This window comes from Thiocapsa roseopersicina, assembly GCF_900106925.1.
Lineage (GTDB): Bacteria > Pseudomonadota > Gammaproteobacteria > Chromatiales > Chromatiaceae > Thiocapsa > Thiocapsa roseopersicina.
Window position 1 is genome coordinate 1 of sequence record NZ_FNNZ01000004.1, and the last position, 57183, is coordinate 57183.

At 64.5% G+C, this 57183-nt stretch carries 51 protein-coding genes and 1 tRNA gene (1 of these 52 only partly in view); 24 read left to right on the plus strand and 28 right to left on the minus strand.

Annotated elements, in window-relative coordinates; translation table 11 throughout:
• Positions 1–73: 73 nt before the first annotated feature.
• A complete protein-coding gene (locus BLV04_RS05860; RefSeq protein WP_245731753.1) occupies positions 74–682 on the minus strand; it encodes a SphA family protein in 609 nt (202 codons plus the stop codon).
• A gap of 359 nt (positions 683–1041) precedes the next feature.
• Positions 1042–2124, minus strand: a complete 1083-nt coding sequence (locus tag BLV04_RS05865) for a PA0069 family radical SAM protein (protein ID WP_093029042.1) — start codon at positions 2122–2124, stop codon at positions 1042–1044.
• 206 nt (positions 2125–2330) lie between these two features.
• Here BLV04_RS05865 and tsaA point away from each other — a divergent pair, with 206 nt between their 5' ends.
• Entirely contained in the window at positions 2331–3077 is a 747-nt protein-coding gene (gene tsaA, locus BLV04_RS05870; RefSeq protein WP_093029044.1) for a tRNA (N6-threonylcarbamoyladenosine(37)-N6)-methyltransferase TrmO, read from the plus strand.
• Positions 3078–3125: 48 nt separating this feature from the next.
• On the opposite strand, the gene rlmB is transcribed toward tsaA, so the two are convergent.
• Together rlmB and rnr are read right to left on the minus strand one after the other, a co-directional pair.
• Positions 3126–3920, minus strand: coding sequence for a 23S rRNA (guanosine(2251)-2'-O)-methyltransferase RlmB (gene rlmB, locus BLV04_RS05875; protein ID WP_245731754.1), 795 nt, complete (start codon positions 3918–3920; stop codon positions 3126–3128).
• 2 nt (positions 3921–3922) lie between these two features.
• On the minus strand, positions 3923–6355 hold the full coding sequence (rnr, locus tag BLV04_RS05880) for a ribonuclease R (protein WP_093029046.1): 2433 nt from the start codon (positions 6353–6355) through the stop codon (positions 3923–3925).
• A gap of 117 nt (positions 6356–6472) precedes the next feature.
• On the opposite strand from rnr, the gene BLV04_RS05885 reads away from it, so the two are divergent.
• Positions 6473–6559 (plus strand) — tRNA-Leu (locus BLV04_RS05885).
• Positions 6560–6707: 148 nt separating this feature from the next.
• A complete protein-coding gene (locus BLV04_RS05890) occupies positions 6708–7019 on the plus strand; it encodes a DUF4282 domain-containing protein (protein WP_093029048.1) in 312 nt (103 codons plus the stop codon).
• A gap of 9 nt (positions 7020–7028) precedes the next feature.
• Here the strand turns inward: BLV04_RS05890 and mtnC are convergent, their stop codons facing one another.
• The 7 genes from mtnC to BLV04_RS05925 all read right to left on the minus strand — a co-directional run bounded on the left by mtnC (position 7029) and on the right by BLV04_RS05925 (position 13482).
• Positions 7029–7712, minus strand: coding sequence for an acireductone synthase (gene mtnC / locus BLV04_RS05895; protein ID WP_093029050.1), 684 nt, complete (start codon positions 7710–7712; stop codon positions 7029–7031).
• A gap of 9 nt (positions 7713–7721) precedes the next feature.
• Positions 7722–8261 carry a 1,2-dihydroxy-3-keto-5-methylthiopentene dioxygenase gene (locus BLV04_RS05900; protein ID WP_093029052.1) on the minus strand — a complete coding sequence of 180 codons (540 nt, stop codon included), beginning with the start codon at positions 8259–8261 and terminating at the stop codon, positions 7722–7724.
• A complete protein-coding gene (locus tag BLV04_RS05905; RefSeq protein ID WP_093029466.1) occupies positions 8258–8878 on the minus strand; it encodes a methylthioribulose 1-phosphate dehydratase in 621 nt (206 codons plus the stop codon). Before BLV04_RS05905 ends, BLV04_RS05900 begins: the two co-directional genes overlap by 4 nt.
• A 140-nt stretch (positions 8879–9018) precedes the next feature.
• Positions 9019–9789: a DUF2189 domain-containing protein gene (locus BLV04_RS05910; RefSeq protein ID WP_175534512.1), complete on the minus strand. Its 771-nt coding sequence runs from the start codon at positions 9787–9789 to the stop codon at positions 9019–9021.
• Between the two features lie 355 nt (positions 9790–10144).
• Positions 10145–11617, minus strand: coding sequence for a DegQ family serine endoprotease (locus BLV04_RS05915; RefSeq protein ID WP_093029056.1), 1473 nt, complete (start codon positions 11615–11617; stop codon positions 10145–10147).
• A 126-nt stretch (positions 11618–11743) separates the two neighbouring features.
• On the minus strand, positions 11744–12520 hold the full coding sequence (locus BLV04_RS05920) for a YdcF family protein (RefSeq protein WP_093029058.1): 777 nt from the start codon (positions 12518–12520) through the stop codon (positions 11744–11746).
• A 59-nt stretch (positions 12521–12579) separates the two neighbouring features.
• A complete protein-coding gene (locus BLV04_RS05925; protein ID WP_093029060.1) occupies positions 12580–13482 on the minus strand; it encodes a complex I NDUFA9 subunit family protein in 903 nt (300 codons plus the stop codon).
• 359 nt (positions 13483–13841) lie between these two features.
• Between BLV04_RS05925 and BLV04_RS05930 the strand changes: the two genes are divergently transcribed.
• Entirely contained in the window at positions 13842–14627 is a 786-nt protein-coding gene (locus BLV04_RS05930; RefSeq protein WP_245731755.1) for a sulfite exporter TauE/SafE family protein, read from the plus strand.
• A gap of 180 nt (positions 14628–14807) precedes the next feature.
• On the opposite strand, the gene BLV04_RS05935 is transcribed toward BLV04_RS05930, so the two are convergent.
• Together BLV04_RS05935 and BLV04_RS05940 are read right to left on the minus strand one after the other, a co-directional pair.
• The gene (locus BLV04_RS05935) at positions 14808–15434 is read right to left on the minus strand and encodes a hypothetical protein (protein ID WP_093029062.1); all 627 of its coding nucleotides are present in this window, start codon (positions 15432–15434) and stop codon (positions 14808–14810) included.
• A gap of 11 nt (positions 15435–15445) precedes the next feature.
• Positions 15446–17404 (minus strand): transglycosylase SLT domain-containing protein, encoded by a 1959-nt coding sequence (locus BLV04_RS05940; protein WP_093029064.1) that lies wholly within the window; start codon positions 17402–17404, stop codon positions 15446–15448.
• Positions 17405–17517: 113 nt separating this feature from the next.
• Here BLV04_RS05940 and BLV04_RS05945 point away from each other — a divergent pair, with 113 nt between their 5' ends.
• Entirely contained in the window at positions 17518–17943 is a 426-nt protein-coding gene (locus BLV04_RS05945; RefSeq protein ID WP_093029066.1) for a hypothetical protein, read from the plus strand.
• A gap of 54 nt (positions 17944–17997) precedes the next feature.
• Positions 17998–18357, plus strand: a complete 360-nt coding sequence (locus BLV04_RS05950; RefSeq protein WP_093029068.1) for a hypothetical protein — start codon at positions 17998–18000, stop codon at positions 18355–18357.
• 29 nt (positions 18358–18386) lie between these two features.
• On the opposite strand, the gene BLV04_RS05955 is transcribed toward BLV04_RS05950, so the two are convergent.
• Positions 18387–21755 (minus strand): EAL domain-containing protein, encoded by a 3369-nt coding sequence (locus BLV04_RS05955; RefSeq protein ID WP_093029070.1) that lies wholly within the window; start codon positions 21753–21755, stop codon positions 18387–18389.
• A 3-nt stretch (positions 21756–21758) separates the two neighbouring features.
• On the minus strand, positions 21759–23243 hold the full coding sequence (locus BLV04_RS05960) for a PAS domain-containing sensor histidine kinase (protein WP_093029072.1): 1485 nt from the start codon (positions 23241–23243) through the stop codon (positions 21759–21761).
• 141 nt (positions 23244–23384) lie between these two features.
• Here BLV04_RS05960 and BLV04_RS05965 point away from each other — a divergent pair, with 141 nt between their 5' ends.
• Positions 23385–23618 carry a hypothetical protein gene (locus BLV04_RS05965; RefSeq protein WP_139191865.1) on the plus strand — a complete coding sequence of 78 codons (234 nt, stop codon included), beginning with the start codon at positions 23385–23387 and terminating at the stop codon, positions 23616–23618.
• A gap of 106 nt (positions 23619–23724) precedes the next feature.
• Here BLV04_RS05965 and BLV04_RS05970 read toward each other — a convergent pair whose 3' ends face one another.
• Entirely contained in the window at positions 23725–24090 is a 366-nt protein-coding gene (locus BLV04_RS05970) for a DUF134 domain-containing protein (RefSeq protein WP_245731756.1), read from the minus strand.
• Positions 24091–24296: 206 nt separating this feature from the next.
• On the opposite strand from BLV04_RS05970, the gene petA reads away from it, so the two are divergent.
• From petA to BLV04_RS06010, 8 genes are all read left to right on the plus strand, one after another.
• Positions 24297–24890, plus strand: a complete 594-nt coding sequence (gene petA, locus BLV04_RS05975) for a ubiquinol-cytochrome c reductase iron-sulfur subunit (protein ID WP_093029076.1) — start codon at positions 24297–24299, stop codon at positions 24888–24890.
• A 111-nt stretch (positions 24891–25001) separates the two neighbouring features.
• Positions 25002–25373 (plus strand): NifB/NifX family molybdenum-iron cluster-binding protein, encoded by a 372-nt coding sequence (locus BLV04_RS05980; protein WP_093029078.1) that lies wholly within the window; start codon positions 25002–25004, stop codon positions 25371–25373.
• A gap of 6 nt (positions 25374–25379) precedes the next feature.
• On the plus strand, positions 25380–26258 hold the full coding sequence (locus BLV04_RS05985) for an ATP-binding protein (RefSeq protein ID WP_093029080.1): 879 nt from the start codon (positions 25380–25382) through the stop codon (positions 26256–26258).
• Positions 26255–27196 carry an ATP-binding protein gene (locus BLV04_RS05990; RefSeq protein ID WP_093029082.1) on the plus strand — a complete coding sequence of 314 codons (942 nt, stop codon included), beginning with the start codon at positions 26255–26257 and terminating at the stop codon, positions 27194–27196. The genes BLV04_RS05985 and BLV04_RS05990 overlap by 4 nt, the downstream gene beginning before the upstream one ends.
• Positions 27174–27608: a NifB/NifX family molybdenum-iron cluster-binding protein gene (locus tag BLV04_RS05995; RefSeq protein WP_245731757.1), complete on the plus strand. Its 435-nt coding sequence runs from the start codon at positions 27174–27176 to the stop codon at positions 27606–27608. The genes BLV04_RS05990 and BLV04_RS05995 overlap by 23 nt, the downstream gene beginning before the upstream one ends.
• Positions 27609–27809: 201 nt before the next feature.
• Positions 27810–28472: an MBL fold metallo-hydrolase gene (locus BLV04_RS06000; RefSeq protein WP_245731771.1), complete on the plus strand. Its 663-nt coding sequence runs from the start codon at positions 27810–27812 to the stop codon at positions 28470–28472.
• Positions 28469–29155 carry a Crp/Fnr family transcriptional regulator gene (locus tag BLV04_RS06005; protein ID WP_093029088.1) on the plus strand — a complete coding sequence of 229 codons (687 nt, stop codon included), beginning with the start codon at positions 28469–28471 and terminating at the stop codon, positions 29153–29155. Before BLV04_RS06000 ends, BLV04_RS06005 begins: the two co-directional genes overlap by 4 nt.
• Before the next feature lie 124 nt (positions 29156–29279).
• A complete protein-coding gene (locus BLV04_RS06010) occupies positions 29280–29459 on the plus strand; it encodes a YgaP family membrane protein (RefSeq protein WP_093029470.1) in 180 nt (59 codons plus the stop codon).
• Positions 29460–29620: 161 nt separating this feature from the next.
• Here the strand turns inward: BLV04_RS06010 and sbcB are convergent, their stop codons facing one another.
• The 9 genes from sbcB to ppc form a co-directional block, all read right to left on the minus strand.
• The gene (gene sbcB, locus BLV04_RS06015) at positions 29621–31075 is read right to left on the minus strand and encodes an exodeoxyribonuclease I (RefSeq protein ID WP_093029090.1); all 1455 of its coding nucleotides are present in this window, start codon (positions 31073–31075) and stop codon (positions 29621–29623) included.
• Between the two features lie 5 nt (positions 31076–31080).
• Positions 31081–31425: a 50S ribosomal protein L19 gene (rplS, locus tag BLV04_RS06020; protein WP_093029092.1), complete on the minus strand. Its 345-nt coding sequence runs from the start codon at positions 31423–31425 to the stop codon at positions 31081–31083.
• Between the two features lie 21 nt (positions 31426–31446).
• Positions 31447–32196 carry a tRNA (guanosine(37)-N1)-methyltransferase TrmD gene (gene trmD / locus BLV04_RS06025; RefSeq protein WP_093029094.1) on the minus strand — a complete coding sequence of 250 codons (750 nt, stop codon included), beginning with the start codon at positions 32194–32196 and terminating at the stop codon, positions 31447–31449.
• Between the two features lie 73 nt (positions 32197–32269).
• On the minus strand, positions 32270–32779 hold the full coding sequence (gene rimM / locus BLV04_RS06030; protein WP_093029096.1) for a ribosome maturation factor RimM: 510 nt from the start codon (positions 32777–32779) through the stop codon (positions 32270–32272).
• A 47-nt stretch (positions 32780–32826) separates the two neighbouring features.
• Positions 32827–33096, minus strand: coding sequence for a 30S ribosomal protein S16 (rpsP, locus tag BLV04_RS06035; protein WP_093029098.1), 270 nt, complete (start codon positions 33094–33096; stop codon positions 32827–32829).
• Between the two features lie 109 nt (positions 33097–33205).
• A complete protein-coding gene (locus tag BLV04_RS06040) occupies positions 33206–34414 on the minus strand; it encodes a toxic anion resistance protein (protein ID WP_245731758.1) in 1209 nt (402 codons plus the stop codon).
• A gap of 131 nt (positions 34415–34545) precedes the next feature.
• Positions 34546–35466 (minus strand): 5-bromo-4-chloroindolyl phosphate hydrolysis family protein, encoded by a 921-nt coding sequence (locus BLV04_RS06045; RefSeq protein WP_093029101.1) that lies wholly within the window; start codon positions 35464–35466, stop codon positions 34546–34548.
• Between the two features lie 177 nt (positions 35467–35643).
• Positions 35644–36312 carry a DUF1640 domain-containing protein gene (locus tag BLV04_RS25525; protein WP_093029102.1) on the minus strand — a complete coding sequence of 223 codons (669 nt, stop codon included), beginning with the start codon at positions 36310–36312 and terminating at the stop codon, positions 35644–35646.
• Between the two features lie 100 nt (positions 36313–36412).
• Positions 36413–39205, minus strand: coding sequence for a phosphoenolpyruvate carboxylase (ppc, locus tag BLV04_RS06055; RefSeq protein ID WP_093029472.1), 2793 nt, complete (start codon positions 39203–39205; stop codon positions 36413–36415).
• Positions 39206–39492: 287 nt separating this feature from the next.
• Between ppc and BLV04_RS06060 the strand changes: the two genes are divergently transcribed.
• From BLV04_RS06060 to BLV04_RS06075, 4 genes are all read left to right on the plus strand, one after another.
• Positions 39493–40095: a hypothetical protein gene (locus BLV04_RS06060; RefSeq protein ID WP_093029104.1), complete on the plus strand. Its 603-nt coding sequence runs from the start codon at positions 39493–39495 to the stop codon at positions 40093–40095.
• Positions 40096–40259: 164 nt separating this feature from the next.
• Complete coding sequence (gene clcA / locus BLV04_RS06065) at positions 40260–42149, plus strand: H(+)/Cl(-) exchange transporter ClcA (RefSeq protein ID WP_093029106.1); 1890 nt, start codon at positions 40260–40262, stop codon at positions 42147–42149.
• A gap of 229 nt (positions 42150–42378) precedes the next feature.
• Positions 42379–46614 (plus strand): hypothetical protein, encoded by a 4236-nt coding sequence (locus BLV04_RS06070; RefSeq protein WP_093029107.1) that lies wholly within the window; start codon positions 42379–42381, stop codon positions 46612–46614.
• A 120-nt stretch (positions 46615–46734) separates the two neighbouring features.
• Complete coding sequence (locus tag BLV04_RS06075) at positions 46735–47247, plus strand: hypothetical protein (protein WP_139191866.1); 513 nt, start codon at positions 46735–46737, stop codon at positions 47245–47247.
• 103 nt (positions 47248–47350) lie between these two features.
• Here the strand turns inward: BLV04_RS06075 and egtD are convergent, their stop codons facing one another.
• Positions 47351–48418 carry an L-histidine N(alpha)-methyltransferase gene (egtD, locus tag BLV04_RS06080; protein ID WP_093029111.1) on the minus strand — a complete coding sequence of 356 codons (1068 nt, stop codon included), beginning with the start codon at positions 48416–48418 and terminating at the stop codon, positions 47351–47353.
• Positions 48415–49722, minus strand: a complete 1308-nt coding sequence (egtB, locus tag BLV04_RS06085) for an ergothioneine biosynthesis protein EgtB (protein WP_093029474.1) — start codon at positions 49720–49722, stop codon at positions 48415–48417. The genes egtD and egtB overlap by 4 nt, the downstream gene beginning before the upstream one ends.
• A 685-nt stretch (positions 49723–50407) precedes the next feature.
• Between egtB and BLV04_RS06095 the strand changes: the two genes are divergently transcribed.
• The 5 genes from BLV04_RS06095 to BLV04_RS06115 all read left to right on the plus strand — a co-directional run bounded on the left by BLV04_RS06095 (position 50408) and on the right by BLV04_RS06115 (position 56663).
• On the plus strand, positions 50408–51070 hold the full coding sequence (locus tag BLV04_RS06095; RefSeq protein WP_093029115.1) for an LON peptidase substrate-binding domain-containing protein: 663 nt from the start codon (positions 50408–50410) through the stop codon (positions 51068–51070).
• 268 nt (positions 51071–51338) lie between these two features.
• The gene (locus BLV04_RS06100; RefSeq protein WP_093029117.1) at positions 51339–51665 is read left to right on the plus strand and encodes a HesB/IscA family protein; all 327 of its coding nucleotides are present in this window, start codon (positions 51339–51341) and stop codon (positions 51663–51665) included.
• 219 nt (positions 51666–51884) lie between these two features.
• A complete protein-coding gene (locus BLV04_RS06105; RefSeq protein WP_093029119.1) occupies positions 51885–52307 on the plus strand; it encodes a SufE family protein in 423 nt (140 codons plus the stop codon).
• Between the two features lie 178 nt (positions 52308–52485).
• A complete protein-coding gene (locus BLV04_RS06110; protein ID WP_093029121.1) occupies positions 52486–53565 on the plus strand; it encodes an efflux RND transporter periplasmic adaptor subunit in 1080 nt (359 codons plus the stop codon).
• Positions 53562–56663 (plus strand): efflux RND transporter permease subunit, encoded by a 3102-nt coding sequence (locus tag BLV04_RS06115; protein ID WP_093029123.1) that lies wholly within the window; start codon positions 53562–53564, stop codon positions 56661–56663. Before BLV04_RS06110 ends, BLV04_RS06115 begins: the two co-directional genes overlap by 4 nt.
• An 81-nt stretch (positions 56664–56744) precedes the next feature.
• On the opposite strand, the gene rnhB is transcribed toward BLV04_RS06115, so the two are convergent.
• Positions 56745–57183, minus strand: the 3' portion of a protein-coding gene (gene rnhB, locus BLV04_RS06120) for a ribonuclease HII (protein WP_093029125.1). The gene runs 167 nt beyond the window's last position; 439 of the gene's 606 nt are visible here — the last part of the coding sequence; its start codon lies off the right edge, out of view — the gene reads right to left on this strand; the stop codon is at positions 56745–56747.

Sequence of the window (57183 nt, forward strand, 5' to 3'; positions counted from 1 at the left end):
GCCCACACCCCGGCCGCGCGAGACCGGGGGAGCGCTTCGCCGACCCCTATCACGCAACTTGATCGCGAAACCATCAAAATCGCTGACCGCACTCAGCCAGGAAGGCCGTCGCGGCCCAATAAGGGTTGAAGGAGAAATAATTGCTGCCGACGTTCAGCGCATCGTTTGCGTCGTAGGAGCCGGTCGGGAAGATCAACTGGAATTCGACACGCTGCACGAACCTGGGTCCGTTGGGACCCATGATGGGATCCCACTGCAGATAGGGCCCGATCAAGAGGTCGCCCAGATTGCCGCCGTTCGCGGAAATCGCGAAGTTGTCCTTGGGATCCAGATCGAAGCCGGCGTAGGGCAGCATCAGATTCATGCCCCACTTGCCGCCGAGCAGGAGGGGTTGGTCGGACTGATAAAGGACCTGAGTCAAACCGATGTTCGCCTCGACCTCGGCCTTCTCGAGTCCACGCGCGGTCGGCAGAAGTAGATCACCGCCGTTTGCGTTTTTGAGGCGTCCGTTGCGATAAAACTGCACGTACTGCTGGGCGTACCACCCGGGGCCTGCCGGCGGCGCACCGTCGAGAAAACTGGTGAACCCGAGATTCACGGCGGGCAGGTCGTACGCCTGTGTCAGCGACGACACTCCGAGACCAACCGCAGCCACCAACAGCCTTGAGCCCTTCTTCGTCATCGTCGCGCCCCTGATTATTGAGTGTGGAGACGAGGCGCGACCCTCTTCGCGCCCTAAAAGCGCGTGAAGGATAAGGGAATGCGCTGGGCGTGACAAAGCGGTGACAACGCGGGGAAAGCGAAGAGCTTCCGGGTGACGGCCTCCTGCCTCCTTCGCCGCTCACGCTGCCCTAAACCGCGTCCAGAGCAAGATGCTCATTTTCGAGTGAGCTCAACGTTTGGTGCATCCACAACCCTTAGCGGGGAGGCGGTTTAAGATGATATATTTTTAAACTCTTAAACCGCGCCGACTCCAGCGGTCGTCAAGCCTGCCCAGGGCCGATCCCATCCAAAAACATCGCACACCGCGCCGGGCGCGGTTTAATCCTGCTCGAACAGATCGAGCTGACTCCCCGGGACCCGCGGCCGGCGAAAGCGGGACGCGTCGAGATCCCATCCGCTGTCGTGTCGGTCCAAACCCAAGCGACGCGCGGCCAGACGAAAGCGCTGAGTAAGCAGCTCGGCGACCGGACCCTGCCCGGTCATGCGAGAGCCGAATTTCGGGTCGTTGAGATGTCCGCCTCGGCATTGTCGGATCAGGCTCAACACGTGCTCGGCCCGATCCGGGACATGCACTCGAAGCCATGCATCGAAAAGCTCCGCAACCTCGTGCGGTAGACGGATGAGAAGGCAGCCGGCACGGGAAGCACCCGCTGCGACGGCTCGCTTCAGGATGCGCTCGAGGTCGACATCCGTCAGACCCGGGATCAGCGGCGAGACGAGGACGCCGACGGGCACGCCGGCCAGCGCGAGCGTCCGCACCACATCCAAGCGCCGTTCCGGGGACGCCGCCCTCGGTTCGAGCCGACGCGCCAGGTGCGGATCGAGCGTCGTCACTGAGATTTGCACCGCGACGAGCCCGCGCTCGGCCATCCGGACCAGCAGATCCAGATCGCGCAGGACCAGGGCCGACTTGGTGGTGATGGCGACCGGGTGGCGACAATCATGCAGCACCTGAAGCACGGAGCGCGTCAGCCCGAGGCGTCGCTCGATCGGTTGATAGGGATCCGTGTTTGCCCCGAGCACCAGGGTTGCGGGGCAATAATTCCGGGCTCCCAGCTCTTGCTCCAATTGGCGCGCCGCATCCGGCTTCCAGAAGAGGCGGGTCTCGAAATCCAGCCCGGGCGATAGACCCAACCAGGCGTGTGTCGGACGCGCATAGCAATAGATACAGCCATGCTCGCAGCCGCGGAACGGATTTACCGAGCGATCAAAGGGGATGTCGGGCGACTGGTTGTAGCTGATGAGGGTGCGGCTCGTGTCCACCCCGAGCTGCGTGCGCAGGGGCGGGAGCTCATCGTCGACCGGCCAGCCGTCGTCTTCGGCCTCGCGTCGCTCGGCCGAATAGCGCGAGTCCGGGTTCAGGGTCGCGCCGCGTCCGGCGGGCTTGGTCGGTCCTGTCATCTCGGGGGAAGCCGCCGGCCACCGGCTTCCAGCCGTCTGCCCTTCGAGATGCCGGTGTGCGCTTGTCTTGCCGGAGATCGATCCCGGCGCAGCGCGGTCAGGCCCACGCCAAAGCGATCCCGCAAGTCACTGCCGGAGGCTGCTGGCGGGAGGCCAGCGGCATTCTCCGGCATAATTGGCCCCATCCAAAGACAGCAGGCCAGCGCATGTCCTTCACCTTCGCACCCATCGGCCACGTACGCTCCCCATACACCGACAAGTTCGGGATTCCGCGCCAGCCCGGGTTGGTGACCGCCGCCGAGGCGCATATCGAGCTTCTGCCCAAGTTTGCCCGAGAAGAGGCATTCAAGGGACTCGAGGGTTTCTCGCACGTCTGGATCCTCTTCGTCTTTCACGAGGACTGTCTGACTGCAGGATGGAGCCCGACGGTGCGACCGCCGCGTCTCGGCGGGCGCGAGAGTGTCGGTGTCTTCGCGAGCCGCGCGCCCTATCGTCCGAACCCCATCGGGATCTCCGCGGTCGAGCAGCTTGGACTCATCAGGGATGCGCACGGACTCGCACTCAAGGTTCGGGGCGTCGATCTCTTGGATGGCACCCCGGTCCTGGACATCAAACCCTATGTGCCGTACGCGGACAACATCCCCGGGGCGCACAGCGGCTTTGCCGCGGAGCCCGAGAGCGTCGCCGCCGATGTCGCCTTCTCCGTGGAGTCATTGCAAGGCATCGCCGACGCAGATCCGACCGGAACGCGCCGACTGCGAGAGCTGATCGAGCAGGTCCTCACCCAAGATCCGCGCCCGGGTTACATGGATCGCTATCCCCAGCGCCGGGAGTTCGGCCTCCGGCTTTACGATCTGAACATCCGTTGGAGGATCGACGGCAACACCATGCACGTACTCACCATCGAGCCGCTTGTCGACACCTCCGCCCTCGGTCGGATCAGAGAAGCCTAACCCGAGAAGCGCGCCGGCGCGCCTGATCCGCCACATTCTCCGGTTAGATCAGACCCTGCGTTGACGCAACGCTTCGTAGAGACAAACACCCGCAGCGACGGACACATTAAGGCTCTCGACCGTCCCGCACATCGGTAGACGGACCAGACGGTCGCAGTGTTCGCGTGTGAGACGGCGCAGGCCAGTGCCTTCACTGCCCATGACCAGGCCGAGAGGCCCGGTGAGGTCGGCGGCATAGAGCTCGGTGTCGGCATCGCCGCTGGTCCCGGTGAGCCAGACTCCTCGCTCCTTGAGGTACCCCATGGTCCGGGCCAGATTGGTGACCTGGACATAGGGCAGCGTCTCGGCGGCGCCGCTGGCGACCTTGCAGACGACCGGAGTGAGACCGACGGCGTTGTCCTTCGGTGCGATGACCGCGTGAACGCCGGCGCCTTCAGCGGTGCGCAGACAGGCGCCGAGATTGTGTGGATCCTGAACCTCGTCGAGCAGCAGCAGGAAGGGCGGACCTTCGATGCGCTCCAGGAGCAGATCGAGATCCTGCTCGGAGCGTGCCGAGGGGACCCGCACCCAGGCCAAGGCGCCCTGATGATTTGTCCCCTCCGCGGCGCGCTCTAGCTCGTCGCGCTCGACCTGGCGGACCTTCACGCCCGCTTGGCTCGCCAGATCGGCCAGCTCGGACAAGCGACGGTCGCGACGACTGCGGTCGAGCCAAAGCTCACCGACCCCTTCGCTCCCGAACTTGATCGCGGCTCGCGCGCTGTGGATACCGCCGACCGGGTGCAGCCCCGCCGTGGGGTGCCGCACCTCGTCACGGCTCACGACAGGGCGTCGCGATGCCTTCATGGTCAGGAGGTCGGCGCCGTGCCGGTCGGCTTGCGCTTGCGTCGGTTGCGCGAGCGCGGTTTCTTGGCACCCTCGGCGGGCTTGTCTGCCTGGGCCTGTGCCCGCGGTGCCGGTGCCTGCCCCGCAGCTGTGGCCTGATCCGACGCCTGCCCGGTCGGCTTGGCCTTCTGCTTTGGCTTGGACGTGCGCGGACCCGGGCCGCCTTGACCGCCCTTCCCGCCTTGTCCGCCCTTGCCGGCCTTCCCGCTCGGCTCGGCGAGCACGAAGTCGATCTTGCGATCGTCGAGATTCACGGCCGCAACCTGCACCCGCAGCGGATCGCCGAGACGGTAGACGGTGCCGGTGCGCTCGCCGTGCAGACGATGACCGATGGGGTCGAAATGGTAGAAGTCGTTGTCGAGCGCGGTGATGTGCACCAAGCCGTCGACATGGACCTCGTCGAGCTCGACGAAGATGCCGAACGAGTTGACGCTGGTGATGATGCCGTCGAATTTCTCGCCGAGCTTGCCCTGCATGAACTCGCACTTGAGCCAGTCGTCGGCGTCGCGGGTCGCCTCGTCGGCGCGCCGCTCGGTGCCCGAGCAGTATTCGCCGATCTGCTGAAGCTCCATCTTGGAGTAGTCCAGATCGGCAGCGGTGCCGCCGCGCAGGATGTGCTTGATGATCCGATGGACGACCAGATCCGGATAGCGCCGGATGGGCGATGTGAAATGGGTGTAGGCCTCGTAGGCCAGACCGAAATGGCCGACATTGTCCGAGCTGTACATCGCCTGCTGCATGGAGCGCAGCAAGACGGTCTGGATCAAGCCCCGATCCGGGCGCTCCTTGACCATCTCGAGCAGCGCGGCATAGTCCTTGGCGGTCGGTTTCTCGCCGCCCGGGAGCTTGAGCGCGAGCTGCCCCAGAAACTCGCGCAGGTCGCTCAGCTTCTCGGCGTTCGGCAGGTCATGGATGCGGTAGAGCGCAGGCATCTTCTTGCGCTCGAAGAGACGCGCCGCGGCCACGTTCGCCGCCAGCATGCATTCCTCGATGATCTTGTGCGCCTCGTTGCGCACCAGCGGAACCACGGCGGCGATGCGCCCCTGCTCGTTGAAGACGAACTTGGTCTCGACGGTGTCGAAGTCGATGGCACCGCGCTCGGCGCGCGCCTGGTGCAGGGTCTGGTAGAGGGCGTAAAGCTCGTGCAGGTGCGGCAGCAGGTCCGCGTGCTTCTCGCACAGATCGGCATCGCCGTCGATGATCATGGCGGCGACCTGATCGTAGGTCAGCCGCGCATGCGAGCGCATGACGCCCTCGAAGAAGCGGGTCCGCGTGACCTTGCCCTCGGCGTTGATGTAGAGCTCGGCGGTCATGCAGAGCCGATCGACGTGCGGGTTGAGCGAGCAGAGCCCGTTGGAGAGCACCTCCGGCAGCATCGGAACGACCCGGTCCGGGAAGTAGACCGAGTTGCCGCGCGAATAGCCCTCGGTATCCAGCGCCGTACCCGGCACCACATAGCTCGACACATCGGCGATGCTGACCAGCAGCTTCCAGCCCTTGGGCTTGCGCTCGCAATAGACGGCATCGTCGAAGTCGCGTGCATCGGCCCCGTCGATCGTGACCAGGGGGAGCTTGCGCAGGTCGGTCCTGCCCTCCTTCGCCGCCTCCGGAACCTCGCTGCCGAGCCCGGCGATCTCTGCCTCGACCGCCTCCGGCCACTCGATCGGCAGATCGTGGGCACGGATCGCGATGTCCGTCTCCATCCCGGGCGCCATGTGGTCGCCGAGGACCTCCAAGATCCGGCCGATCGGCTGGGTGCGCTGGGTCGGTTGATCCGTGATCTCGGCGACGACGATCTGGCCCTGCTCGGCGCCCGCGATCCGGTCGCTCGGGATGATGATGTCGTGGGTCAGTCGCTTGTTGTCCGGCGCGACGAAGCCGACGCCGCTCTCTTTGTAGAGCCGCCCGACGACGGTCCGGGTCTTACGCTCCAGGATCTCGACGACCGCACCCTCGAGCCGACCCCGTCGATCGCGTCCCGCGACACGCACGACGACACGATCGCCGTGAAACAGCGCGCGCATTTCTTTGGGGTAGAGGTAGAGGTCGTCGCCACCCTCGTCCGGGCGCACGAAGCCGAAACCGTCCGCATGTCCGATGACACGACCGGCGATCAGATCGCGCCGGTTGACCAGGCAGAAGGCCTGGTTGCGATTCCGCACCAGCTGACCGTCGCGCACCATGGCACCGAGTCGGCGCTCCAGGGCGATCAGATCCTGCTCGTCGGTGAGGTTGAGCTCGCGAGCGACCTCGTCGGCACCGGCCGGTGCACCGAGGTTGGTGAGTGTTTCGAGGATGAATTCGCGACTGGGGATAGGGTTGGCGTACTTTTTCGCCTCGCGCTGGCGATGGGGATCCGCTTCTTTGGCGGCTGTCGGATTTCGGCGTCTTGTCACTTGGGCTCGTTCTTGTCCGGAAAAGGTTAGTGTAGCCTTGACACCCTTCGGTTGTCTCACTAATATTCGCGCCTTGCCACGGGGACGGACTTCTTCAAGACATCCCCGGAACCTCATGCCGAGGTGGCGGAACTGGTAGACGCGCATGGTTCAGGTCCATGTGGGCGAAAGCTCGTGGAGGTTCGAGTCCTCTCCTCGGCACCATTTCATCTCGAATTTCGAATCAGGCTCACCCCGAATGACGGGAGCCAGAGCCAGAGCCAGCACCCGCATCTGAATCGATCGCCGCAAAGTCGGCGCTCTGCCTTCCGCATTCCCCGGACGCGGCGGCGAGACACCCTGGTGTTTTCGGATGACCGAGTTCCTCTCCTTCGACACCATGATCAGCCGCCATGCGCTGCTGGTGTTCTACTATCTGGGCGCCGTCGTCATGCCCCTCGCAGCCTGGCTCATGGCTTTGTTCTTGATGCGCCGCTTCGAGCCGGTGGGCGACGCATATCGAGCCGGGATGGGGCTTGTAACCGCGACGGTGCGGCTGCGTTGGCGCGTGCTCGGAATCCTGCTGTTCGTCGCTGCGTTCCTCTTCATGGAGCTGATGTGGCGCATCATGTTCGAGTATCTGATCGCCTTTATGCAGATGCGAGACGCCTTGGTCCGACATTGAGGCCGCCGCTCAATCCTCGATCGGCCGAACCCCATCGAAATCATCGACGACCGGATGCTCTCCGAAGGGACCGGTCACGCCTTCGCGGCGCAAGGCGATCGTCTCCATCCCGGCATCCTGCGCGGCATCGAGCTCTTCTCGAATGTCCGACAGGAAGAGAATCTCTCCGGGCGGCAGACCGATCTCCGCGGCGATGGCGCGGTAGGATTCGGGTTCGCGCTTCCCGCCGATGCGCGTATCGAAGAAGCCGGCGAAAACCGGTGTGAGGTCGCCGTAGTCGGTGTGCCCGAACAGCAGCTTCTGGGCATGCACCGAGCCCGAGGAATAGACATAGAGCCTCAGACCGGCGCCGTGCCAGTCGCGCAGGCGGCGGGCGGCATCCTCGTAGATGTGGCCTCGGAAGGCGCCTCGGGCGTAACCCTCCTCCCAGATGAGACCTTGCAATGCCTTGAGCGGCGTGATCTTGCGGTCGGTGGCGATCCAGTCGAGCATCGCGGCGATCAACGCGTCCTCGTCGCCTGCCCCGTCCGCGACGGCGCGTGCATCCTCGAGCAGCTGCGCCACCTGCGGATCGTCGCGATGCGCCCGCACGAAGTCGGGAAGACGTTCCGCGGCGTAGGGAAAGAGCACGTCCTTTACGAACGAGAGGCTCGAGGTGGTGCCCTCGATGTCGGTGAGGATCGCCTTGATCATGGGGACTGATTACTCGAAGCGGGGAAAGCGCGACGCGATGTCGCTGCCGGTGAAGTTGGCGACCCAGCCCTCGGGATTGGTGAAGAGGCGGATCGCGGTGAAATGCGGGCGCGGACCCATGTCGAACCAGTGAGTCGTGCCGTCGGGAACGCTGATGAGATCGCCCTGCTCGCAGATCACGGCGTAGACCCGGCCGTTGGTGTGCAGATAGAACAGACCGCTGCCCTCGACGAAGAAGCGCACCTCGAACTCGGTATGGGTGTGCTCGTTCAGGAACTTGGCGCGCAGGGCCTCGCGGTCGGGGTGGTCCGGCGTCATGCGCAGGACATCCACGGCGCCGAAGCCATAGTCGGCCATGAGACGGTCGATGTCGCTGCGATAGGCGGCGATGACGTCGTCGGGCGTCGCATCCTGCGCCAGGAGGCGGTCCGCCTGCCAGCGCTCGAAATTGACGCCGAGGGCGCCCAGCTCGCGCCGGATGTCGGCGAAGTCATGGAAGACCGCCTCGGGGACGGGCCCGTCTTCTGTGTGAACGCGCAGCTCGCTCATCGGGTCATGCTCCTCGTGAGGGTTTCGCATTCGAGCAGGAACTCGAACGCCTCGATACGCCGACGCGCGTCGGCGACGTTGCTGCCCCAGGTATAGAGGCCGTGACCGGCAATCAAGTAGCCCGGCAGATCCGGCATGCGCTCGAGCGCTCGCTCCACCTCGACGGCCAGACGGACGATGTCCTGGTCGTTGGCGAAAACAGGCAGCGCAAGCCGGGTCTCGTGCGTCTCGATCCCGGGCAACGCCTTCAAGACCTCGTAGTCGGAGAGCGTCAGGGCGTCGCCGGCCAAGCGAGAGAGCACGGTGGCGTTGACCGAATGGGTGTGCAGCACGGCACCGATGCTCGGATCGCGGCGATACAGCATCAGATGCAGCTCGGTCTCGGCGGACGGCCGACAGCCGGCGGTCAGGATGGTGCCGTCGACATCCATCGCCATGATCCCGCTCGCGTCGAGCTCGCCTTTATGACGCCCCGACACGGTGATGGCGATGCGGCTCGCATCCAGACGCGCGGAGAGGTTGCCGGAGGTCGCCGGCAACCAGCCGCGCGAAAAACAAAAATGCCCGACGCCGATCAGCTCGGCGGCGCGTTGTTTGAAGACCTCGGGATCGACCATCTCGGTTCTGCCGGACAAAACTGCAATCTAAGGCAGAATGGGGATGAGGTCCAATCGTGAGGGCAGGTTCGACCGACGCGATTCAGCGCGATTCAGCCCGCCCGGCCGAACCGCCGAGCGGGCTGAACCGGTCGCGCTCCTTATTTCACCAAGTCGCGGTAGGCATGCCAGGTCGCATGCCCCAGCAGCGGGAAGATCGCCACCATGCCGACGAGGAAGGTCGCGAAGCCCAAACCGACCAAGATCACGATCAGCGCGGCCCACAGGATCATCGCCGGCAGATCGGAGAGCGTGACACGGATACTGGTGCGCACGGCTGTCGGCGAATCGACATTTCTATCGATGATCAGCGGGACCGCGACGACCGATCGCGCGAAAACAACGCACCCGAGAAGGACGCCGACCACGGCGTAGGAGATCATCTGAGCCCCCGTCATCTGCTCGAGCACGCCACCCCACTGCGTCGCCTCGACACTCGGACCGGCGCTTCCCAAGGCCAGATGCAGCATCAGGGTGGAGGCGGCAAACCAAATCGCAGCGATCGCCAACAGCTCGGCCGAGAAACGAATCAGGGCCTTGCGATGACGTGCAAGGACCGAGAGCGATGTGTCGAAATCGGCAGGCTCTCCTGCTGCGCGACGACGTGACAACTCACACAAGCCCGCCGCGAACAGCGGACCGACCAGCAGAAAACCGGAGACGCCGGCGGCGATGAAATACGGATGCCGCCAAAAGCCGAGGATCACCGCACCCAGCACGGAGACGAGCAATCCATAGGCGAGGCTCGCGCGCGGGGTTCGTCGCAGATCCTCCCAACCCCTGCCCAGCCAGATGAAGGGTCTTGCCAAAGAAACGTGCATGACGGGCAACGCATGGCCGCCATGTCCGCTCAGGTGGGTCACGAGACTCATGATATTTCCTCCCGACGATAATCGTGTTCTACCGAGGGGGTTGCCGGAACGGCGCAGAGAACCCTCGCGGCATCGAACGTCGACGCTGTTGGAGGTGCTCGCTACTCTCGACGGAAATCCGATGCACTGCCTCCCGGAAACCCGATCGGCCCTGACCGCAAAACCAACTTTCCAGCTTGGTCTTGAGATCAAGACCAGTCGCGGCCGGAATGGTTCGCAAATGATGTCGAGGATCCGAGCCGGCAGTAGCTCTCGGCGCCGTCGGCGGAAACAGGCATCCGGACAGCGCATCGCATAGAGGCGCCCCGGGCTCACGCCCGGAGGGACCGGCGGGACTCCCTTCCCGCCCTACGCGCTACCAGCTCAGAACCACGAAGCGCTGCATCTCGTCTTTGCGGACCAGCAACAGGACCCTTCCGCTCTCGCGACCCGCCTTCACCGCCTGCTGAAAGTCTGCAACGCTCTTCACCCACTCGCGATTGACCTGCAGGATCAGCGTGCCCGGCTCGATGCCCGCCGCGGCGGCGATGGATTCGGGTTTTACCTCCGTGACCAGAACACCCTCGCCGGGCTGACCCCCGAATTGCTCGGCAAGCTGCGGCGTGAGGGTCTGCAGGGTAAGCCCCAGCTCCTCGCTGGTTTGGGTCGGGGACGAGGATGCCAGCGCATCGGCGTTCAGCGTCCCGATGGTGACGCCGATGGTCTGCCGTTGCCCCTCGCGCACGATCGTGAGCTCTTGGCTGCTGCCCGGCGGGGTCAACGCGACTCGATTCCGGAAATTGCCCACGTCCGTCACGGGTTCGCCGCGATAGGCGACAATGACATCGCCCTGGCGCAGACCGGCCTTCCCCGCCGGGCTGTCTTCCGTGACCTGCGCGACCAGAATGCCCTCGCCCTGCTGCATCCCGAAGGATTCGGCCAGATCCGCGGTCAGCGGCTGAATGACGATACCGAGGAAGCCGCGCGTCACCTCGCCTTGCTCGATCAACTGATTGGCGATGGCGTTGGCGAGATTGATCGGGATGGCAAAACCCACGCCCATATAGCCGCCGCTGCGACTGAAGATGGCGGTATTCATGCCGACCACGGCACCGTCGAGATTCACGAGCGGTCCGCCCGAGTTGCCCGGGTTGATGGCTGCGTCGGTCTGGATGAAATCCTCGTAGTCGTTGATGCCCAAGCTCGTGCGCCCGGTGGCGCTGACCACGCCGACCGTCAGGGTGTGGCTCAGCCCGAAGGGATTGCCGATCGCGACCACCCACTCGCCGACCTCGAGCTTCGCCGAATCGCCCATGGCGAGTGCGGGCAGACCGCCGGTCTTGATCTCGACGACGGCCACGTCGGACTGAGGATCGCGGCCGGTCACCTCGGCGTCGAATTCACGTCCATCCTGAAAGGTGACGCGGATCCGCTCGGCGCCCTCGACGACGTGATTGTTGGTCATGATGTAGGTCTTGTCGGCGAGCAGCCCCGACTGTGCGGCGAACACGAATCCCGAGCCCTGCCCCATCGAGCGCGGCCCCTCGGGCGGGGCTTGGGGCAACTGGCCACGCGGCATTCCCGGAAAGCCCTCGCCGAAGAAGCGTTTGAGGAACTCATCGCCGAAGGGAAGGGCATCGCCGAAGGGTGTCGAAAGGGGTGCCTGTGCACTCGCCGCGCGCTGGCCCTCGACGCGGATAAAGACCACGGACGGAGACACCGCCCGACCGACCGAGGCGAACGCCTTGCCGGTCTCGCGCAGACTCTCGACTCCGCCGTCCAACGCCTGCGCGGGGGCGGCGAGCACCGCGGCCGCAAGGACAGTCGCAATAAAAACATGCCTTTTCATCATCGCCTCCAATGAATTGACTCGATCACTCGAATTCACTCTATTGATTTCAGCCGCCTGCTTCCGCGCACGCCGATTCCGTTGGTGATGGATCGCTCGATCACCGACCCTCGATGATCGGTGGGCTCAGGACTCGGCCCAGCCGCGCCACCGGTAGACCCACCATCCGACATACTCTTTCAGGGCTCGCGTGCTGTCGGACAAGGCTTCGGCGTCCGGGAGCCAGCGCATGAGATGCGCCGACTCGGGCATCACCTCGAAATCGGTCGGGGCCGGCACCGCATCGATCCCGACCGCGCGAAAGGTCGCCAAGGCGCGCGGCATGTGCAAGGCCGATGTCACCAGCAGGACCCGATCGATCCCCTGCGCGCTCAAAATCTCGGCGGTATAGAGTGCGTTCTCGCGGGTGTTTCGGCTGCGCCCCTCCAGCAGAATCGCATCGCTCGGAACACCGAGATCGGCGAGGAAACGCAACATCGCATCTGCCTCGCTGCGGCGCTCTCCCGCCCACGGCATGGAGCCCCCCGAGACGATGACGCGCGCCGCCTTCCCCGCATGATGGATCCGCGCCGCATGCCAAACCCGGTCGGAAGCACGCCCCAGATCCGGATCCGGCCAATCGGGCGGGCCACCGCGGATACCGCCGCCGAGAACGACCACGGCATCCGCCACCGGCAAGGCACCGACCGCCTCGCGCGCGAACCGACCTTCCAGGGACAGGCGCAACCCGTCCGAGACGATCGGTATCGACCAAAGAACGAGCCAAAGGATCCCGACCGACAAGGCGAAGAGACCCGATCGGCGCCGGCCCGCGACGAGAAGCAGAAGCGCAAGCAGCGCCAGTACGAGCGAGAGCCCGAGCGGATAGGCGAGTTGACTGAGCAGCTTATCGATGTACAGCATGCTAGCGAGGACTCGGGCCGACCGGATGTGTCGGACGATCCGACGCCATCCTCGGGCGGTTAACCCAGATAACCGGGCACGACGGCGTCGACATCGGTCGCCGTGATCCCGAGCCGGTCGAGTCCGTCCTCTCGACAGAGGCTGTCGATCTGAAGGGACAGATAATTATCCGTACTGAAGGGCTTACCCGGAAGCTTCTCGAAGATGCGCGCTTGGAGTCGTGCGAGACGGTCGCTCAGGGCGATCACGCGAACCTTGCGCCCGATGTGGCTGCCCGTATAGGTCAGAATATCGCGCAGCGTGAAGGTGCGCGGCCCGCACAGCTCGTAGATCTGTCCTCGGCTCGCAGGATCCGCGAGTGTGCGCAGCATGGCGCTCGCGACATCACCGACATAGACCGGCGAGAACCGCGCATCGGCACAGGCCAACGGGAAAGGCCCCGGCAGCAGACGCAGCAGCGATGCAAACCGATTGAAGAGTCCGTCGCCCGGCCCGAAGATCACGGATGGCCGAAACACCGTGACGGCCAGCCCCTGCTCGGCCGCCGCCAGCGCTACCGCCTCGCCCCTACCCTTGCTGCGCAGATACTCGCTCGGACCGGCCGGATCCGCATTCAGCGCGCTCATGTGAAGATATACACCGACACCGGCGGCGAGCGCCGCGCGCGTCGTCGCCTCGACCATCCCGACATGAGCCTGCTCGAAGGTACGCCCGCCCCCCTCGTTGAGGATCCCGACCAGATTCACCACGGCATCGCATCCGACCATCAGGTCGCGCAAACCGCTCTCGTCCCAGCGCTCGAGCTGGATCAGCTCGCAGCCCGGAACGAGCCGCAGATGGCGATAGCGATGGGGATGGCGCGTCGGCACAAGGGTCCGATACCCGGCGGCGGACAGGCGATTCAACAGATGTCGACCGACGAAGCCGGTCCCCCCGATGACACAAATGCACGGATGTCTCATGATGTCGTCTTGACTCGTCTGGGGTGGCTCGGCGCCCGTGGTCGGGCTAAACCGCGTCCCGGTTGGCCCTTTGTCGCGCTGAGGTATGCTCGGTCTCGTCTCCCCTTGGAACCTCGGCGAGACGCGGTTTAGGAAACGGAAAACCCATGAAATCGGTGCCTCTGCGGATTGCCGCCGCATCTGCGATGGCGGCGTCGAGCGGAAAGTGCACTCGGGAGCCTCGCCCCTCGCGCCGCGCCCGCAGGCGGTCATACCGAACGCGGGCAACCCTATTCAATCATCAATTGCGGACTGATTTCAAAACTCGCCACCGCAGCACGCAGTCGTGCGGGGCTCGCGATCATCCAGGATCCTATCCATTGCTAGAACTCTTGGCCTATCTTCTCATCGGTGCCGCGTCCGGGATGCTTGCAGGTCTCTTCGGCGTCGGGGGCGGTGTGATCGTCGTCCCGGCGCTGATCCTGCTGTTCGGGCAGATCGGGATGGTCGAGGACTGGATCCCGCATCTCGCCGTGGGAACCTCGCTTGCCGCCATCGTCGGGACCGGGGCGGCATCAACCTATGCACACTACGGACGCGGTGCGGTGCGCTGGGACCTGGTCGCCCGATTGGCGCCCGGCATCGTCCTCGGCGCCTGGCTCGGCGCAGCCCTCGCGGGGATCATCCCCGAGCTCTGGCTGACCCGTCTCTTTGCCGTCTTTTTGACCTATGTCGGGATCCGCATGCTGGCTCCCCGGAAGATCCACCACGAGCGCACCCTGCCCGGCTCCGGAGGGATGTGGGCGGCGGGCGGAGGCATCGGGATGCTCTCCGCGCTGGTCGGGATCGGCGGCGGTACCCTGACGGTGCCTTTTCTGAGCAACCGGGGAATCGACATGCGCAAGGCCGTGGGGACCTCGGCCGCCTGCGGTCTGCCGATCGCAATCGCCGGAGCCATCGGCTTCATGGTCGTCGGCTGGGGCCGCGAAGGATTGCCCGGCGCGAGCACCGGTTTCGTCTATTGGCCTGCCGTCGGGGCCATTCTGCTCGCCAGCATGCCCACCGCGCCCCTCGGCGCATCTTTGGCGCATCGGTTGCCGGTTGCACTCTTGAAGCGGTTGTTCGGGGTATTTCTCCTGCTGATCGCCCTGCGCTTGGTCTATTAAACCGCGCCCGGCGCGGTATGCGATGTTTTTGGATGGGATCGGCCCCGGCAGACTTAACGCGCGTTGGAGTCGGCGCGGTTTAAGAATTTTTTGATTTATCCTGAACCGCGTCTTGCCGAGGCTGATGGGATCCTCGACATCGCGAATCACGACGACACGGCGGATCGCGCCGGACGCGGTTCAGCCGCCCTCGAGGACGAGTCGGCGATAGAGATAGATCTGGCCCTGACGATCCCGCAAGACCAGGCGGCCCTGATCCAACGCATATTCGAACTCCTGGCTGAAGCTCTCGCGTCGATTGGTCAGCGCAACACGGTCTCCCGCGACACGAATGTCCCCGTCGATGTAGCCGCTGAAGGGCGCGTAGATGCGATAGCGCCCACCCTGCACGATCAGGAGTCCGTCGTCGCTGCCCTCCCAGATACCCTCCAACGGACCCGCTGTCCAGGGCATCGCACCGGTCATGGCGCTGCCCGGATTGAAGCGCTCCATCATCTGACCCACCTGACCCATTTGGCTTGTCGGATCCATCTGCGACCCGCCGGGGAACGGCATCGTGCCCGCGCCCGGAACGCCGGGAATGGCCCCGAACCCGGACGGCCATCCGGACATGCTCATCGGATTGGGGACGCCCGGCGAACCGCCGGACATGGCACCGCCGGCGGCGCCGAAGAGACCCATCGCCTCCATCATGCGCACCATGGCGTCCGCCATGGCCGAGCGCGTATCGGCGGCGAGTGCGGGCGCGACCGACACGCAGAGGCAGATCGCGATGATCGTAAGGTAAGGACGGACGACGTTCGACATCAGTGTTTCATTCAGGACCCGAAGAAGTCCGCGCCGGGCACGGGAGGGAGCCAATCGGACAGGCGTGTCGGCGGCAGACCCAAACGCTCGCCGTAGATCACCCGATAGGCGAGAACACGTTCGACATACCGACGCGTCTCGAGGAATGGGATCGACAGGATCCACAGATCGGCCTCGAGACAGGCGTCCGGCAACCAGCGAGCCACGCGCGCCGGCCCGGCATTATAGGCCGCCGTGGCTAAGGCGACGTGACCAAAACGATCCCGCATGCGCGCGAGGTAGGCACTGCCCAACGTGATGTTGACCGCGGGGTCGAGCAGATCCCAACGCGACGGCGGATCCAGGTCGAGCGTCTGCGAGACTTCCAGCGCCGTCCCGGGCAGGAGCTGCATCAAACCAATCGCCCCGGCGTGAGAGGCCAGCGTCCGGGCAAAGACGCTCTCCTGTCGAATGACGGCGAGGATCCAGTCCGGCTCCACCCCACGCTGCCAGGCCTGCTCCTCGACCAGGGTGCGATGCTGCACCGGGAAGCGCAGCTCCATGTCGTCCCAGAAACCGGACCGCGCCAACGCGGGAACGGCCTGGTCATGCCAGCGCATGACGTCGGCCACATAGGCGGCCGCCATCAGATCCGGACCATCGAGATGCGCCATCAGCTCGCGCCACTCGCGGCGCATATCGGTCTCGCGACCGAGACGGCTCAGCTCGCGCATGCGCGACAGGGTCGGACTGGTCACCAGCGCGCGGATTCGCTTCGGCTCCGCCGGTGTCCAGGCATGGTCGAGTCGATAGGACAGCCCCAACCGATCCGCCGCCAGGAAGGCCCACAGACTACGTCCATCGGCGGCCCGCGCCAGGGTGATGCGGGACGCTTCGTCACGACCGAGCTCGGTCTCGGCACGCCCTTGCCAGTAGAGCCAGCGGTCACGCTTGACGGCACCCTCGGGCATCCGAGCCACCCAGTCCGCGACACGCTGCCAGGCACGCAGGGCGACGGCAGCACGCAGGCGCGCCTCTTGCTCGGTGGTCGTTTCCTCGGTTGCGCGCAGGCCGTCCCAAACCGCGAGCCCGCGCGGATCCCCGACGCGCGTCAACACCTGTCCGATCGCTGCATGGGCACGATCGGAGGCCGCGGCATCCGTGCTCAAGACATCCCGGAGCGACGCCAACGCGTCGGCGGCCGTCGCGGGCGATCGAGGTGCCAGACCGACCAGGCCGTGCGCCAGGATGGCAGCGCGCTGCGGATGGCGATCGTCGACGGACGCCGGATCCAGGACGAGCGACGGATCGGCGTCCACCGCGCGCCAAGCCTCGTATCGGTATTTCTCCGAATCCGGGAGGAGCCCGCCCAGATGGCGAGCGACGCCGCGCTCGCCCGCCTCCATCGCCAAACGGATGCGCTGCAGGATGCGCTCGGTCGTGAGCCCGCCGGCATCGGCCCAGGCCGTAAAGACGGGATCGCAGTCATCCGGCTGCGACCCGGCAGACAACCACAGCGGCTCGACTCCGGCCAGGGCCTCGTCGCGGCGCCCCGTCTCGATGAGTGATCTCAGATACAGACAACGCCGCTCGGTCGAGTCATCCGGCCGGTAGATCCGCGCATAATCCGACCAGCGCTCGGCGGCGGCGAGTCGCGCCAGATAGGCAAGACGCAGACGGGTCGCAAGCTGTGTCTGCGGGAAATCGGTCAGAAAGCGCTCGATCTCCTCATCCGACGTCGCCGCGAGGTCCTGCGTCACGACCGCGAAGCGCAGGTATGGATAAAGCGGATAATCCGTCAGGTCCGCGACCAGACGATCGAAGGTCGCCAGATCATTGGCCCCAAGTGCACGCTCGGCAGCCAGAAACGCGGGACGATCGTTTGCGCAGGGCTGACCGAGCATGCCGAGCAACAAGAAGAAGAGTGCGTGCGAAGCGCGGCTTCGAGAGGCACCCGACAGGTCACGAACAGACGATGGACAGGCGAACATGGACGTGGGAAAAATCCTGATACTCTTGTCGGCACCCGCTCGGTCGGCGACACTTCGAGGCCGGACGCGTTCAAATCGCCGTCGCCGCCGACCACGTGGACAGGACAACACCGATGCACCTTCGACACAGTCACCTGACCCTCATGGGCATGACCGTCGCTCTCTTGTGCTCTGCAGTCAGCTGCGCGGCCGCCAGCGCGCCGAAGCTCCAAGGCATCTACTCCAACATGGAGCCGTCGGTTGAGCAAGGGGAGCTGATCGGAATCGAGATCTTCATCCTGCCGCATGTCCGGGATGACGCGGTCGCTTACGTCGCCTTGATCCAGTTCGCCGATGGTCTGCCGATGCGACCTCAGCTTGTGGACCTGTCGATCCAGGACGACGGCATCTCCTTCTCGGCTGTTCACCCCGTCGAAGGCGAGATCGAATTTACAGGGAGCATCGACACGGAAGGTCTGACCGGACGCTTCGACGCCTTGGGCGAGGTCTCCTTACCGCGCGGGGAAAGCATCTGGCAATGGGGCGCGAGCGGGCGTTGATATGCCGGTGTCGTCCGCAATCTCCGACATTTCATTTCCTACAGAGAGACGTCAATGAAGACATTTATCCTCGCCCTGATCTTTCTCCTGATCGGAAGCGCCGTCGGAGGTTTCCTCGCACTCGGCTTCGGTGCCGGATTGGGTGCCGCGAGCGGACTGGTGATCGGATCCCAGGCCGGTGCCTGCCTGGCTGTCGAGACAGCCGAAGAAAGCGGTCTGGTGACCGATCCTGCGCAGATCGACGCGCTGATCGCGACCACGATCGCGAAGATCCGCGATAAAAGCGGCGCCGTGCCGGCCGAGGCCGGACTGGCGTGGATCGGCAACGCCGCCGAATGTCGCGACATCATCCGTCAATTGGTCGAAGGCCCAGAGGCCGTCGCTCAAGCACCGGCCGCTCCGCGAGCGGATTGAACCGCGCCCGGAGGTTGGAGCGGACCGGATCAGCACATTCGCCCGCGCACGAAATTTTCGACCTGCGCGAACGGTAGCGGTCTGCTGATGAGGTAACCCTGCAACTCGTCGCACTTGAACCGCCGCAGGGAACTTGCCTGGCTCTCCTCCTCCACGCCTTCGGCGATAACCTTGAGACCGAGCGCATGGCCAAGCGAGATAATGGTGGTAGGGATCGTCACGCTCTCCGGCGTCGTGTCCATGGTAGCGACAAATGAACGGTCGATTTTCAGCGCATGGACCGGCAGTTTGGCCAAGTAGCTGAGCGAGGAATAGCCGGTCCCGAAGTCGTCGATAGCGATCTCGATGCCCATGCGGCGGACCTCGGCCAGACGCGAGACGTTGGCTTCGATATCGGCCATGATCATGCTCTCGGTGATTTCCAGATCCAGCCGGCCGGCGATATCGCCGAACTCGTCCGTCACCCGCCTCAGTGAATCGACAAAACCCGGATGCTGCAACTGCAGGGCGGAGACATTGACCGCGACGCGCAACCCGTCGAGTCCGGCCGCTTGCCAGATCCGCGTATCCGCAAGCGCCTTGCGGATCGCCCACAACCCGACTTGGATGATCATCCCGGTTTCTTCGAGAATGGGGATGAAGGTGCCGGGGTAGACCAAGCCGTCGGTGGGATCGTTCCAGCGTATCAGCGCCTCCAGGCCGGTCACCCTCCCGCTGATGCTGCAGATCTTGGGTTGATAATGGAGCATGAGCTCCTCGCGTTCGAGCGCCTGGCGCAGCCGATTCTCGCGCAACAGGGTCTCGGCGATCAGTGCATTCATTTCGGGTCCGTAGAACCGATAGCGGATACCGGAACCCTTGGCCTTGCGCAATGCGGCCTCGGCGTTGCGGATCAGCGTATCGGCATCGTCGTCGCGGCCGTTGCCCAGGGCGATGCCGGCCGAAACGGTGATGTGCAGCGCGTGATCGCCAATCACGACCGGCTCGTCGAGTAGACTGCCCGCGGTGTCTTCGATCAGATGCGCGATCTCGGTGAGCTCGTAATCACCGCTGATCACCCCCGCAAACTGATCGACGCCGATGCGCGCCACCTCGCTCGTCTCGGGCCACGCGACCCGGAGGCGACGTGCCAGCTCCCGGAGCACCTTGTCCCCGACCTGTCTGCCGAAGGTGTCGTTGATGTTGCGAAAGCGTCTGACGTCCCACACCACCACCCCGACCCGGTCGCTCGGATGATGTCGCGCGGCCTGCAACGCGGCGCAGAGATGATCAAGCATGTGTGCGCGGTTGGGCAGCCCGGTGAGCTCGTCGTGATGGGCGAGATAGGCCAGCCTGTCCTGGTTGGCGATGAATTCGAGCGCGAAGGAGATATCGTTCGCCAACTCGTTCAGCAGCGCCTGTTCCTCGCCGGTGAAGAAGTCGGGCTCGTGTGCGTAGATGACCATGACGCCGATGACCTTGGTCTGAACCGTCAGCGGCAGCGCCGCCAACGATCGATAGCCTCGGCGCGGCAACGCCAGGGGCATGCGCAGTCCGTTGGGGTCGAGGTCGGCGAGCTCGCTGACGACGGTCAGCGCTGCGTCTCGTACGGCCTGACTCGCTGCAGCGGCCCCAAGCACGCCATCGCCGCTCAGCAACGACCGGTCCGGGCCGAGCCCGTCCCCGACACCCTCCCACGCAAGGGGGACGACCCCTTCCCCCCCTGGCCCCACCTCGCCGATCCAAGCCATCGCGAACCCGCCTTCGTGGACCGCTATGCGACAGGCCTCTTGCAGGAGCCTGCGTGAGTCGTGAATCCGTACAATGGCCGAATTGATGCTGCTCAGAACGGCGTAAAGCCGGGTCAGTCGAAGGATGCGCTGCTGTTGGGCAATACGCTCGAAGAACGCACCGATCTGCCCGGCCAATGCCACGAGCGTTGCCGCCAGCGCGCCGTCCAGCTCGCAACGCTCGGGGCGGAAGACTTCGAGAATGCCGGTGACGCGACCGCCGACCATGATCGCAACGGCACCGCCCGAGCTGATCCTCAACTGCTCGGCAGCCTGCCGTCGGAGAGCATCCGGGCTGCTCCGCAGATCGGCGAGCCACAACGGGGTGCCGCTCGGCGACGTATCCCCCGCAAGACCCATGTCGGACGTCAGCGAGAGCGACCGCACCTGCTCCAGATACCCGGCGCAGCGTTCCGCCGACCGACACCAAGCACCGACCCATTGCAGCGTGCCTTCAGCCTCGTCGACCCGCCACAGCGTGGCGGCGGAAAACCCCAATTCGGTACAGCCAACCTCGAGAAGCTTATCGGTCGCGTCCTCCACGCTCGACGCCGCATTCAGCACCTGCGCGACGCCGTACAACGCCGCCAGATGGCCTCGGGTGCGTTTGCGCTCGTCGATCTCGGCCTCGAGCTCGTTCGCGTAATCCTTCAGCTTGGTATACAGACTTCCGTTTTCGTAGATGCGTCCGGTCTCGGCGGCGAGTATTCCGAGTAGCTCCTCCTCATCCGCGGAGAATCCATCGACACCCCGCTTATTGCCCAAGCAGATCCACCCATAGGTGGCCGATGTTGACTTGATCGGCGCGGCGAGCAGCTCGGCGCCGATGGGGTAACCGGCTGGAAGCCCAAGATGCGCGGAGCTGTCCCCGGGCACCTTGATGTGCAGAACCGAGCCATCGCGATACACGCGCCCAAGCTCGCCGGCATCGAGCTGCCATGCGTCCATACTCGGAACGCTGGCCGGATCGATGCCGCAGTGAGCGAGGTGAGCGAGTACCGCGCCGTCGGTCCGGCGCACCGCCACCGTGCCGTACTCGGCTTCGAGCAGGGCACACGCACCCCGGCAGACATGATCGAGCAGCCGCTCTTTATCGCGCTCGGAGGCGAGCTGCAGGTTGAGCTCGATCAGCGACGCCAGCTTGTCGTTGGTGCCTTGCAGCTCGGCGACCTTCTCCGAGAGCTTGTCGGTGACCAAGCGCAGATGCTCGCGGTCGAATTCGCTGCCCCGCAAGGGGCTCTGAACCACCGAGCGACCGCCGCCCTGCGCAAGAACGGCGTGCACGACGTCGATCATTTCCTGTGGGTCGAAAGGCTTGGTGACCACCTTGCTCACACCGCAAAGTTGAGCCAACTCCTGCGCTTCGCGCTCCAGGAAATGGGCGGAACAGAAAATCACCGGGGTCGCGGCGATCCGAGGGTCGGCGCGTAAGCAGCGCACGAACTCGTAGCCGTCCATCTGCGGCATCAGGATGTCGCAAATAATCAGATCCGGCTGTTCGTCGCGAACCATCTCAAGGGCACTGGCGCCGTCGGCGGCCTCGCTGATCCGATGCCCGAACGGCGCGAGCATCGCAACGAGAAGCTCTCGATTGACCGCGATATCGTCGACGACGGTGATGCGTGCCATGGCCTAGGCCCCCTTGAACCGGAGGACGAAGCGGCTGCCCGCGCCGAGCGTACTGTGACACTGCAGCTCTCCGCCCAAGAGCCCGGCCAGTTTGCGACTCAGATGCAGCCCCAACCCGGTGCCTTCCCGGCCCTGGATGCCGGCCGAGCGTCCCTGCACGAAGGCGCCGAAAAGGGCCGCTTGCTCGTCTTCGCCGATCCCCGGCCCGGTATCCGCGACAACAATCTCGAGCGCGCGGTCCGTGCCCACGCCATCGACGCTCAGAGCGAGCTGCACCTGGCCGACGTCGGTAAATTTGATCGCATTCTGTGCCAGGTTAAGCAGGATCTGGGTCAAGGCGCGCCGATCCGTCCGGAATATCACGGCCTCTTCGGGGACCTCGACAAGCAGCTGCAGACCCTTGGCAAGCGCGAACGGCTGCAGAGACGCAGCTGTTTCACGCACCAGGCTGCCGCATTCGGTCGGTTCGGGGTCGAGCTGTACCCGGTCCGCCTGGATCTTCGCGAGATTGAGCAAGTCGTTGATCAGGGACAGCAAGTGTCTTGCATTGTTGCGTACGATGTCGAGCTGACGGGTCTGCTCGGCATTCAGCGCACCCGGCAGACCCATCAACAAGGTACCGGTAAACCCGATGACGGCATTCAACGGGGTGCGAAGCTCGTGACTCATGCTCGCAAGGAAGCGATCCTTCGCACGATCGGCCCGTTCCAGCTCGAGGTTTTTCTCCTGGAGGGACTGCAGGATGCGTCGGCGCTCGCTGACGTCGCGAATCGCGCTCATCACCAGCGGGGTCTCTTCGGTCGTCAAGGGGCTCAGACTGATCTCGACCGGAAACTCGAGCCCGTCTTTGCGCAAGCCGTACAGCTCCAACCCGGCGCCCATGGGCCGTGTCCTCGACTGGGCGAAATAGTTCGAACGGTGCCCCTTGTGCGCATGCCGGAAGCGCTCGGGAAGCAGCATATCGACCAACAAGGCGCGCAATTCGCCCGGCGCATACCCAAACAGGCGCTCCGCCTGCGTATTGGCGATCAGGATGTGGCCGGTCGGATTGACGATCACGATGCCGTCCGGGGTCGATTCGAGCAGCTCGCGATACCGCAGCTCCAACGCCTTGCTGTCGCGCTCGACCTTGAGGGAGGTGACGTCCTTCTCGGAGAACAGCAACAGCGCGTCGGCGCCTTCGGTGGCCGCCTGCAGGAGCTGTCCGGAGATGTCGACGTAGATCAGCGTGCCATCCTTCCTGCGGCGCAAGGTCTCGAAGGTGCTGCTCCCACGGCGGAGCGTCTCGGTCACGAAGGAGTGCTGCTCCTCGCCACCGCCGGGAATCACGATGAGCGCATCCAGCTGCACGCCCACGGCTTCGGCACTCTCGTAACCGAACATCTGCTGCGCCCCGGCGCCCCAACGGCACACCCTGCCCGCTCCGTCGAGCAACATGAGTGCATCGGGGAGATCGGCATTCCAGAGATCGGCGTGGTTCGAAGACATCGACCGCCCTCCGTCGGCCGCCACAACGACAGGCAGCTCATATTCCTTCAATATAGCGTTGCGGGGAGATTTTCCTATCACTTTGGTTGGTTTTTAGCGCACCGCCATCAATCAGGTGGCGCCTCGCGGCGAGAAGCAGCAGTGATTGGCCGTTCATCGGAGGCACAGCGGCCATCGTCCCCTGTGCCGGAGGAGTTGGCGGGCGGCTTCCGGCGCCTCACCGACAACATCGATCCGGCCGCGATGATCGCCATGCCCGCCCCGGACGCGGACCCAGTGACCCGGGATGACCCCGCTTCGAGCCTGACCGCTCGGGTCCAGATCGACAACGTCGACTGTCGGGCCCGCGGCTACACTTGGGTGATCTTGCACTGACGCAGGCCATCGAGCGCAACTTCAGCCGTGTCTTGGAGGCCAACCGTGCCGAGTATCCCGGCAGCGATCATCCCGGGGCTGACCGCATATCGTGCTCGAGTCCGATTCAAGCCTCGTTACCTGTTTCGCCCCCCGGCCGATCCGACGGAACGGCCTCCCCGGTCCCCGCGCCGGCAGCGCCCTCGCTCTCACGGGTCGGCTCCACCACGAGACGCTTGCCGTTGATCAGTACATCCGTCACCTTGCGGCGCGCCCGCGCCAGGGTTCGCGACAAGGTGGTCCGCGAGATGCCCATCCGCACGGCACAATCCTCCTGATACAAGCCTTCGAGGTCCGCAAGACGCAAGGCTTCCAGCTCGTCCGCGCGCAACGTCACGGTCTCCAGGCCCCGTCCCGGTCGACCGCAGGGTTTGAAACAGAGAAAGCCCGGATCGAATCCGATACAGCGGGCACGTCGTTTTCTACCCGGCATCATACCTCCGCAAGATGAAGTGTTCCGATTCGCGGACTCAGTAAAACGCACATATGTTCGTTTCACATTGACGGATATCAGGGTCACGTGCCTGGAGAACGCGAGACAATGCCCATCACTCAAGTCGGAATACGACTTTCATCCCAGCGACGTGGAGCCCCGCCCGGCATCGGCTCGGCACGGCGCGCATCCGTCCGGAGACAGACATGAGCGAGCAGGCAGTGAACACGACGAGACGACGCGTCCTCGTCGCCGCCACCGGTGTGGTGGGCGCCGTGGGAGCGGGCTTTGCGTTGGTCCCCTTCGTCGCCTCGATGAATCCAAGCGCCCGCGCACGCGCCGCCGGAGCGCCGGTCGAGGCGGATATCGCGAACCTGGAGCCGGGCGGTTTATTGCGCGTCAAATGGCGCGGTAAACCGGTTTGGATCGTCCATCGGACGCCCGAGATGCTCGCATCCTTGTCGCGCAACGACCGGAATCTGGTCGATCCGACCTCCGAGGTGGCCCAGCAGCCGGAGTATTGTCGAAACGCCACCCGCTCCATCAAGCCGGTCTATCTGGTCGCGATCGGGATCTGCACGCATCTCGGCTGCTCGCCGATCTATCGGCCCGAGGTCGCCCCGGACGATATGGGTCCGGATTGGACGGGCGGCTTTTTCTGTCCCTGCCACGGCTCGCGCTTCGATCTGGCGGCGCGGGTGTTCAAGAACGTCCCGGCACCGACCAATCTGGTCATCCCGAAACACACCTATCTCGACGAGACGACACTTCTCATCGGCGAGGATGGCCTACGGGGCTGATTCCGGCCGAACATCTCGATGCAACAGAAACACTCGGCGATCTCTGCACCTTCCTCTACGGACTCACCGAGCGGATGAACAGGCCTAACCAGGACAAGGGGAACACTCCCGATGAACGTCGCCATCTCGATCGCCGGCCAAACGCTGGATGCACCCTTCGACGCCCGCTTCGGGCGCGCCGAGTCCTTCTGCGTGGTGGAGACGGACACCGGCAACTGGACCATCCACGCCAATCCGGCCCTCTCGGCGTCGGGCGGAGCGGGCGTGCTGGCCGCGCAGCTCATCGCCCGGCTCGGCGCGCAGGCGGTGGTCAGCGGAGCCTATGGCCCCAAGGCGCATCGCACCCTGTCCGCGGCGCACATCGATTGCTTTCTTGCTCCGGGTAATGAGGCTCGCAGCGCCGCCGAAATCCTGGACGCCTTCACCTCTGGACGCTTGGCCCTGGCCGATAGCGCCACGCATGGCGGCCACCACGGAGACTGAACCGAGATGCGCATCGTTGTAGCCAGCGGCAAGGGCGGCACCGGCAAGACCACCGTCGCCACCAGCCTCGCGCAGGTGGCGGCCGAACGGGATGCGGTGCATTTTCTCGATTGCGACGTGGAAACGCCCGACGCCGCGCTGTTTCTGCATCCGAGCTTGGATGTCCACCGGGAGGTCGGGATCCGCGTGCCGCGGGTGGATCCGCAAGCCTGCAACGCCTGCGGCACCTGCGCCGAGATCTGCCGATTCAATGCGATCGCGGTGGTCGGCGAAACGACGCTGGTGTTCGACGATCTCTGTCACGGCTGCGGCAGCTGCACCTGGATGTGCCCGGAGCAGGCGATCACCGAGCATCTGTTCGTGACGGGCACGATCGACAGCGGGACTACGCCGGACGGGATCGCATTCGCGCGGGGCCTGATGAACGTCGGCCAAGCGATGGGCATGCCGATCCTGCGCGAGCTCAAGAAACGGACCCCGTCGCCGATGCCGCGAAGCTCCGGCGCGCCGCGCCGCGCTCTTGAGATTCGTGATGCCCCGCCCGGTGCCTCCTGCCCGGTCGTCGAGACGATGCGCGGTGCGGACTTCGTCCTGTTCGTGACCGAGCCGACGCCCTTCGGCCTGCATGATCTGAAACAGGTCGTCGCCATTGCTCATGATCTGGGGATCCCGGCCGGCGTCGTGATCAACCGCGACGGGATCGGCGACGACGCCGTCGGCGCCTATTGCGCCGAACATGATCTGCCGATTCTGCTGCGCATCCCCATGGATCGGCGTATCGCCGAGGCGATCGCCGGCGGCCGGACCTTGGTGGAGGCCGCCGTCGACTATCGACCCAAGTTCCGAGATCTGCTCGAGCAGATCCTCGCCGAGGCGACCGTATGAAACAGCTTGTCATCCTCAGCGGCAAGGGCGGCACCGGCAAAACCAGCGTGACCGCGGCCTTCGCCCATCTGGCGTCGCTGGGTCCCTTTGCCGCTCAGGTCATCCTGGCCGATGCCGATGTGGACGCAGCCAACTTGGAGCTGGTGCTGCGGCCGGAGCCGTTGGACATCGAGCCGTTTCGCGGCGGGCCGGTGGCGGTCATCGACGATGACCGGTGCGTGCAATGCGGCGACTGCGAGTCGGTCTGCCGCTTCGACGCCATTGTCGAGACCGATGCCGGATGGGCGGTCGACCCCATTGCCTGCGAGGGGTGCGCGGCCTGCGTCCATCAATGCCCCACCGAGAGCATCGCCATGCAGGAGCAGACCGTCGGCGAATACATCTACTCCGACAGCTGCTATGGACCGCTCCACCATGCGCATCTGTATCCCGGACAGGAGAGCTCCGGCAAGCTCGTCACTCAAGTGCGGCAGCGTGCCTCTCGGCAGGCCATCGACGAGCAGCGCCGACTGGTCCTGATCGATGGGCCGCCCGGCATCGGCTGTCCAGTGATCGCCGCCGTCTCGGGCGCGGACTTGGCGCTACTGGTGACCGAGCCGACCGTTGCCGGCATACACGACCTGCGCCGCGCCCTGCAAACCCTTCAGCACTTCGGCGTGCCGGCGCTGGTCTGCATCAACAAGGCCGATGTCTATCCCGTCGGCGCGCGGGAGGTCGAAGCCTATTGCCGCGCGAACCGGATCGACGGCGTCGGCCGCATCCCGTTCGATCCGGCGGTTCCCGGCGCTATGGTCGCGGGCGAGGCGGTCACCGCCTATCGCCCGGACGCCCCCGCCAGCCTCGCCCTGTCCGACGTGTGGGAGCGGGTTGTCGCGGTCCTGTCGGTGGCGGCCGCTGGACCTCGCGACGACTGCGATGATCAACGACGACACGCCTGAAAACCCCGATCACCCCCCGCAATTCACCAGGAGATTGACGATGAAGATTGCCATTACCGCAGAATCCAGCCAGGGTCTCGATAGCCAGGTCGCCCAGCACTTCGGCCATGCCCCCTACTTCATTGTGGTGGACATCGAAAACGGCGCGGTCACCGCGACGCGGGACATCGCCAACCCCTTCGCCGAAGCGCATCAACCGGGACAAATCCCGGACTTCATCAAGCAGCAGGATGTCGACGTCATGTTGAGCGGCGGTATGGGCGGACGCGCTATCGAGTTCTTTACGCAGGCCGGAATCAGAACCGCGACCGGCGCGAGCGGTACGGTGCGCGCGTCGCTGGAGAGCTACCTGGGCGGCACGCTCGCCGCCGCAGCGCCCTGTGCCGAAAGCGTGGCGCACGGGCACGGTTGAGCACGCTCGCGTCTCGGCGAGCGCTTGACTCGCCGCAGGCGGGGCGATGCTCCTAAAAACGGCTGCTCGGCCCCCTGCCTCGCCGCGACAACGGGGCTCGGGCAGGACAGGTACTTCACAGGATGACCTCGATCGGAGGCGATCATCGCAGCTCCCCCACGCCTGACGATTCTATTCGACAACGAGCCGGGACTTCCGGGCCTGACAAGCCTGTGGGGATTCGCGGCACTGATCCGCGTCGGCGGTCGGACGATCCTGTTCGACACCGGCAGCAACGGGCGCGTGCTGCTGAAGAACATGGCCGCCCTCGGCCTCGCCGCGGAATCCCTTGACCTACTCTTTCTCTCCCACATCCATTGGGATCACATCGGCGGCTGGGATTCGATCTTGGAGCTTAACCCGCGGGCGACCGTCGTGGTGCACGAGGGTTTTTCCAAGCATCTGATCCGAGACCTGCGGGGTCTATGCGGCGAGCTGGTCGTGGTCGGAGCCGATCCTCGCCCGTTCGGTCAGGGGCTTTTCTCCACCGGGATGCTCGACAGCAATCCCCCGGAGCAGGCGCTGGTGATCGACACGGGTGAGGCCACGGCCGCGATCAGCGGTTGTGCGCATCCCGGCATGGAGCAGATCGTCGGCCGTGGCGCAGCCATTCTCGGCAAGTCGGTCGACTGGGCGATCGGGGGCTTTCATTTGATGGACGCAGACCCCGTTCGCATCGAGCAGTCCGTACGTGCCCTGAAGGCGCTCGGGGTGATCGGCGTCGTTCCGACCCACTGCACCGGAGACGCCGCCAAGGAGGCGTTTCGGCGCGCCTTCGGGTCAGCCTGCCTCAATGGTGGGGTCGGCCGGGAGATCGGCGGATGATCGGTGATCCTCGGCAGCGCCGGCGTCTTCTCGATGCCTTCCCGTTTCTGCACGGGACACCGGAGGAGTTCCGCGCCGAGGTGTTCGCTCAGGTCACCTTGGTCCGGCTGCCGGTCGGTCAGTTGATCTGTCACGACGGCGCCCACTGCGCGCAGCTGCCCCTGGTGCTGACCGGCACCGGGCGGGTCTACAAGCTCGGCGAAAACGGTCGGGAGATCACCCTGTATCGCGTTCATCCCGGCGAGAGCTGCGTGGTCACCACCTCCTGCATCCTCAGCGGGCGGGCCTTTCCGGCCTTCGCCGTGTGCGAGAGCGCGGTCGAGGCGGTCGTGGTGCGGCCGGCCGAGGTCCGCCGCTGGATGGCCACGTCCGAGCCTTGGCGGGAATATATCTTCGGCTTGATCGCGAGCCGCTTGCAGGAGGTCTTCGGCGTTCTCGATGCGGTGCTGTTCCAGCGCCTGGATCAACGTCTGATGGCCTATCTCCTGGGCCTGCGGGAAACGGCCTCGGGACGGGACATCCACATGACGCATCAGGCCCTCGCGGTGGAGCTGGGGTCCTCCCGCGAGGTCATCAGCCGCGTTCTCAAGGGTCTGGAGTCGCAGGGACTGCTGCGCACGACGCGCGGCCTCATCGAGCTGCTGGACATTCCGGCGCTCGAGCTGCGGACGCGGGAGGGCTGAGCAGACGCAATCCGTCCCTTGGTGACAAAGTCACTGAATCGCCGGGGCGCTCCGATTAGTCTTGTACGACACCCTCACCGGATCGGCCGAACGCGCCGGTCGCCACAACAACAGAGATCATCCTATGACCCCGAATGTCGGAACACTCGATCGCACCCTCCGTATCGTCGCCGGTGTCGTCATCGTCGGCTGGGGCGTCTATGCCCAGAATTGGCTCGGCGCCATCGGGCTAGTGCCCCTGGCCACCGGGCTGTTACGCTGGTGCCCCGTCTATCTGCCCCTCAAGCTGAACACCAACAAGTAGGCGCGCACGGCGGATCAACTGAAGGGACGGCCCGCTCGGTCTCCAAGTGAAATAGGGCGACTAAAGTCGCCCATACAATCGCCCATACAGACCTTCCGGGCCACGCACATTCCATCGGCCACGCCCTGTCCCGCTCCCTCCGCAACCTCATCACCTGTCCCTCACGCCTCCGCGTCGAGCACGCGTTCAGCCCACTCGGCGAGGTCTTCGAGGATCGCAAGCTTGGTCGGATCATCGGCGTATTGCTCGGCTAACTCGCTCAAACACTGCTCGAATTGCTCGATCACGATACTGCCGCCTGCGGTGGGATCGGTGAGCCTGGCGAGGCGGAACAGATCCCAGTCCTCGCGCTCTTCGGGGGTGAGTGTCTCGGGCCAATTCCGGGCACGGTAGCGCAACAGCATCTCGCCGAGACGCGGGTCTTGAAAGCTCGGCGCATGGTCGCTCAGCTCGGCGGGGCCGAGTCGGTGGATCGCGTCCATGGCGCGACGATCGGCGTCCGAGAAGAAGCCACCCGAGTAGATCATCAGGTCGGGGTCGGTCTCGGTCGGTCCGTCGGGAGAACGATGGACCGCACGTACCTTCTCTTCGATTGCCCCCGCGGCCTCGCGTAACCGGCGCGCATGATCGGCGACTGCATCCGGGTCGATCGACCAGCGCGCCGCCGCCTTGGGCTCGAGGGTCTTCATCGGCGCCAGAACCGGCGCGCGGTTGACGTGAATCGTCTTCAACGGGACCCGCTCGACACCCTCGGGAAGCTCGCTCGTGGGCGTGAAGAGCCGGGTCCGCAGCTCGTCTGCGGAGAGATGGATCAACAGGTCCGGGGACGCGCGCAGATCGATACAGACCACCCCGTTGCCGTTGAGCGGATGGGCACAAAGCGGCAGGATCGGCGCGATGCAGCCTTGGGCAGCCGGGTAGCGCGCCGAGACATGCAGCAGCGGCACACCTCGATCAAGCAGCTCACGCACGCGTGTCTTGCTCCTCAAGCTCAGCGCATAGTCGAACAGCTTGGGCTGGGCGTGCCGCAGGCGGCGCGCCAGGGCGATCGTCGCGCGCACGTCGGCGAGCGCGTCATGGGCCCGACCGTGGGCGATCCCGTTGGCGGCGGTGAGATGCTCGAGCTTGAAGGAGGTGGTGCCGTCCTCGCGCGTCGGCCATTCGATCCCGTCCGGTCGTAGGGCATGGGCGAGCCTCAGTGCGTCGATCAGATCCCAGCGTGAGTTGCCGTTGCGCCACTCGCGCGCGTAGGGGTCGAGCAGGTTTCGATAGAGCAGGTTGCGCGTGACCTCGTCGTCGAAGCGCATGCTGTTGTATCCGACCCCGCAGGTTCCGGGGACGCTCAGCTCGGCGTTGACGGCGGCGGCGAACTCGGCCTCGAGCAGCCCCTCGCGCTCGGCGAGCCGGGGCGTGATGCCCGTGATGAGACAGGCTTGCGGGTGCGGGAGTAGATCGGTCGAGGGACGGCAAAAGAACATGCTCGGATCGCCGATCTCGTTGAGATCGACGTCCGTGCGCACAGCGGCGAACTGGCACGGCCGGTCGCGACGCGGATCCGAGCCCCAGGTCTCGTAGTCGTGCCAGAGAAAGGTCGGCGCGTTGGGGCGACCGGCCACTCGCCTTAGATCTTCTCGCGGATACGGGCGCTCTTGCCGGTGCGGCCCCGAAGGTAGTAGAGCTTGGCGCGACGCACGTCGCCCTTGCGCTTGACCTCGATACCGGCGATCACCGGGCTATGGGTCTGGAAGACGCGCTCGACCCCTTCGCCGTGGGACATCTTGCGGACCGTGAAGGCCGAGTTGAGACCGCGGTTGCGGATCGCGATCACCACGCCCTCGAACGCCTGCAGACGCTCGCGGGCGCCTTCCTTCACGCGGACCTGGACGACGACGGTGTCGCCCGGGGAAAACTCGGGGACTTCGGCCTTCATTTGCTCGGCTTCGAGCTGGAGAATGATGTTGCTCATGGTTTCCTTCGGCTCCTGTTCTCAACCGGCCTCATCATCGTGACGGGACCGGACAAATTCATCGAGCAGCGCCTGCTCGTGCGTATTCAAACCGCGCCGCTCCAACAGATCGGGGCGACGCCGGAAGGTTCGCCCGAGGGCCTGCTGCAACCTCCAGCGCGCGATCGCGGCGTGATCGCCGCCGATCAAGACTTCGGGCACCCGGCGCCCGTCGATCTCGGGCGGTCGGGTGTAATGCGGGCAATCCAGCAACCCGTCGGTATGCGAATCCTGCGCGGCCGAGTCGGCGTGTCCGAGTGCACCGGGCAGCAGTCGAATGACCGCGTCCATCACCACCATAGCCGCCAGCTCTCCGCCGCTCAGGACGTAATCGCCGATCGACCATTCCTCGTCGATATGGCCCTCGATCAAACGCTCGTCGACGCCTTCGTAACGCCCGGCGACCAGGATCCAACCGGGCCGGCGCGACAGCTCGACCATCGCCGCCTGGTCCAATACCCTGCCCTGCGGCGAGAGGTAAGCGACCCGGCTTTCAGGCGCCTGTGCGCGTGCGGCAGCGACGGCATCGCGCAACGGCTCGACCTTCATCAACATCCCGGGGCCGCCGCCGTATGGGCGGTCATCGACGGTGCGATGCCGATCGTGCGTGAAGTCACGCGGGTTCCAGAGGTGCAGCTCGGCCACACCGCGGATCAGGGCTCGCCCCGTCACGCCTTGATCGAGCAAGACCCCGAACAGCTCCGGAAACAGGGTGACGACATCGAAGCGCATCACCGATACCCGGCCCGATCACGTCGGAGCGTCTCAGGCATGACGCGCCGCCGACAGTGTCGAGACCGAAGCGCTAGAATGACGGATCCCAATCAACCAGCATCCGGCGCTGCTCGAAATCGACATCCTTGACCACGTCGCCCCAAACGAACGGCAATAGACGCTCTCGATCACCCTTGACGACGATGACATCGTTTGCACCGGTCGCGAAGAGATGATCGATCGAGCCGAGCGCGACCCCTTCGGTCGTCTCGACCGAGAGTCCTTCGAGATCGATCCAGTAGAACTCATCGTGCGAGGCCGGCGGCAGCTGATCACGAACGACGGCGATATTCTGCCCGACGAGTGCAGCCGCTCGGTCGCGGTCGTCACAGCCGCGAAGGCTGACGACGATGCCTTTGCCGTGGCGCTTTCCTTCCTGCACCGTCCAGGTCGTCGCGTCTGCGCCGATCAACCAGGGCGAGTAGCTCAGGATGCCCTCCGGAGGATCCGTCTCCGACATCACCTTCAACCAGCCGCGCACCCCGTACACACCGGCGATGTGTCCGACGACGATACGCGTCGAATCCGGTTGTCCGGCCATCGATCGGAGCAGTCCGCGGCTACTTTGGTTTGACGCGATCGTACGACTTACGCAGCGACAGCGGTTGCCGACTCTTCGCGAGCCGCTTGCTTCAGAAGCTGCTTAACGCGGTCGGTCGGCTGAGCGCCGCGCTCGACCCAATACTGCGCACGCTGACGATCGACGCGCAGCTCGACCTCGCCGCCCTTGGCGAGCGGATTGAAGAAACCGAGGCGCTCGATATAGCGCCCATCACGCTTGGCGCGGATGTCGGCGACAACGATCTGATAAAAAGGGTTCTTCTTGGAGCCACCCCGAGACAAACGAATCGTAACCATGTGCTGTCCTGGACCCAGACGATTGGACGTTGCGGGAATGGCCCCGCAGGTAAACGCGCAAATATACAGAATCTGCGGAAAAATGGAAGTGGTAGACCGAGCGCGCCCGTTATTGATCGGTTCGCCGGGCGCTCGCCGAGGTTAAGGTTCGACGCAGATCGGCCTCGAGGCGCTCGAGCTCCTGACTGGCAACGGCGCGGGCGCGCTTGCCCTCGTCGGCGATCGCCAGACTCTCCTCGATCGTCTCGATCAGGGTCTGATTGGCGTGCTTGACCACCTCGATGTCGAAGACTCCGCGCTCGATCTGGCGGCGCGCCTCGGCGTTCGCCGATTTGAGATTATCGGCATTGGCGCGCAGCAGGTCATTCGTGAGATCGGTGGCGGCCTTGATGGTGTCGGCCGCCTCGCCGGAACGGTAGATGGTGACGGCCTGGGCCAGTTGCTGGCGCCACAGAGGCACCGTATTGACCAGGGTCGAGTTGATCTTGTTGATCAGCCCCTTGTCGTTTTCCTGGACCATGCGGATGCTCGGTAGGCCCTGCATGGTCACCTGACGCGTGAGCTTCAGATCATAGACGCGCCGTTCCAGCTCGTCGCGGGCGCCGCGCAGATCCTTCAGACGCTGCACCTCGACCATGTCGGTGCTGGTTGCGACCTGCGCGGCCAGCGCGGGGATGGTCGATTCATCCAACTCGACGAGCTTCGCCTCGCCTGCAGCGATGTACTGCTCTAGGGTCCGAAAATAGTCCAGGTTGGCCGCGTAGAGCCGGTCGAGCGCAGTCACGTCGGTCAGGAGCTTGGTCTTGTGCCGCTCCAGTTGTCCGGAGATGGTCTCGATCTGATCGCGGACCGCCTCGTACTCCTGCAGGAATTTGACGACAGGCCGACCTTTACCGGTCAGACGCGCCAATAGACCGGGCTTGCGGTTCGGATTGAGATCATCGACGCGAAACCCCTTGAGCGTCGTCACCATCTCGCTCAGTGCGGCCCCGGCGGGACCCACATCCTTGGCCCGCACGCCTTCGAGCATTTGGTCGGAGACCTCGGTGAGGCGCTCTTGGGCCTTGGAGCCGAAGAAGAGGATGGAGTGGGTGTCGTTCAGATCCAGCTCCTGCAGCAGGCGCCCGAGCTGCGCCTCGCCGATCTGCGGCACCTGTACGTCCTCGCCGACCATCAGAGGCCGCTCCGCCGCACGCGGCGAATCGACGATGGCGATCTCCGCAACGGGGTCCGCTGTCGGCACAGGCCGGGCGCCCGTCGCTTGCCCCTGTGTGTGAGGATCCATCGCTGCCGCGTCGCCTGGCTCTCGCTCGCTCACTCAATCTCTCCAAATCGATTTCGATAATCAGACATGATCACCCCTCCTAAACCGCGCCTCACCGAGTCCATTGTTCGAGTCAACGCCGAACCGACCACCAAACGACGCATGTCACCAAGGGCGCGGTTTAGTCACTGAATCCCTTCGCGCTCGAGCTGCTTCTTCAGCACCTCGATCTGGATATCGAGGTCCATCACGTCGGTCTTGAGAAGCCTCTGGTGTTGCTCGTCGAACACCTGCTCGACCGTCACCAGGACGTTGCGAAAATTCTGCTCCAACTCGCGCGAATCCGCCAGACGATGGGTCCGTGCATAACCGTCCGCGACCTGCTGGACACCGTCGAGATAGACGCTCAAAAACTTGCGTGCCCGAAACAGGTCGGTGGGCCGATCCGCGATCTGATTCAGGATCGCACGGCCCTGCGAGCCGATGCGTTGCAGCCGGATCTTCAGCTCCGGATTGGCGATGGTCGTCGCCGCACGGTCCAGGTCGATCAGCTTTCGCTCGGCCTCTTCCAAGGCCGCCGCAACCTTGCGCGTCCGCTCGTCGTCGGTCGCGAAGGGACGTGCGCGACCGAGCGGCTCGAGGCCATAGACCAGGTGAAAGCCGATCATGGCGACCGTCGCATAGACGAGGCTGAGCGCCGGCCCTTGACCGACGGCCAACCAGGCGGCCAATCCGGTTGCAACGCCTGTCAGCACACCGCCGATGGTCTTCAGCGGGATACGCTGGAGACGCGTAAAGCGTAGAACCTGTTGAGCATGCTCCGCGCGCAGCCCGCGGCGGGTCAGATCGGCCGCCGCCATGAAAAGCGCAAAGATCCCGCCGTCGATCAGGACGACATCCAACCGCCCTGCCCCGAGCCCGATCAAGGCACCGATCAGGAGCGGGATCGGCAGCAGGAACAGGAGCGTGCCCTTCGCGCGAGGTTTCCCCCGAGCGGGCATGTTCGTGTTGGGATCAGGGTGACGATCCGGCCTGACCCCGAGAATCAGCTCGGTCAGACTCAGGGTCCGACGCTGCTCGGGAGGTGTGCTCGCGGGGCCGGCCATCAGAGGACGAACATCGCCTGACAAGAGACCAGCCCCACGCTGAAGGTGAGCAAGACCCCGCCGAGCAGACGAAGACCTAAAGGGGGTCGCGTTGGCGATGGAGGGACGATCGTCCGTAACTCGGGCATACGAGGATTTCCGCTGCGGGATGTACTCTAGGGCGTAAGCCCGACCTGCTCAGAGCAGCTTCACCAGCGCCGTCAATGCGCCGACCTGAGCGAACATGAGGGGGATGAGCCACATCAGCAAGGTGTTGCGGCTGCGCTCGATCGCGGTCATGACCTCGCCGCGAAGCTGCTGGATCTCCTTCTGGAGTCGCAGCTCGGTTTCGCGTAGCTCGCCGCGGAGCTGCTCGATGTCGGTCTTGACCTCGCCGCGAAGCTGCTGGATCTCCTTTTGGAGTCGCAGCTCGGTTTCGCGTAGCTCGCCACGCAACTGCTCGATGTCGGCTTTGACCTCGCCGCGAAGCTGCTCGATCTCGGTCTTGAACCCACCGCGCAACTGCTCGATCTCGGTCTTGACCTCGCCGCGGAGCTGCTCGATCTCGGTCTTGACCTCGCCGCGGAGCTGCTCGATCTCGGTCTTGACGTCGCCGCGGAGCTGCTCGATCTCCGTCTTCACCTCGCCGCGGAGCTGCTCGATCCGCACCACGAGATCCGCGCGGACCTGCTCGATCTCTCTTTGAAGCCGCAGCTCGGTCTCCCGCAGCTGCTGATTGGTCACGAGATCCGGCAAGTGCGGGTAACGCTCTTCCAACCGCTCGAAAGCGGACGCGATCACCCGTGCACGCGCCCGATCGTCAGGCGCGCTTGCGAGTGCCTCGTAAAGTTCGACGACAGAGCCCATGCGATTCGTCACCCTGCTGGCGTCCGGTGCTGTAGCCACAGTCTATCCCAGATTCGATGTCCCGGTCCCGACCGGCCTCGGACGATCGGTCGAACGCCCGTCACCCGGTATTGCGCATCCCCGCCGCGATCGCATTGATCGAGCGCAGCAGCGGATCGAGCCACTCCTCGCGCTTGGCCTCGTCCTGCTCGGCACGGTAGCGCTCCAGCAGAGCGACCTGGATATGATTCAAGGGGTCCAGATAGATGTTGCGACGCGCCAGGGAGTGTTGAAGATCCGGGGTCTCCTCCATTAGACCGCGCAGGCCGGCGACGTTCATCACCTGTGTGAGGGTGCGTCCATATTCGGCCTCGACGACGCCGTAGATCGCCTGCGCGCGCTCCTGGTTCTCGGCCAAGCGGGCGTAGGCCCGCGCGATATGCATCTCGGCCTTGAAGAGCGACATCTGGGTGTTGGATAGGAGTGCACGGAAATAGGGCCACTCCTGATACATCTTCTGGAGCTTCACGAGGCGATCCAGCTCGTTGCCGCGATAGCGCTCGATCGCATAGCCGATGCCGAACCAGGCCGGCAAGGTCTGGCGCGACTGCGCCCACCCGAAGACCCAAGGGATGGCACGGATGGACTTCAACGAGCGATCCGCCTTTTTGCGATGCGAGGGGCGCGAGCCGATGTTCAGCAGGGCGATCCCGTCGAGCGGCGTACACTCGTAAAAATAGTCGAGGAAGCCCTCGGTGTCTTGGGTCAGTTGCCGATAGGCCTCCTCGCCGTAGCGGGCGAGCTCGTCCATGATGCCGAGATAGTCCTTGCGGTCCTCCGGCGGCGGCTCGATCAGACAGCGACTGGCCTTGATGAGCCCGCTGATGCCCAGGGTCAGCTCGTAGCGCGCGGTCTCCGGATTCGCATAGCGATACGACAGCACCTCGCCCTGCTCGGTGAGCTTGATCTGTCCGTGCACGGTATCGGTCGGCTGAGCAAGGATGGCCTCGTGGGTCGGCCCGCCGCCGCGCCCGACCGTTCCGCCGCGCCCGTGGAAGAGGCGGCAGGAGACGCCCTGATCGTCGGCGAGCTGGATCACACGGCGCTGCGCCTCGTAGAGACGCCAGCTCGAGGCGAGGATGCCGCCGTCTTTACAGGAATCCGAATACCCGAGCATCACCTCCTGCTGATTGCCCGACGCCTTCAGCAACGCGCCGTAGGCGGGATCCCGGAACAACCGCCCCATCACCTCGCCGATGCGATTCAGGTCGTCGATGGTCTCGAACAGGGGCGAGATCTGGATCTTGCAGAACCAGCCCTGGCGATCCTTGCCGGCGAGTCCGGCAAGCCGCGCCAACAGCATGACCTCCATCACGTGACTGGCGTGATGGGTCATGGAGATGACGTACTGACCGAACAGACTCTCGCTGATCTCCGCGCGCATGCGTGCCATCACCTCGAAGACCTCCAGGGTCTCGCGGGTCTCCGGCGTCAAGGTCGCCTTGTCGATGACGAAGGGGTGCGGATGGGCGATGGCCTCCGCCAAGGCCATCAGGCGCTGCTCCTCGTCGAAGGCTTGATAGTAGGGGGCGCCGGCCTGGCGCGCGAAGAGCTCGGTCACGGCCTCGGTGTGGCGTATCGATTCCTGACGAATATCGAGATGAACCAGGTGAAAGCCGAAGGTCTCGGCGAGCCGGATGAGATCCTGCAAGGGGCCGGCGGCGGCGTTGGCATCGCCGTGGTGGTGCAGCGAGTCGCGAATGAGATAGAGGTCGGCAAGGAAGTCGCGGTCGCTTGCATACCCGGCCGGTTGCGTCGGTTCGTGCCGTCCCGACATGCGCGCGCGTATCCGCTGCAGGTTCGCGTCGAGACGATGATCCATCATCGCCAGCTTGCGCCGATAGGGCTCGTGCACATAGCGGCGCAGGCTCTGGCCCATCGTGTCGACCCAATAGTCCTCGTCGGAATCGAGGCTGTCCATGAAGGCCGGCGACGGCTGGCAGATGGAGCTGGCATGACTGAGCATCCGGTGCAGCTTGCGGATGCGCTCGAGATACAGCTCCAGGACCAGCTCGCCGTGCATGCGAACAGCAAGCTCGGTGGTCTCGGGCTTGACGAAGGGGTTGCCGTCGCGGTCCCCGCCGATCCAGGAGCCGAAACGGATGAAGCTCGGAACCCTGATCCCGCACTGCGCCCCGTAGGCCCGGCGCACCGCCTTTTCCAGAAAGCGATAGACCTGCGGCACGGCATCGAACAGCGATTCGCGGAAGAAATAGAGCCCTTGGCGCACCTCGTCGGTGACCTGCGGCTTGTGGATACGCACCTCGTCGGTCTTCCAGAGGATCTGGATCTGCGTGAGGATTTCCTGGAGTCGGTCCTCGAGCTCCTCGTCGTTGAGCTTGCTGCGGTGCAGATCCTGACCGACCAAGAAGATCCGTCGGAAGGTCTCCAAGGTCGTGCGTCGCTTCGCCTCGGTGGGATGCGCGGTGAAGACCGGAAGATAGATCAGGTGCTCGAGCAGGCTCTGAAAATTTTCCGGGCTCACGCCGTCTGCCTTGAGCTGTCGCGCCATGTCGTCGAAGGAGCCGACCCAAAGCCGCTGCCCGGCCGAGATCAGATCCATGCGGGCTAGGTAGGCGTTGAGCTCCTCGGCGGTATTGACCAGGCCGAAATAGATGTTGAAGGCGCGGATGACCTCCGAAAGGGTCTGAGCATCCAGCCCCTCGATCCGCTTCATCAACTTCTCGCGCAGCTCGGGGTCGTCGCCTTCGCGCAGCTGCATGAAGCCGTCGCGCAGACGCTCCACGATCACCAGCACGCGTTTGCGGCTGTGCTCGCGCAGCACCTCCCCGAGCAGGGCGGTGAAGAGCTGGACATCGCGCTCCAGCGCCTGATCTTGCGGAACATCGTTCATCGGGCGTTTCTCTGTACCCGCGGCCATGAATGGAGCTGCCACGGAAGGAGTTGATCGAGTCCCGGATACTACCTTGCCGGAGCCCGACCGACAAAAGCCCCGAGAACCATCGGGGACATTTATCACACCGGGTCATGGATGGCCTTCCGAGCGGCGACCCGCCGGGGTCAGTCCCGAGGCTTGTGAACATCCTGTTTTTGACTTAGCTTCACCCCGCCCGAGGTCGGGCGAGAACAACAAACAACCCCGCCGAGAACCCCGACAGAAACCAAGATGAGGAGATCGACATGAAACAGATTACGCTGATGACGCTCGCAGGCACCCTGATCCTCGGCCCGGTCATGCTCTCCGCCCAAGCCCAAACCGCGGGCGTCCCGGTGGCTGCAGGAGCCGTGACGAAGGAGGTCACCGGCACCGTCGTGGTGGTCAATCCGCAGACCCGCATGCTGACCATTCGTCAACCCGACGGCGTCTTTGAGGTGATTCACGTTCCGAGCGAGGTTCAGCGGCTCGACGAGATCCGTATCGACGACACGCTCACGATCGACTATGTCGAGGCCGTGGCGATCGATCTGCAAAAGGGCAACGCCGCGGCCGCCGCGCCGGGGGCAGTCGCCACCAGAGACGTCGATCGTGAAGGCGGGCGCCTGCCGGCAGGCAGCATCCAAGAAACCATCACGCTTGTTGGAATCGTCGAGGTCGTCAACACCGCCGAATCCAAGGTCACCGTCCGAGGCCCCGAGAACACAGTCACCGTCAACGTACGGGATCCGGCGCTGCTCGCGGAAGTGAGCGTCGGGGACAGCGTCACGGTCAACTACATCAGCGCGGTTGCGGCCGGCATCGAGCGTGCGAGCGCACCCAGACACACCCGGCCCGGCTCGCAATGACCCTCGGCCTATGAAGAACAGCTCGGCGCGGGCACCGCGCCGAGTCATGCAACATGGGGCGACGCCGCACCGACGTCGGGCAGCGATACTCCGCCGACCGCATCGAGTCGACGCCGTGACATGCACACATCACGCAGACAACCGGTCGCGGCTCGGCGAACCCCGTGTCTGACCGCAGCGGATTCCCCTGGCCGCTCTACCTGACCGCAGCCTTGGTCGGCGGTCTCGCCGGACTGGTCGGAGCCGTCTTCCACGCCGTCCTCGACCAAGCGGGCGAAGGCCGCGACGCCCTGCGCGCTCTCCTTGAAACAGCACCGGTTCCCGGCTGGCTCGTCCTCGCAGTGTTGGGCGCCTTAGTCCTCGTGGCCGCCCTTTGGATGGTGCGCCGCTTTGCCCCGGAGGCGGCCGGCAGCGGCATCCAGGAGGTCGAGGCGATCCTTGCCGGGCAGCGCACCCTGCGCTGGCGGCGGGTTCTTCCGGTCAAGTTCGTGGCCGGCGCATTGGCGGTCGGCTCGGGATTGGTCCTCGGGCGCGAAGGACCGACGGTCCACATGGGCGCCGCAATCGGTCAGATGGCCTCCGAGCGGATGGCGCTGGACGATCGCAACCGTCGCTCACTCATCGCAGCCGGCGCGGCTGCGGGGCTGGCTGCCGCCTTCAACGCCCCGCTCGCGGCCATCGTCTTCGTCACCGAAGAGCTGCGCGAGCACTTCGAATACAGCTTTGCCTCGATTCAGTCGGTCATCCTGGCCTGCTGCGCGGCGGTCGTCGTCAGCGGCTGGATCCTCGGCCAGGGACCGGATCTACCGGTCCCGAATCTCGACATGGCCCCGCTCACCGCACTGCCGTTGTTCGTGATCCTGGGGCTTCTAATCGGCGCCTTGGGCGTGGGCTTCAACCGCGTGCTTCTGGGCTCGGTGCGGTCGTTCCGCGCTCTGCGCCCAAATCAGGCTTATCCGGGGGCCGTTGTCGTCGGCATGGTCTTGGGCGCCCTCCTTTGGGTCGCACCCGACACGGTCGGCGGCGGCGAAGCGCTGGTGGAATCACTGCCCGGCGCGCACCCGGCACTGCTCGTCCTGCTCGGACTACTCGCCGTGCGTCTCCTGACGACGGTCGGCAGCTACGGCATCGGGCTACCCGGCGGCATCTTCGCGCCACTGCTGGCCCTCGGCACCATAGCCGGGGCCGCTTTCTCCGAGCTGGTGGCGATCGCGGCACCGAGCCTGGCCCTGGAGCCCGGCGTCTTCGCGGTCGCCGCCATGGGCGCCCTCTTCGCCGCCACCGTACGCGCGCCCCTGACCGGCATCATCCTGGTGATCGAGCTCACCGGCGCCCAGATGCTGGCCCTGCCGATCATCCTGACCTGCCTCACGGCGACATTCACCGCCGAGGCCATGGGCGGCCGACCCATCTACAGTCTGCTCCTCGGACTGAGCGAGCGCCGGGCTCCGCGGGCGCCCGTCAGACGCATACTCGCTGCCGGGCTGATATTGGCAGCGCTGGTGGCCACCGATAGATTTCTTGTGTCGGATCCGCAGCCGGCCGACCAAACCGTCGCATCCGAGATGCAGCCTGTCCTGCCACCTGTCGCCCCCTCGACCGCGCGTCCAGTCATGCCCTCGACCTCGATCGATAGAGTCGAGTCCGATCGGCCTGTCGCCGCCGAGCTTCCGATCCCAACCCGAGGTGTCGCGCGCGACGTGCCCGGGTTGCCGCCTCCACTGAACGAAGTTGCTGCACCGGACACGTCAACGCAGACCGAACCCGCACCCGAGCCAATCGCCCTCGCGGCTCGGTACAGTATCCAGCTCATCAGCTTCCGCAAACCCGGGAGCCCGGCTGCTTTTGCCCGGCAGCAGGGTCTCCTCGACCAGGCGCGCACGCTGGATTCAGGCGCATCGGGCTGGTATCCCGTCCTCATAGGTGACTTCCTGAGCCGTAATGCAGCCGAGGCTGCACGCGATGCCTTGCCCGCCGATCTGCGCGGCTTGAAGCCGATCATTCGCGAGATCGCGCCGTCCGAGCGTCCGGTGCCGGTTCGCTCCGTGAACTAAGCATCGATGCCGGGAAAGACCCGCGCCGCCGGACCTCCAATCGACTCCGCCCCGCAATGAAGAGTGCGTTTCACCCATCTCACAGGGCACATCTCCCGGCGGCTCGGGTCAGCTCCGTCAAGCACTGCGCCGGAATGTCGGTAAGACAGGCGATGTTGGGCTACCTTGAATCATCGTACGCTTGATTTTTCGCAAGCCGTGCACCTCGCGCAGACCAGGAGACCGAACAATGACCGATGCGGCCGTTCCCGAGGATACAAAGCGTGCCAATGCCGTTGGAGGCCAAACGGAGGACCTGCGCCTGCAACCGGTCATCGCAAAAAAGCTGCGAACTGCGCCGACCAAAGGAATCGTCGTCGGCCTCGCCCTTCTCGGACTGCTCGGTCCGAGCTTAGGTCAGGATGTCGCCGCAGCGATCTGCGACTCGGGTGATCTGAGTCCGGGCAACGGCGAGGACTTGGAGGTCACGGGTCCCTGTCGTGTCGGCCCCGGGATCTATCGCTATCGCGATGTCAACGTCCACAGCGGCGGGACCCTTCAATTCACCGACTCGGTCGTCGATTTCTGGGCAAGATCCATCCTCGTCGAGAACACCGGCGCACTCATCGCCGGCGGCCCGGGGGCCGGCGCGCGCATCGGCAGCCAAGGGGGACGCTTGACCATCTATCTCTATGGCCGCGATCAGGGGGCCGCGCCGTTCGGACATGCGATGGGCGGCGGCGGTGTCGGAATTACCTGCAAGACACCCTTGACGCCCGGGATCGGACCTTGCGGGGTCCCGAGCGCAATTTGGGATGGCTCGGACGCGCAAAAACGGGATCTTCCCGGCGGCGTGCGCGATTACTTCTACCGCTACCATCCCTTGCCGTACGACGGCGGGACGGATGCCGACGGCACCGCGGGCTACTTCGGCTACAAGGTGCTTGCGGTCTCCTACGGCGGAACACTGAGGCTTTTCGGGGACAAAGGGGCGAGCGACGACGCGACCATGGCACCCGAGGATTCGGGCACCAGTTGGGTCCGACTCTCGACCGATCCGGCCGATCCCGGCGATCACGGGCTCGATCCCGGAGAAGACCGATTGCATCTGGACCGCCCTGTCGATTGGCAGGTCGGCGACCGCCTTGTGGTCACGACGACGGACTACATGTCGGGCCACTCCGAGACGCTCGAGATCGCACAGATCATCGATGCCCGGACCATCCGGGTGCGCAACGACTGTCTCGATCAAGACAAACCCGCGCCCTGCGTTCGGCATTTCCATCGCGGAACCCTCTACGATCTCGGCGAGGCGTCGCATCCGGGGATCAGCCGTCTGGATCTCGCCATCAACGTCGAGGGTGTGCCGGCGGCGGATACCCGGGCCGCCGTTGCCTTGCTCAGTCGCAGCATCCGCATCCTGTCCGCCGGCGATGCCCTCGGCGAACCTTTTCCGGACGCTTCGGTGTTGGTGGATTCAACCGAGCAGCCCGGCGAGCAACACCCCTATTATTTCGGCGGTCACACGATCGTACGTCAGGGGGTCGAGCAGTTTCAGGTTCAGGGCGTCGAGTTCGGTCAACTCGGTCAAGGCGGCCGCATGGGGCACTACCCGGTTCATTTTCATATGGCCCGGATGCTCCCCGCCGACAGCTTCGTCAAGGACAGCTCGATCCACGACTCCATGACGCGTTGGGCGGTGCTGCACGCCACCCAAAACCTCACCTTGGCGCGCAACGTAGGCTTCCGCTCCATCGGTCACGGCTATTATCTCGAAGAGGGTACGGAGACCGACAACCGCCTCTATGCCAACATCGGGATCTCGGCGCGGGCGGCGGTGGACAATGCGGAGAATCCACGCCGAATTCCGGGCATCCTCGCCTCCCCCGAATTGAAACCGGACATCGACCAGCAGCCGGATTATCGCGGTGCGGAGGTCTTTCCCTACCACTCGGACTTCGACCATCCGTCGGTGTTCTGGATCATGAACGGCTGGAACGATTTCCAAGGCAACATGGCGGTCGGCGCAGGGACCTGCGGGGCCTGCTATTGGCTGGTGCCGGGTGCGAACAGCGGCATGTCTCAACAGATGCGCTGGGAATCCTATGCCTCGATGCAGAGCGGCATCGGCAAGGCGGGCACGACCCCCTTGATGCGCTTTCGCGGGAACTACTGCTCGACGGCGATGACCTCGTTTCAGACCGTCGGTGACACCACGGCCTGCCTCGGCGTCGATGGCCCGCGCTTTCCCGTATCCGCACCGCAGAACGGCGCACCCATCGATGTCGTGCTCAATTCCATACCCAATCCGTTGGCACCCGCCCGCCTCCTCGATCTGGGCAAACCCTTGAACAAACCGCCGGTACCGCCCACCAAGAACCCGATTGCGGATGACTACTATCCGCTGGTGGATCCGGGCGGACAGCGCTTCGCGACCAGCTGCGATGCCTCGGCGACAGGTGCCGTCGTGGTCGATCCCGCGACCGGCGCGCTCGATTGCAGCGGGGTGAAGAAGTGCGCGAACGACAATGTCGAAACCAACTGCCAGGTCACGGTGCTCGACCGCTATACCTCCTCGTTCCATTGGGCCGAAACCAATTTCGCCGCCATCTGGCTTCGCCCGCAATGGTATCTCGTGACCGACAGTGTCCTGACCGATACGCAGAATGCCGGATTGACCTTCGTCACGGGCGGCGACTATACGCGCTCTTCGGCGATCCGCGGCCATTGGATGCTCTTGCGCAAGAGTGCGCTGATCGGCAACACCCAGCCCACCAAGGCGCAGGATCCGCTGCATTACAACCCCTACGCCGATCATGCCGGGCCATTCAATCCGGACGGCGCGTCCTGCGACAATCGGATCGCATCCAACTACTGCCTCTCGCAGGATCAGGGCATCAGCATGCCGCTGAGCAACTTCGGCGTCATGCAGCGTATGTTCAACATCTACGACGGTCCGGCACAGCAGGAATCCAACGCCTATCTGGATATCACGACGACCCCGTTGGCCGGATGCATTCCCAACAACGACCCCGGCATCGGCGGCCACAGCGGCTGTTTCAACAGCGGTTGGATGTACGGCCGCACACTCGGTATCCCCGGCGTGGGGAGTGACTGTCATCTACCGAATGCCGCGATCGGCTGGAAACAACCCAACGGCTTTTACTATCCTCCGGCGTTCCACTCCAATGACCTTTACTTCAATAATGTCGATATCCGTCATTTCGTGATCCAGCCGCTGTTCCTGCCGGACAGCTTCAAAACGGACAAAACCTTGGCGCGGTCCGCCTATTGCAATTGGAACGAGGCGATGTTCGACAACTTCACGGACATCGATCGCCAGACGGTTCTCAACGACGACGACGGCTCGATGACGGGACTGGCCGATACCATTTCGGTCAATCTGGATCCCTTCTTCAACGCGCCGGTCGAGGCCGTTCAGTGTCTCTCCGACGGCACAGCCAAGACGAGCCCGTACCAACATGTCACCAGCGTGATCTACCCCGGCTGCGCGGCCAACCAAACCGACATAGGACATGCAGAGCAAACCTGCAACGCGCAGGATTGGGCGAAGGATTGCGCCAACCAGTTGTGCTATGGGATCCCCATGTACCGTCAACTCGTCACCGGCTCGGAGGCGGCGGCCGAGCGTCCGGGTGCGCAGATCCGGATGATGCAGCAGAGCATGTGGCAGCGGAACAACCTGACCGCCAACAAGGGCCTGTATTACATCGACACCACGATGGATGCCGGCACACAACGGGCGGCGGGTGCCGTGAATCTAAACACGTTCCAACCCGGAGGTGACTATTACCTATTCCTCGTTTACGCCAAGCCCGATACACGACAGACCTATCAGATCTACGTCGGCGAAGGTGCGGACCGAGCCGAAGTCGAGGGATCCGTCGCCATGGTCAGGACCGGACTCGAGTCACAGCTGCTCGCATTTCAGGAAGGATCCTGGCCCCAAGGCTGGCGCAAGCGCTACGATCCCGAGGACGGCACCTTGACGCTTGAGTTGGGGATGGAGTTTCCCGAGTTCGCCGCAGCCTATGAGCGTGCCCGAGCCGATGCCTGTCAACCGGAAAGCTTCTGCGCCTGGACGGGGACGTCCTGTGGTTGCTCGCAGAGCCTGCTCGACTCGGACCCGGATCTCTATGCGGAATGCCTCGGCAAAGCGAGCGGCGGCGGATCAAGCGGTACATCGGGACCCATCTGCAGCTGGGCGGGCCGTGACCTGGACTGCCCCGAGGGCGGATGCTACGGCGTGCGCTTCACGATGCCGTCGATCTTTCATCCGGACAACCTCGGTGGAGTCCTCCAGGCCGACGGCGGTCATCGCCCATCGCCCCTTTGCTTCCGCCGCTCGAGCGACTGGAATGTCGACTGGAATTTTGCAGATGCCGACATCGCCGGTCCCGAGTGTTATCGGCCGGAGGTCGCGAATCCACCCGATTTTTGCCTCGATCGGACGCGGCGTCGGTAGGCGCAATCCGATCCCGGCTCAAGGCTCAAGACTTATTGAATGTCGTCATTGCGCGATTGACGGTCGACCGATCGATTCCGGTCGACACCCGACACACCATCTCATGACCAGGTAAACACGATGAAAGCGTCCTATATGATCCTAAGCCTGTGCGCCGCACTCGTCGCCACGAGCTATTCTGCCGACACCTTCGCGAGGCGAAACGTGGCGGGCGTGGAGCAAGAGCCACGGATTCAGGAGCTCGCCTCACAGACGGAACAGCAAGCCGCGGAGGCATCAACACTCAGACCGATTTGGTTCTGCTCGACGCGCTCCATGCGCGGGACCTATCAATACCGGGAAGAGGGCTATTGGGAAGGCGAGCCCTACCGATCCTCCGGATTGGAGACCTATGATGGTCGAGGGAATATCGTCGGCATGGCAACCGACAGCGATACGGGCGAATCCTATCGCTTCACAGGCACCTACCGGGTCGAAGGGGACTGCAGCGGCAAAGTGATGTACACCGGCGGTTTCTATTACGATATTTATGTCAGTCCGGACGGTGCTTCCGTCGAATTCATCTCGACCGATTTGGGCACCGTTCTCTCCGGACCCTCACGGCGCATTTCGACGCGGGACATCGTGAGGTAACCCATCGGGCGATCGAACGAGCCTTCGGCCCGGTCGAAATACGTAGTCCATCAAGATGCGATGCCGACGCCAACAACGCGGCGCCGCTCCTTGACCGGCAACATCATCCAGCCGAGCCGTTTTCGACACGCAGACAGTGCACGCTGAAGAGGCCCTGCTTATCCGTCCAGACCTGCTCGGCGACGAAGCCGGCATCACCGGCGAGTCGATGGAAGTGGTCGATCCCGTACTTATACGAATTCTCGGTATGAATCGTCTCGCCGGCACGAAAATCGAAAGTGCTTCCCGCCACCTCCGCGCGCTGCTCGACCCGGCTCACCAGGTGCATCTCCACGCGACTCGAGTCGGTATCGAAGAAGGCCCGATGCGTGAAGGCATCCAGATCGAAGTTGCCCTCCAGCTCGCGGTTGATGCGTGTCAACAGGTTGAGATTGAATGCCGCGGTCACGCCTTGGGCGTCGTCGTAGGCCGCATTGAGGATCGCCGGATCCTTGGGCAAGTCGACCCCGATCAGAAGCCGTCCGCCGGTGCCTAGCAGCTCGGCCACCCGACCGAGCAGGAGGCGCGCATCGTCGGGGTCAAAGTTCCCGATGCTGGAACCCGGAAAGAAGGCGGCTAGGTCGGTCCAGTCCGGCTCCATGGGGAGCTTGAAAGGGGCCGAATAATCCGCGCAGGCCGCGCGGATCGACAGACCCGGGAAACGCTCGGCCAGGGCATGGGCAGACTCCAACAGGTGCTCTTTGGAGATATCCACGGGCATGTAGACGCTCGGCTGCAGCGCGGCGAGCAGGGTTTGGATCTTGAGACTGCTGCCGCTTCCGAGCTCGATCAGGACGTTGTCCCGGCCAATCAGGTCCGCCATCTCGGAGCCGTATTCGCGCAGGATCCCGATCTCGGTGCGCGTCGGGTAATACTCGGGCAGCTCGGTGATGGCGTCGAAGAGCTGCGAGCCGCGCTGGTCGTAGAAGAGCTTGGGCGACAGGCGCTTGGCCGGACGTCCCAGCCCTTCCAAGACCTCGGCGCGCACGTCCGCCGGGGTCGGGCGGTAATCGAAGAACCGGATCGAGCCCGGGGTCTGCAGCGAGCGGCGTTGGTTTGACGCCTCCCGGTCCGTCGTCTCCTGCGGGAACAGCTCCGTCTCGGAGCGTTGCAAGGCGCTGAATTGGGTCATGGTGTCGTCTCCGCGAGTCGAAATCCCTTGAACTGCCAGCGCTCTTGGGGATAGAAAAAGTTGCGATAGCTTGCCCGAAGGTGATCCTGCGAGCTGGCGCAGGAGCCGCCCCGCAGCACCATCTGATTGCACATGAACTTGCCGTTGTACTCGCCGAGCGCACCAGCCGCCGCCTGATAGCCCGGATAGGGCAGATAGGCGGATGCCGTCCACTCCCAGACATCGCCGAAGAGCTGCATGAGCCCACCTGCTTGATCCGAGGCGCTGCGCTCGGCGGGACGTGGATGGAGATACCCCTCGCCGACGAAGTTGCCTTTGACGAGGGCACCTTCCGCGGCATGCTCCCACTCGGCCTCGGTCGGGAGCCGCTTGCCGGCCCAGGTCGCGAAGGCGTCGGCCTCGTAGTAGCTGACGTGACAGACCGGCTCGGCCGGATTCAGCGGACGCATCCCGCCCAGCGTCATGATCTGCCAGTCGCCGTCGATCTCCTCCCAATAGAGCGGGGACTGCCAGCCCTCCTTGCGAACCGTCGCCCATCCGTCGGACAACCAAAGGGCCGGATCGCGATACCCGCCGTCGTCGATGAATTGTCGAAATTCGCCATTGGTTACGGGTCGATCGGCAAGGGCATAGGGTGCAAGAAAGGTACGATGACGCGGGCCTTCGTTGTCGTAGGAAAACCCCGGCCCAAGCGCACCGATCTCGACCAGTCCGCCCTCGAAACCGACCCACTGCAGCGGATCCGGATCGGTCGGCGGGGCGTGGGGCAAGTCATCGCGGTAGGCGGGCCGCAATGGGCTGTAGGCGAAATTGCCCTTGATGTCGGTCACCAAGAGCTCTTGGTGTTGCTGCTCGTGATGCAGGCCGATATGGAGTCGATGCACGACGCTCACCCAGTCGGCAGACGGGCAGTCGGCAAGAAGCCTGAGCATCGCATCGTCGACATGATGCCGGTAGTCGTAGACCTCGGCAACTGTCGGCCTGGACAGGAGTCCGCGCTCGGGTCGCGGCCAAAAGCCACTTCCGGTCTGCTCGTAGTAGCTGTTGAAGAGGTAATCGAACCGCGGGTGAAAGACCCGGTAGCCGGGCAGGAAGGGCCGCAGCAGGAAGGTCTCGTAGAACCAGGAGACATGGGCCAGATGCCACTTCGGCGGGCTGGTCTCGATCCGGGTTTGGAGCATGTAATCTTCGATCACGAGCGGCTTGCACAGCTGCTCGGTCAGGGCGCGAACGCGCCGGAAGTCACCCGACAGATCCGACCGCACGGCGGCGTCCTGGTGGGCACTAGCGGGTTGAAGGGACATGTGAGTCTCGCTCTCGGTCGTTGACGGATCGGGTTCCATAGACACGTGCAGCCGAAGCGGCGACTCCTCGGGCTTCAGGATTGACCCGAACCGCTCGATGCCTCACCGCCGAGCTCGGGATGTCGGGAAAGTATGGTGCGCCGGCGGTCAGCGCTTAGCCGACGGCGATCATCCATCACCGGCTCGCTGGCAATGGTGCGTCCAGGTCGCCGGATTTCCAGCGTGGGAACGAAGAAGATGAGGTTCTCCTTGACCTAATCGATCATCGCCGGCGTGATCGGGCGGCTGCGATCACGGCCATCGAGTATCTTCGGCAAGGTCCAGAGAGGCGGGTGTTCCGGACGCCAGCTTGCCTCCCTTGGTCAGGATCTCGCGGGCGAAGGCGTTGTCGCCGTCGTTCAGCACCGACTGAAATCCGGTCGCGAGTGCCGCGAAGTCTTTGGGGATGATGAAATTACCGAGCGCACGTGAGCGGGGCAGTTACGCCTCCAATCGTGGCCGCTATCGGCTCGGATCCGGCCTTGATGTTCAAGCGGTGCCGCACAATCCCGGCGACAAGGATTTTGCGGGTTGAAGGCACGCTGGTATAGGGAAGCGCGACGGACACCCCATCTACGCCGATGAAGCCGTAATCGATCAACCGCATCGCCGGGACCTCTCGCGGGTTCGGGCGCTGGAGCAGCCGATGACCCGCACCCCGTTCTTCCCGAAATTCTCCGACCTGCCCGCCGAGATCCCGATCTTTCCCTTGTCCGGAGCCGTGGTCATGCCGAGAGTTCAGTTACCGCTCAACATTTTCGAGCCTCGCTACGTCAGCATGGTGACGGATGCATTGGCATCGAATCACCTCATCGGCATGATTCAGCCCACCAGCGAGACCATGACCGATGAGGTGCCGGAAATCCATCGCATCGGTTGCGCCGGTCGAATCACCTCGTACAGCGAGACGACCGACGGCAGAATCGTCCTGGTACTGACCGGGGTGTGCCGCTTCCAAGTCATCAGCGAGATCGCCGAGGAGCACGGCTATCGGCGGGTCCGTGCGGACTGGGAGCGGTTCGCGGCGGACTATCAGGAGAACGACTCTCCGATTGCCGACCGCAAAGGATTCTTAACCTCGCTGAAGGCCTACTGTGCGTTGCGCGGTGTTGAGGTCCCCTGGGAGGACGTCGAGCAGATGGCCGACAAGGACCTGACCAACCTTCTGTGTGCACACCTCCCGCTGAGCCCGGAGGACAAGCAGGCATTGATCGAGACCCTCCCGACGGGTGACCGGGCCGCGCTGATGCGGGGGCTTTTGGATATGTCCGCGGCGGCGAGCATGGATACCGCCGAGCACCGCCACTGAACCGCGCCCGACAGGGGTATTTCACCCGTCGGAAATCGGCGCCGCCTCGCCTCCGCGAACAACCTTCCGTGATGACGCGGCTCAGGAAGTCGGGTGTATGTGCAGACTCGGGTTTGTGTGCAGACTGAATCGTAGCCGATCCAGAACCGCCCCCTGTGTTGGCGTCGCTGCCGAGGGGCCGGTTGCCGATATGTACGGGGTTGAAAAACCCTGATCCGAGCTTAGTTCCCAGAGTTGTCGAGTCGACAATGATAAAGGGGCAATACCAATGGCAGTGACACTGACCGAAGCCGCGGCGAAACACGTCGCCGGAATGCTCAGCAAACGCGGACACGGTCTTGGCTTGCGCGTCGGCACGCGCAAGAGCGGCTGTACCGGCTTCGCTTACGATGTGGATTACGCGGACGGGGTCGATCCGGCCGATCGGGTCTTCGAGAGTTATGGCGTGAAGGTCGTCGTCGATGAAGACAGTCTCGTTCGCATCGACGGTATGGAGATCGATTTCGTCCGGTCCAGCCTGCTCAATCAGGGCTTCGAGTTCCGCAACCCCAAGGTGAAGGATACCTGCGGGTGTGGAGAATCCTTCAGCGTCTGAATCGCGTCCGGCGCGGCATGGCAACCTTTACATGTTGCCTCGGATCGGCAAGCTTCAAACTGCGGCGGCGTCGACGCGATTCAGGATTTAGAAGGCTTGGGCACAACAACATCGACGCCGCAGCGCGGTCGATACGATACCGAAAACCGTCGTCGAGCCGCCCGTGTCGCTCGATGCCCGGTTTGATCCTACAGTTTCGATTGGGAATACTCCGCATCTATGCTCAACGACGAAATGACCGAGATCCTTGAGAACTTCGAGCTCCTCGGCGATTGGGACGAGCGCTATCAGTACCTGGTGGAGATCGGCGAGCGCTTGGCGCCGATGCCGTCCGAGGACAAGACCGACCGCAACCGTGTCATCGAGTGCATGAGTCTGGTCCACACGGCCGCGCACCCGATGCCGGACCAACCCGGACATCTGGCCTTCAGGGGCGATTGCGATACCGCGATCATCAAAGGCGTTGTCGCTTTGCTGGTCGGGCTCTTCTCCGGGAAACGACCCGAAGAGATCGAGGCACTGGATGTCGAGGAACTGTTCGAGGCGCTCCGGCTCCAAGAGCACCTGAGCCCCAATCGGCATGTCGGTGTTTACGCCATCGTGAATAAGATGAAGGGCCAGGCAAGGTCCGCGACCTGCTGAGATCAGGGTGCCTGAGGCTTGGTTGCCGACGCACAGGCCCGGCTCCACCGATCGTCGCGTCTCGGTGACCCCGATTCCAACGACCCGTTACGTCGGATATCCGACGAACTGATGCACGTCGAGACGGCATGGGCGCGTGCAGCCGCCGAGCGCCCGCCCGACAACATGGATCCGATGCATGCCCTCCTTACGCGCCATCACCCGCCTGCTGACTTCTGTCCCGCTCGTCGTCGCCGCGTCCCTGACGGCGACGAGTCCCGCCAACGCCGTCGCCGTCCTGGCAGAGGAAGTCCGATCGATGCCGTTGGCCGAGCGTGTCGAGGCGCTCGGGACCCTGAAGGCCAACGAATCGGTCAACATCACGGCGAATGTCACCGAGACCATCTCGGCGATCCATTTCGATGACGGCCAGCGGGTCAAGGAGGGCGATATCCTGGTCGAGCTGACCAGCGTCGAGCAGCATGCGTTGCTCGACGAGGCACAGGTTCGGGTCAACGAGGCCGAGCGGCAGTACGAGCGTGTCAAGGCGTTGGTCGCCCAGCGCGCCGCGTCCGAATCGCTCCTCGACGAGCGCAAGCGTGACCTCGACACGGCCCGCGCCGTCTTGGTCGCGATCGAGTCGCGCCTGTCGGACCGGCTGATCAAGGCGCCCTTCGACGGCGTGCTGGGCCTGCGCAACGTCAGCCGCGGCACCCTGGTCGAGCCCGCCGATACCATCACCACACTCGACGACGACAGCGTCATGAAGCTGGATTTCACGGTCCCGAGCGTCTTCATGAACGACATTCAGCCGGGGCTGCGGATCGAGGCACGTGCGCATACCTACGGCGATCGGGTCTTCGAGGGTGTGGTGCGAGGCGTCGACAGTCGCGTCGACCCGGTGACCCGGTCCATTCAGGTCCGTGCCCTGATTCCAAATCCGGAGCGCACCCTCAAGCCGGGATTGCTGATGCGCGTCGTACTCCTGGTCGACCCGCGCAACGGTCTGGTCGTCCCGGAGGCCGCGATCCTTCACCAGGGCCAGGATCACTTCGTTCAGGTCGTGGTGGAGGGCGAAAAGGGGCTGACCTCCGAGCGCCGTCAAGTCCGGATCGGGACACGCAAGCCGGGACTGGTCGAGGTGCGCGAGGGGCTCGCGGTAGGCGATCGCGTCATCGTGCATGGCCACCTCAAGGCTCGGCCGGGGCAGCCGATCGAGATCCGGAGCACGGCCGACGAACCGATCGACCCGCCGGCGGCACAGGAACCTTCCACATGATCCTGTCCGACATCTCGGTTACCCGCCCTGTCCTTGCCACCGTCCTGTCGCTCCTGCTGGTCGCCTTCGGGCTGGTCGCCTTCGATCGGTTGCCGCTGCGCGAATATCCCGACATCGACCCGCCGGTCGTCTCGATCGAGACCATCTATCCGGGCGCCGCGGCCAACGTCGTCGAGACGCGGATCACCCAGCTGATCGAGGACCGCATCGCCGGGGTCGAGGGCATCCGCACGGTCGAATCCGTCAGCGAGGACGGGCGCTCGGCCATCACCGTCCAGTTCAATATCGACCGCGACATCGACGGGGCCGCCAACGACGTCCGCGATCGTGTCTCGGCCGTGCTCGATCAGCTCCCGGCAGAGGCGGAGCCGCCCAATATCCGCAAGGTCGACAGCAACGAAGACGTGATCATGTGGCTGAATCTGGTCAGCGACCGTATGAGCGTCCCGGAGCTGACCGACTATGCCACGCGCTATCTGGTCGATCGCTTCTCGGTCATCGACGGCGTGGCACGCATCCAGATCGGCGGCAGTCAGGTCTATGCGATGCGCGTCTGGCTGGACCGCAACGAGCTGGCCGCACGCGCCTTGACGGTGGCGGATGTCGAGGCCGCACTGCGCGCCGAGAACCTGGAGCTGCCGGCCGGCAGCATCGAGTCGGTCGAGCGTCAATTCAGCGTGCGCATGAACCGCACCTTCAACGACCCGGACGACTTCGCCCGTCTGGTGCTTGCGCGCGGGACCGACGGACATCTGGTGCGTCTCGGCGATGTGGCCCGGGTCGAGCGCGGCACCGAGGAGAACCGCACCTTCTTCCGCGGCAACGGCGTTCCCATGGTCGGAATCGGCGTGGTGAAGCAATCGACCGCGAACACGGTCGCCGTGGCGGACGCCGCCAAGGCGGAGGCCGCCCGCATCAACGCGAGCCTGCCGGAAGGCATGGAGATCAAGCAGAGCTTCGACTCCTCGATCTTCGTCAAGGACGCCGTCAAGGAGGTCTACAAGACACTCGCGATCGCCATCGGCCTGGTCATCCTGATCATCTTCCTGTTCTTGGGCAGCGTGCGCGCCATGCTGGTGCCGGCGGTCACCGTTCCGGTCTCGATCGTGGCGACCTTCACCGTTCTGCTCGCGCTCGGCTTCTCCGTGAATATTCTGACCCTGCTGGCGCTGGTTCTGGCGATCGGACTGGTCGTGGACGACGCCATCGTGGTGCTCGAGAACATCCATCGCCGGATGGAGCAGTACGGGGAAACACGCCTGGTCGCCGCCTATCGCGGGACCCGTCAGGTCGCCTTCGCCGTCGTGGCGACGACCGTCGTTCTGATCGCCGTCTTCGTGCCCATCGCCTTCCTGCAGGGCGACGTCGGGCGACTCTTCGCCGAGTTCGCGCTCACCATGGCCGCGGCGGTGGCTTTTTCGTCCTTCGTCGCCCTGTCGCTGTCGCCCATGCTCGCGTCTCAGATCCTGCCGCAGTCGCACCGACGCGCATCCCTGACCCACGGGGTCGACTGGGTCTTTCAGTGGGTTCGCCGCGGCTACGGCGCGATGCTGCGCTTCCTGCTGCGCCAGCCCTGGATCATGGTCTTGACCTTCATCGGGACACTCGGCGCGGCAGTCTGGCTGTTCGAGCAGGTCCCGCAGGAATATGCGCCGAAGGAGGATCGCGGTGCCTTTTTTGTCCTGATCAATGGCCCCGAAGGCGCGTCTTATCAGTACATGAGCGACTATATGGACGAGATCGAGCGCCGCCTCATGCCCTACACCGAATCCGGCGAGGCGATCCGGCTGCTGGTGCGCGCGCCCCGGACCTTCTCCAATACCGCGCTCTTCAACTCGGGCATGGCGGTCATGGTCCTGAACGACTTCGGCAAGCGTCGTTCCGGCTGGGTCATCATGGACGAGGTGCGTGCGAAGCTCGCCGACCTTCCGGGCGTGACCGCCGTTCCGGTCATGCGTCAAGGGTTCGGCGCGCGCATCCAGAAGCCGGTGCAGTTCGTCATCGGCGGCGGGACCTACGAGGAGCTTGCTCAGTGGCGCGACCTGCTGCTGGAGGCGATCGAAAAGGACAACCCGGGTCTGGTCGGCATCGATTGGGACTACAAGGAGACCAAACCCCAGCTCAAGGTCGAGATCGACTACGATCGCGCGGCCGATCTCGGGGTGACCGTCGGCAACATCGGGCGCACGCTCGAGACCATGCTCGGCTCGCGCAAGGTGACCACCTACTTGGAGGCAGGGGAGGAATACGACGTCATCCTCGAAGGCGAGCGCGACGAGCAGCGCACGCCGGGGAGCCTGGAAAACCTCTATGTGCGCTCGGACCGCAGCGGTGAGCTGATCCCGCTGTCCAACCTGGTCAGCGTGATCGAGTCGGCCGACTCGCAGAGTTTGAACCGCTACAACCGGCTGCGTGCCATCACCATCGAGGCCAACCTGGAATCCGGACTGGCGCTCGGCGATGCGCTTAGCTACCTGGAGGCCAAGGTCGCCGAGCACCTGCCCGACCAGGCCCAGATCGACTTTAAGGGACAAAGCCGCGACTTCCGGACCAGCAACCAAGACATCCTCTTCGTCTTCGTCCTGGGCCTGCTGGTAGTCTTTCTGGTTCTAGCGGCCCAATTCGAGAGTTGGATACACCCGCTCGTCATCATGCTGACGGTGCCGCTGGCAATGGCCGGCGCGCTCCTCGCCCTCTGGCTGACCGGACAGACGCTCAACATCTACAGTCAGATCGGGCTGATCATGCTGGTCGGCCTCGCCGCCAAGAACGGCATCCTGATCGTGGAATTCGCCAACCAGCTGCGCGACCAAGGCAAGGAATTCCGTGAGGCCCTGCTGGAAGCCGCCGACGTGCGTCTGCGCCCCATCGTCATGACCGGCGTCACCACCGCCGCCGGCTCGCTTCCGCTGCTCCTGTCGGGCGGCGCCGGCGCCGAGACCCGCACCGTCATTGGTACCGTCATCCTAGCGGGCGTCCTCGCGGCAACCGTCTTCACCTTGTTCGTAGTCCCCGTCGCCTACGACCTGCTCGCCCGCCACACGGGGTCACCCGGCGACGTCAAGCGGCAGCTGGAGCGCGAAATGGATGCATCCTGAAGAACCGAGCGGCTCAGCCGAGCGTGGCCGCTTCGACCAACGGGATACTGACCGGGGGAAGCAGAGACATGACGAGGCCGATCAACCCATGACGTGGATCAATGCCCGGACCGGGCCGAAGCTGCGTCTGTGCTCGGGACAGGGTCCGAGTTGGCGCAGCGCGTCGATGTGGGCACGGGTGGGATAGCCCTTGTGGCCCGCAAAGCCGTAGCCGGGAAAGGCGCGGTCCAGGTCGCCCATGAGCCGATCGCGGGCGACCTTGGCAAGAATCGATGCCGCGCCGATCGATGGTACCAAGCCGTCGCCGCCGACGATCGCCTCGGCCGCACACCCGACATCCGGACAACGATTTCCGTCGACGAGCACCCGTGTCGGCCGCACAGTCAAGGCCGCAACCGCGCGCTGCATCGCCAGCATGGATGCCTGGAGGATATTGAGCCGGTCGATCTCCTCCGCGCTCGCCCATGCGACGGACCACGCGAGGGCGTGTTCTCGGATCTCCCGATCCAAGACAGCCCGC

Coding starts and splice junctions, on each gene's coding strand:
- BLV04_RS05860 (WP_245731753.1), bottom strand. CDS start 682: ATGACGAAGAAGGGCTCAAGGCTGTTGGTGGCTGCGGTTGGTCTCGGA.
- BLV04_RS05865 (WP_093029042.1), bottom strand. CDS start 2,124: ATGACAGGACCGACCAAGCCCGCCGGACGCGGCGCGACCCTGAACCCG.
- tsaA (WP_093029044.1), top strand. CDS start 2,331: ATGTCCTTCACCTTCGCACCCATCGGCCACGTACGCTCCCCATACACC.
- rlmB (WP_245731754.1), bottom strand. CDS start 3,920: ATGAAGGCATCGCGACGCCCTGTCGTGAGCCGTGACGAGGTGCGGCAC.
- BLV04_RS05890 (WP_093029048.1), top strand. CDS start 6,708: ATGACCGAGTTCCTCTCCTTCGACACCATGATCAGCCGCCATGCGCTG.
- mtnC (WP_093029050.1), bottom strand. CDS start 7,712: ATGATCAAGGCGATCCTCACCGACATCGAGGGCACCACCTCGAGCCTC.
- BLV04_RS05900 (WP_093029052.1), bottom strand. CDS start 8,261: ATGAGCGAGCTGCGCGTTCACACAGAAGACGGGCCCGTCCCCGAGGCG.
- BLV04_RS05905 (WP_093029466.1), bottom strand. CDS start 8,878: ATGGTCGATCCCGAGGTCTTCAAACAACGCGCCGCCGAGCTGATCGGC.
- BLV04_RS05910 (WP_175534512.1), bottom strand. CDS start 9,789: ATGAGTCTCGTGACCCACCTGAGCGGACATGGCGGCCATGCGTTGCCC.
- BLV04_RS05915 (WP_093029056.1), bottom strand. CDS start 11,617: ATGAAAAGGCATGTTTTTATTGCGACTGTCCTTGCGGCCGCGGTGCTC.
- BLV04_RS05920 (WP_093029058.1), bottom strand. CDS start 12,520: ATGCTGTACATCGATAAGCTGCTCAGTCAACTCGCCTATCCGCTCGGG.
- BLV04_RS05925 (WP_093029060.1), bottom strand. CDS start 13,482: ATGAGACATCCGTGCATTTGTGTCATCGGGGGGACCGGCTTCGTCGGT.
- BLV04_RS05935 (WP_093029062.1), bottom strand. CDS start 15,434: ATGTCGAACGTCGTCCGTCCTTACCTTACGATCATCGCGATCTGCCTC.
- BLV04_RS05940 (WP_093029064.1), bottom strand. CDS start 17,404: ATGTTCGCCTGTCCATCGTCTGTTCGTGACCTGTCGGGTGCCTCTCGA.
- BLV04_RS05945 (WP_093029066.1), top strand. CDS start 17,518: ATGCACCTTCGACACAGTCACCTGACCCTCATGGGCATGACCGTCGCT.
- BLV04_RS05950 (WP_093029068.1), top strand. CDS start 17,998: ATGAAGACATTTATCCTCGCCCTGATCTTTCTCCTGATCGGAAGCGCC.
- BLV04_RS05955 (WP_093029070.1), bottom strand. CDS start 21,755: ATGGCACGCATCACCGTCGTCGACGATATCGCGGTCAATCGAGAGCTT.
- BLV04_RS05960 (WP_093029072.1), bottom strand. CDS start 23,243: ATGTCTTCGAACCACGCCGATCTCTGGAATGCCGATCTCCCCGATGCA.
- BLV04_RS05970 (WP_245731756.1), bottom strand. CDS start 24,090: ATGCCGGGTAGAAAACGACGTGCCCGCTGTATCGGATTCGATCCGGGC.
- petA (WP_093029076.1), top strand. CDS start 24,297: ATGAGCGAGCAGGCAGTGAACACGACGAGACGACGCGTCCTCGTCGCC.
- BLV04_RS05980 (WP_093029078.1), top strand. CDS start 25,002: ATGAACGTCGCCATCTCGATCGCCGGCCAAACGCTGGATGCACCCTTC.
- BLV04_RS05985 (WP_093029080.1), top strand. CDS start 25,380: ATGCGCATCGTTGTAGCCAGCGGCAAGGGCGGCACCGGCAAGACCACC.
- BLV04_RS05990 (WP_093029082.1), top strand. CDS start 26,255: ATGAAACAGCTTGTCATCCTCAGCGGCAAGGGCGGCACCGGCAAAACC.
- BLV04_RS05995 (WP_245731757.1), top strand. CDS start 27,174: ATGATCAACGACGACACGCCTGAAAACCCCGATCACCCCCCGCAATTC.
- BLV04_RS06005 (WP_093029088.1), top strand. CDS start 28,469: ATGATCGGTGATCCTCGGCAGCGCCGGCGTCTTCTCGATGCCTTCCCG.
- BLV04_RS06010 (WP_093029470.1), top strand. CDS start 29,280: ATGACCCCGAATGTCGGAACACTCGATCGCACCCTCCGTATCGTCGCC.
- rplS (WP_093029092.1), bottom strand. CDS start 31,425: ATGAGCAACATCATTCTCCAGCTCGAAGCCGAGCAAATGAAGGCCGAA.
- trmD (WP_093029094.1), bottom strand. CDS start 32,196: ATGCGCTTCGATGTCGTCACCCTGTTTCCGGAGCTGTTCGGGGTCTTG.
- rimM (WP_093029096.1), bottom strand. CDS start 32,779: ATGGCCGGACAACCGGATTCGACGCGTATCGTCGTCGGACACATCGCC.
- rpsP (WP_093029098.1), bottom strand. CDS start 33,096: ATGGTTACGATTCGTTTGTCTCGGGGTGGCTCCAAGAAGAACCCTTTT.
- BLV04_RS06045 (WP_093029101.1), bottom strand. CDS start 35,466: ATGGCCGGCCCCGCGAGCACACCTCCCGAGCAGCGTCGGACCCTGAGT.
- BLV04_RS25525 (WP_093029102.1), bottom strand. CDS start 36,312: ATGGGCTCTGTCGTCGAACTTTACGAGGCACTCGCAAGCGCGCCTGAC.
- ppc (WP_093029472.1), bottom strand. CDS start 39,205: ATGAACGATGTTCCGCAAGATCAGGCGCTGGAGCGCGATGTCCAGCTC.
- BLV04_RS06060 (WP_093029104.1), top strand. CDS start 39,493: ATGAAACAGATTACGCTGATGACGCTCGCAGGCACCCTGATCCTCGGC.
- BLV04_RS06070 (WP_093029107.1), top strand. CDS start 42,379: ATGACCGATGCGGCCGTTCCCGAGGATACAAAGCGTGCCAATGCCGTT.
- BLV04_RS06075 (WP_139191866.1), top strand. CDS start 46,735: ATGAAAGCGTCCTATATGATCCTAAGCCTGTGCGCCGCACTCGTCGCC.
- egtD (WP_093029111.1), bottom strand. CDS start 48,418: ATGACCCAATTCAGCGCCTTGCAACGCTCCGAGACGGAGCTGTTCCCG.
- egtB (WP_093029474.1), bottom strand. CDS start 49,722: ATGTCCCTTCAACCCGCTAGTGCCCACCAGGACGCCGCCGTGCGGTCG.
- BLV04_RS06095 (WP_093029115.1), top strand. CDS start 50,408: ATGACCCGCACCCCGTTCTTCCCGAAATTCTCCGACCTGCCCGCCGAG.
- BLV04_RS06100 (WP_093029117.1), top strand. CDS start 51,339: ATGGCAGTGACACTGACCGAAGCCGCGGCGAAACACGTCGCCGGAATG.
- BLV04_RS06105 (WP_093029119.1), top strand. CDS start 51,885: ATGCTCAACGACGAAATGACCGAGATCCTTGAGAACTTCGAGCTCCTC.
- BLV04_RS06110 (WP_093029121.1), top strand. CDS start 52,486: ATGCCCTCCTTACGCGCCATCACCCGCCTGCTGACTTCTGTCCCGCTC.
- BLV04_RS06115 (WP_093029123.1), top strand. CDS start 53,562: ATGATCCTGTCCGACATCTCGGTTACCCGCCCTGTCCTTGCCACCGTC.